The sequence below is a fragment of the Rahnella sp. BIGb0236 genome, from assembly GCF_004364755.1.
Lineage (GTDB): Bacteria > Pseudomonadota > Gammaproteobacteria > Enterobacterales > Enterobacteriaceae > Rahnella > Rahnella victoriana.
The window spans coordinates 1-43,121 of sequence record NZ_SOAO01000022.1; the positions used below are offsets into that span (position 1 = coordinate 1).

General features: G+C 53.8%; 35 protein-coding genes, 6 tRNA genes and 1 other RNA gene. 6 read left to right on the forward strand and 36 right to left on the reverse strand.

All coding sequences use genetic code 11. The annotated features are described in order from the left end of the window. Positions 1-798: 798 nt before the first annotated feature. The 20 genes from EDF78_RS24745 to trxA form a co-directional block, all read right to left on the reverse strand. Positions 799-928, reverse strand: a non-coding RNA gene (locus EDF78_RS24745) — RtT sRNA. Positions 929-962: 34 nt separating this feature from the next. Further along, positions 963-1,039, reverse strand: a tRNA-Pro gene (locus EDF78_RS24750). Between the two features lie 59 nt (positions 1,040-1,098). Then, positions 1,099-1,184: transfer RNA gene (locus tag EDF78_RS24755), tRNA-Leu, on the reverse strand. Positions 1,185-1,213: 29 nt separating this feature from the next. Beyond that, positions 1,214-1,289: transfer RNA gene (locus tag EDF78_RS24760), tRNA-His, on the reverse strand. Between the two features lie 65 nt (positions 1,290-1,354). Then, positions 1,355-1,431, reverse strand: a tRNA-Arg gene (locus EDF78_RS24765). Between the two features lie 143 nt (positions 1,432-1,574). Then, positions 1,575-2,969 (reverse strand): amino acid permease, encoded by a 1,395-nt coding sequence (locus EDF78_RS24770; protein WP_095924191.1) that lies wholly within the window; start codon positions 2,967-2,969, stop codon positions 1,575-1,577. Between the two features lie 240 nt (positions 2,970-3,209). Then, complete coding sequence (wecG, locus tag EDF78_RS24775) at positions 3,210-3,950, reverse strand: lipopolysaccharide N-acetylmannosaminouronosyltransferase (RefSeq protein ID WP_095924190.1); 741 nt, start codon at positions 3,948-3,950, stop codon at positions 3,210-3,212. Further along, positions 3,934-5,313: an ECA oligosaccharide polymerase gene (gene wzyE / locus EDF78_RS24780; protein ID WP_095924189.1), complete on the reverse strand. Its 1,380-nt coding sequence runs from the start codon at positions 5,311-5,313 to the stop codon at positions 3,934-3,936. The genes wecG and wzyE overlap by 17 nt, the downstream gene beginning before the upstream one ends. Beyond that, on the reverse strand, positions 5,310-6,392 hold the full coding sequence (locus EDF78_RS24785; protein WP_095924188.1) for a TDP-N-acetylfucosamine:lipid II N-acetylfucosaminyltransferase: 1,083 nt from the start codon (positions 6,390-6,392) through the stop codon (positions 5,310-5,312). The genes wzyE and EDF78_RS24785 overlap by 4 nt, the downstream gene beginning before the upstream one ends. Beyond that, entirely contained in the window at positions 6,389-7,639 is a 1,251-nt protein-coding gene (wzxE, locus tag EDF78_RS24790) for a lipid III flippase WzxE (RefSeq protein WP_133824155.1), read from the reverse strand. The genes EDF78_RS24785 and wzxE overlap by 4 nt, the downstream gene beginning before the upstream one ends. Before the next feature lies 1 nt (position 7,640). Next, positions 7,641-8,771, reverse strand: coding sequence for a dTDP-4-amino-4,6-dideoxygalactose transaminase (gene rffA, locus EDF78_RS24795; RefSeq protein ID WP_133824156.1), 1,131 nt, complete (start codon positions 8,769-8,771; stop codon positions 7,641-7,643). 4 nt (positions 8,772-8,775) lie between these two features. Continuing rightward, on the reverse strand, positions 8,776-9,474 hold the full coding sequence (rffC, locus tag EDF78_RS24800) for a dTDP-4-amino-4,6-dideoxy-D-galactose acyltransferase (RefSeq protein WP_131694297.1): 699 nt from the start codon (positions 9,472-9,474) through the stop codon (positions 8,776-8,778). Beyond that, positions 9,452-10,333 carry a glucose-1-phosphate thymidylyltransferase RfbA gene (gene rfbA / locus EDF78_RS24805; protein WP_095924184.1) on the reverse strand — a complete coding sequence of 294 codons (882 nt, stop codon included), beginning with the start codon at positions 10,331-10,333 and terminating at the stop codon, positions 9,452-9,454. The genes rffC and rfbA overlap by 23 nt, the downstream gene beginning before the upstream one ends. A 34-nt stretch (positions 10,334-10,367) precedes the next feature. Then, positions 10,368-11,441 carry a dTDP-glucose 4,6-dehydratase gene (rfbB, locus tag EDF78_RS24810; RefSeq protein WP_208294501.1) on the reverse strand — a complete coding sequence of 358 codons (1,074 nt, stop codon included), beginning with the start codon at positions 11,439-11,441 and terminating at the stop codon, positions 10,368-10,370. Continuing rightward, entirely contained in the window at positions 11,432-12,694 is a 1,263-nt protein-coding gene (gene wecC / locus EDF78_RS24815) for a UDP-N-acetyl-D-mannosamine dehydrogenase (protein WP_095924183.1), read from the reverse strand. The genes rfbB and wecC overlap by 10 nt, the downstream gene beginning before the upstream one ends. Further along, positions 12,691-13,821 (reverse strand): UDP-N-acetylglucosamine 2-epimerase (non-hydrolyzing), encoded by a 1,131-nt coding sequence (gene wecB, locus EDF78_RS24820; protein ID WP_095924182.1) that lies wholly within the window; start codon positions 13,819-13,821, stop codon positions 12,691-12,693. Before wecB ends, wecC begins: the two co-directional genes overlap by 4 nt. Continuing rightward, entirely contained in the window at positions 13,818-14,870 is a 1,053-nt protein-coding gene (gene wzzE / locus EDF78_RS24825) for an ECA polysaccharide chain length modulation protein (RefSeq protein ID WP_133824163.1), read from the reverse strand. The genes wecB and wzzE overlap by 4 nt, the downstream gene beginning before the upstream one ends. Positions 14,871-14,918: 48 nt before the next feature. Beyond that, positions 14,919-16,004, reverse strand: a complete 1,086-nt coding sequence (wecA, locus tag EDF78_RS24830; RefSeq protein WP_095924181.1) for a UDP-N-acetylglucosamine--undecaprenyl-phosphate N-acetylglucosaminephosphotransferase — start codon at positions 16,002-16,004, stop codon at positions 14,919-14,921. Positions 16,005-16,296: 292 nt separating this feature from the next. Continuing rightward, positions 16,297-17,556, reverse strand: a complete 1,260-nt coding sequence (gene rho, locus EDF78_RS24835; RefSeq protein ID WP_013577536.1) for a transcription termination factor Rho — start codon at positions 17,554-17,556, stop codon at positions 16,297-16,299. Between the two features lie 414 nt (positions 17,557-17,970). Continuing rightward, positions 17,971-18,297, reverse strand: a complete 327-nt coding sequence (trxA, locus tag EDF78_RS24840; protein ID WP_013577537.1) for a thioredoxin TrxA — start codon at positions 18,295-18,297, stop codon at positions 17,971-17,973. A 117-nt stretch (positions 18,298-18,414) separates the two neighbouring features. Here trxA and rhlB point away from each other — a divergent pair, with 117 nt between their 5' ends. Next, on the forward strand, positions 18,415-19,707 hold the full coding sequence (rhlB, locus tag EDF78_RS24845; protein ID WP_119822797.1) for an ATP-dependent RNA helicase RhlB: 1,293 nt from the start codon (positions 18,415-18,417) through the stop codon (positions 19,705-19,707). 6 nt (positions 19,708-19,713) lie between these two features. After that, a complete protein-coding gene (gppA, locus tag EDF78_RS24850; protein WP_131694295.1) occupies positions 19,714-21,204 on the forward strand; it encodes a guanosine-5'-triphosphate,3'-diphosphate diphosphatase in 1,491 nt (496 codons plus the stop codon). 86 nt (positions 21,205-21,290) lie between these two features. On the opposite strand, the gene rep is transcribed toward gppA, so the two are convergent. Further along, on the reverse strand, positions 21,291-23,315 hold the full coding sequence (gene rep / locus EDF78_RS24855; RefSeq protein ID WP_133824158.1) for a DNA helicase Rep: 2,025 nt from the start codon (positions 23,313-23,315) through the stop codon (positions 21,291-21,293). Between the two features lie 174 nt (positions 23,316-23,489). On the opposite strand from rep, the gene ppiC reads away from it, so the two are divergent. Further along, entirely contained in the window at positions 23,490-23,771 is a 282-nt protein-coding gene (gene ppiC / locus EDF78_RS24860; RefSeq protein ID WP_015690589.1) for a peptidylprolyl isomerase PpiC, read from the forward strand. 269 nt (positions 23,772-24,040) lie between these two features. On the opposite strand, the gene ilvC is transcribed toward ppiC, so the two are convergent. Then, on the reverse strand, positions 24,041-25,516 hold the full coding sequence (ilvC, locus tag EDF78_RS24865; RefSeq protein WP_056772344.1) for a ketol-acid reductoisomerase: 1,476 nt from the start codon (positions 25,514-25,516) through the stop codon (positions 24,041-24,043). 186 nt (positions 25,517-25,702) lie between these two features. Here ilvC and ilvY point away from each other — a divergent pair, with 186 nt between their 5' ends. Next, positions 25,703-26,584: an HTH-type transcriptional activator IlvY gene (ilvY, locus tag EDF78_RS24870; protein ID WP_095924177.1), complete on the forward strand. Its 882-nt coding sequence runs from the start codon at positions 25,703-25,705 to the stop codon at positions 26,582-26,584. Positions 26,585-26,634: 50 nt separating this feature from the next. On the opposite strand, the gene ilvA is transcribed toward ilvY, so the two are convergent. From ilvA to EDF78_RS24905, 7 genes are all read right to left on the reverse strand, one after another. Continuing rightward, complete coding sequence (ilvA, locus tag EDF78_RS24875; RefSeq protein ID WP_133824159.1) at positions 26,635-28,179, reverse strand: threonine ammonia-lyase, biosynthetic; 1,545 nt, start codon at positions 28,177-28,179, stop codon at positions 26,635-26,637. 5 nt (positions 28,180-28,184) lie between these two features. Continuing rightward, complete coding sequence (gene ilvD / locus EDF78_RS24880) at positions 28,185-30,035, reverse strand: dihydroxy-acid dehydratase (RefSeq protein WP_095925244.1); 1,851 nt, start codon at positions 30,033-30,035, stop codon at positions 28,185-28,187. A gap of 203 nt (positions 30,036-30,238) precedes the next feature. Further along, positions 30,239-31,168: a branched-chain amino acid transaminase gene (locus EDF78_RS24885; RefSeq protein WP_095924174.1), complete on the reverse strand. Its 930-nt coding sequence runs from the start codon at positions 31,166-31,168 to the stop codon at positions 30,239-30,241. A gap of 16 nt (positions 31,169-31,184) precedes the next feature. Beyond that, positions 31,185-31,448, reverse strand: a complete 264-nt coding sequence (gene ilvM / locus EDF78_RS24890) for an acetolactate synthase 2 small subunit (protein WP_013577547.1) — start codon at positions 31,446-31,448, stop codon at positions 31,185-31,187. Then, positions 31,445-33,091 (reverse strand): acetolactate synthase 2 catalytic subunit, encoded by a 1,647-nt coding sequence (gene ilvG, locus EDF78_RS24895; protein WP_133824160.1) that lies wholly within the window; start codon positions 33,089-33,091, stop codon positions 31,445-31,447. Before ilvG ends, ilvM begins: the two co-directional genes overlap by 4 nt. Positions 33,092-33,238: 147 nt before the next feature. Then, complete coding sequence (gene ilvL / locus EDF78_RS24900; protein WP_015699153.1) at positions 33,239-33,340, reverse strand: ilv operon leader peptide; 102 nt, start codon at positions 33,338-33,340, stop codon at positions 33,239-33,241. Positions 33,341-33,472: 132 nt separating this feature from the next. Then, on the reverse strand, positions 33,473-34,711 hold the full coding sequence (locus EDF78_RS24905; RefSeq protein WP_119822803.1) for an MFS transporter: 1,239 nt from the start codon (positions 34,709-34,711) through the stop codon (positions 33,473-33,475). Positions 34,712-35,077: 366 nt separating this feature from the next. Here EDF78_RS24905 and EDF78_RS24910 point away from each other — a divergent pair, with 366 nt between their 5' ends. Beyond that, entirely contained in the window at positions 35,078-36,613 is a 1,536-nt protein-coding gene (locus EDF78_RS24910; RefSeq protein ID WP_133824161.1) for a YifB family Mg chelatase-like AAA ATPase, read from the forward strand. A gap of 25 nt (positions 36,614-36,638) precedes the next feature. On the opposite strand, the gene EDF78_RS24915 is transcribed toward EDF78_RS24910, so the two are convergent. Then, the gene (locus EDF78_RS24915) at positions 36,639-36,977 is read right to left on the reverse strand and encodes a DUF413 domain-containing protein (protein ID WP_095924170.1); all 339 of its coding nucleotides are present in this window, start codon (positions 36,975-36,977) and stop codon (positions 36,639-36,641) included. Between the two features lie 118 nt (positions 36,978-37,095). Here EDF78_RS24915 and hdfR point away from each other — a divergent pair, with 118 nt between their 5' ends. After that, positions 37,096-37,920 (forward strand): HTH-type transcriptional regulator HdfR, encoded by an 825-nt coding sequence (gene hdfR / locus EDF78_RS24920; protein WP_095924169.1) that lies wholly within the window; start codon positions 37,096-37,098, stop codon positions 37,918-37,920. An 11-nt stretch (positions 37,921-37,931) separates the two neighbouring features. On the opposite strand, the gene yjfF is transcribed toward hdfR, so the two are convergent. From yjfF to EDF78_RS24950, 6 genes are all read right to left on the reverse strand, one after another. Continuing rightward, positions 37,932-38,918, reverse strand: coding sequence for a galactofuranose ABC transporter, permease protein YjfF (gene yjfF / locus EDF78_RS24925; protein WP_119822806.1), 987 nt, complete (start codon positions 38,916-38,918; stop codon positions 37,932-37,934). Continuing rightward, positions 38,918-39,937: a galactofuranose ABC transporter, ATP-binding protein YtfT gene (ytfT, locus tag EDF78_RS24930; RefSeq protein WP_119822807.1), complete on the reverse strand. Its 1,020-nt coding sequence runs from the start codon at positions 39,935-39,937 to the stop codon at positions 38,918-38,920. Before ytfT ends, yjfF begins: the two co-directional genes overlap by 1 nt. A 10-nt stretch (positions 39,938-39,947) precedes the next feature. Further along, on the reverse strand, positions 39,948-41,429 hold the full coding sequence (gene ytfR, locus EDF78_RS24935) for a galactofuranose ABC transporter, ATP-binding protein YtfR (RefSeq protein ID WP_208294502.1): 1,482 nt from the start codon (positions 41,427-41,429) through the stop codon (positions 39,948-39,950). Between the two features lie 110 nt (positions 41,430-41,539). Then, positions 41,540-42,496: a galactofuranose ABC transporter, galactofuranose-binding protein YtfQ gene (gene ytfQ, locus EDF78_RS24940; RefSeq protein WP_015699160.1), complete on the reverse strand. Its 957-nt coding sequence runs from the start codon at positions 42,494-42,496 to the stop codon at positions 41,540-41,542. Positions 42,497-42,899: 403 nt separating this feature from the next. Next, positions 42,900-42,975: transfer RNA gene (locus EDF78_RS24945), tRNA-Trp, on the reverse strand. A 53-nt stretch (positions 42,976-43,028) separates the two neighbouring features. After that, positions 43,029-43,105, reverse strand: a tRNA-Asp gene (locus EDF78_RS24950). Positions 43,106-43,121 lie beyond the last annotated feature (16 nt).

A 43,121-nucleotide genomic window follows, 5' to 3' on the forward strand; every position in this document is an offset into this window, starting at 1 on the left:
GGAAAGAGCCTTTCCCCGAGTGGTAAAGGAAAGGCCCTGGAAGTATCCTAAAGCTCAGAAAAAAGCCAGTCTGTTGCTTAACTGACTGGCATTACTCCTTCGGGAGCCTTTTTTATGTCATCAATACGTATACCCTAAATCATTTGAGTTGCAGAAAGGCGGCAAACGCAGGAATCCCAATGAGCTGACTTAAGTCACTGATTCGGGTGACTCAGAGCAGCCAACACCTCTGCAGCTCAAAGGATGACGGGTATGGGCAAAAAAAAACACCTGCCGGTTATGCAGGTGTATAAAACAATCAGGTCCAGGACAACAGATTTAGTGCCTCACTCAACGTTTTGCCTTCTGGATGATAGCGCATCAGCGTTATCGGTCAGGATGACAATAGGCACTGTAAATTGGCTCTGCATCATTCCCAGGTTTATGAAGCCGGAGCAAACATAATAGGTGGAATGAGCATCTACGGCGGGAATATTGCAGGAGACGTGCCACTATGGCAATACCCGCTGAAAAATATTTAATATCATTGATTATAAAGGATTTTATTTTACGCTGCAGAGATAACTCTTTTGACTGACCGCTTTTATCCCTCTCCTGCCCCCGGCGATCTGTCGTCTCTAAACGACATCAGAACCACCAGCTCAATTAACGCATGATTTTCAAAGAGATAAGTGTCTCCCGTCAGAGACAAAAGAAAACGGGTATGTCGCGGATAAACAACAAAAGCGGGAAAGAGAAAATGAAAGGTTTACTACAGACGAAAAAAAACCTGCTTTAAAAAGCAGGTTTCTTAGAATGTGGTCGGCGAGAGAGGATTATGCGCATCTTCGATGCTTGCCCTGCGGGCCGTTGCTAAAGCAACGTGGTCTCGCTTCGCTCGGCTCAAACCTCCTTCGGAGGTTCTCATCCTCTTTACTACAGACGAAAAAAAACCTGCTTTAAAAAGCAGGTTTCTTAGAATGTGGTCGGCGAGAGAGGATTCGAACCTCCGACCCACTGGTCCCAAACCAGTTGCGCTACCAAGCTGCGCTACTCGCCGATGTCGTGCATCTTACTACTTTCTGACGCTAACTGCATCATTTAAATGTATTTTGTGTGTGGTGCGAAGGGAGGGACTCGAACCCTCACATCCGAAGGACACTAACACCTGAAGCTAGCGCGTCTACCAATTCCGCCACCATCGCATGTCACAATCACAAAACCATTTTTAGAGTGGGGTGGCTAATGGGACTCGAACCCACGACAACTGGAATCACAATCCAGGGCTCTACCAACTGAGCTATAGCCACCATATCTCTAACTAACGTGAACTGTCTGACTTCAACATTCCACCGCAACTCTAGCGCATACTAAATGGTGCGCCCGACAGGATTCGAACCTGAGACCTCTGCCTCCGGAGGGCAGCGCTCTATCCAGCTGAGCTACGGGCGCTTAGCGCCGTTGCGGGTGGGGATACTACGGTTTTAACGTCTGGCTGTCTAGTGCTTTTTATCAGAAATATTGCGTTTGATTACGCTTTATCCAATACGCATTAAAAGTAAGCGTCTTGCCTTCCCCACCCATGACTTACGACGTTATTTTGCTTTTTCTGCCGTCTGCGCGGCACGCTTGTGCATGCCGAGGCCGAAGTATATCAGCGACACCGCCGCGATGAAAATACCGCCTACCAGCAAAGAAACCCGCGTATCCGGATTAATCGCCATACCGACCAGCACGCACGCCAGGAAAATCAGCGTCAGATAGTTGGTATAAGGAAAGAGAATCGATTTGAACGGATGGTTTTTCAGTTTCTCTTTATGTGCATCGCGGAAACGCAGCTGGCTGATCAGCACCACAAACCACGGCACCATGCCCGGCAGGACACTGGCACTGTAGACATACACAAACACCTTTTCAGGATTCGGGATGATGTAGTTCAGGCACGAACCGACCAGCAGACACAAAATGGTGATCGCAATACCGTACACCGGCACGCCGCTTTTCGACACATTGCTCAACAACGCGGGCAACTGACGGTTTTGCGACAACGCATACAACATGCGTCCGCAGCTGTACATGCCGCTGTTGCAGCCGGAGAGCGCGGCGGTCAGCACCACAAAGTTAATAATACCGGCCGCTGAAGCAATACCAATCTTCGCGAAGGTCAGCACAAACGGACTGCCGTGAGTGCCCATTTCGTTCCACGGGAAGATAGTGATGATAACGAAAATCGCACCGACGTAGAAAATCAGGATACGCCAGAGAATGTTGTTGATTGCACGTTTGAGCGTCACCTGCGGGTTCTTCGCTTCACCGGCGGTGATCCCCACCAGTTCCACGCCCTGATAGGACGCCACGACAATACACAGCGCAAACAGGAAACCCTTCCAGCCGCCGGCAAAGAAGCCACCGTGCGCGGTCAGATTGGCAAAGCCGACGGCTTCACCGTGGTTGCCAAAGCCGAAGAAGATGACGGCCAGCCCGACCACGATCATCACAATGATGGTGGTGATTTTGATCAGCGCGAACCAGAACTCCATTTCGCCATACAGTTTCACCGCGGCAAGGTTGGCCGCGGCGACAATGGCGACGGCGGCCAGTGCGGGGATCCACTGTGGCAACTCGGGGAACCAGTATTGTGCATAGACGCCGATGGCGGTGATTTCTGAAATCCCCACCGCTATCCACATAAACCAGTAACTCCATGCGGTGAGATAGCCATAATACGGCCCCAGATATTTATGGGCATAGACGGCAAACGAACCGGCTACCGGCTCCAGATGCAGCATCTCGCCCATAGAACGCATGATAAAGAAGACGAACACCCCGGCCAGAATATAGGCCAGCAAGACCGACGGCCCCGCCCATTTCAGGGTACTCGCCGCGCCCATAAACAATCCGACACCAATGGTGCCGCCCAGTGCTATCAGCTCGATGTGCCTTGCCTCAAGCCCCCGGTGTAGCCCACCCTTTTCTTCTTGATTCGCCATAAATCCTCAATTTCTCGTGTTTGCATTTGCCTTCCGGAATGACCGGAATGTTATTTTTATTGTGATATTCCCCCGCTGAAGGCGGAAAAACGGCGTTATGGTTCCGCATTTCAGGATGAGTTGCAAACCACAATGAAGAAAGATACGCATTGCCAGACAAGACGGGATGCAAACGGCGGTAACGGGCGAAATGAAATGAGAGGTAAAACGCCGCGCTTAAAATCCCGCGCGGCGCAAGTTTTACAGGCGACCGGTGTAGTAATAGCGAACGAATTTGAGCAGCTTAAGCTGACGGCGCAAACGGCTCGGTTGTAAAATCAGGCGGTAGAACCATTCCAGCCCCATTTTTTGCCAGATTTTTGGCGCGCGTTTCACATGGCCGGTGAAGACATCATAAGTTCCGCCAATCCCCATATAGAGGGCGTCGGGATGCACAAGGCGGCAATCGCGCATCAGGATTTCCTGCTTTGGCGAGCCCATCGCCACCGTCACAATGGCAGCGCCGCTGCTTTTCACCCGTTCGAATAACGCCTCACGCTGATCCGGCGGGAAATAGCCGTTCTGACTGCCAACAATATTGACGTTCCACTGCGCGCGCAGTTTCGCTTCCGTCTGCGCCAGCACATCCGCTTTGCCGCCGATCAGAAAGACCGGCGTGCCTTCGCGGCCTGCGCGCTGCATCAGCCCTTCCCAGAGATCGGCACCGGCAATGCGCGAAATCCTGGCCTGCGGGTATTTACGGCGGATGGCCCGCACGATGCTGATCCCGTCGGCATATTTATATTCCGCCTGACTGATCAGCGCGTTCATTTCCGGGTTGCTTTCGACGGTCAGCAGTTTTTCGGCATTCATCGCCACCAGTGCGCCGGTTTTGACCTGATGACCGGCAAAAAGATAATCGAGAAAATGGGCCATACTGCGAAAGCCCCAAAGGCGTATTCCACGAATATCGTATTGTGGAACGTTATTCTCCTGATTCATTCATTGTCCTTACGGCCAGAGGCTCCATGAGGTTTTTTCCGGCCGGCATTTTGGCACGGATCAGCCCGGCAGCGTCAAACATCCAGTACAGTAATTTTGCGGCGACCAGACAGGCACCGAAAACAACACAGAAAAAGACCACCCGCGAGAAGAAGGAATCCACGCCTTCGCGGGCAAGCACGATCATATTGAACACCGCACCGAAGCAGAAACTTTGCAGAATGGCCGCTTTGTAGGGGTTGGTGTCCGCCTTGCCTTTTTCGTACAGCCAGTCGAACCATTTAATGATCATCCCGACCGCCACCGCGCCCAGCGGAATAAACCACACGCCGCCCATGACCACCAGCGAACCGATCAGCGTCGGCGATATCGCCAGCCCGGAATGGTTATCCAGCACGTCCCAGGTGAAATAGTTGGCTGAGTTGAGCACGATGCCTGGCCGGTCATGCCATAGCCAGGTCGGAATAAAGACATAGAAATCGCGGACGATAGGCGCCAGCCCCTGGAAGCTGATTTTGTCGTAATTTTGCAGCAGCAGCCCCAGATTTTCCCACGGTGAGAAGGTGTCACGCGTCAGATACAGGAAGGTATAAAACGCCTCCGGGCCGCTGACGTTCAGGCCGTAGCGTTTCAGCGCCAGCCAGAACATGCCTACGATGCCGAGCACGCCCGCCGCCGCCAGCATCCACAAACTGATCCAGCCACGGACAATGCCGATAAACAAAAACAGCGCGAAGGCGATGATGATGTTCGCGCGTGTACCGCCGACGATAATGTAAGTCAGCAAACCAAACGCGACGGTGCTGACCAGGAAAAACAGCCAGCGGCGCGGATCAGGTTTGAGAAAGAACACCACCAGCATCGCCGGAAGGAAGAAGTAGAAGAAACGTTTGAGCGCCACGCCGGACACATCACTGGAAAATATCTGGCTGTAAGATTTGAGCTTAAACAGCAGAAAACCGTTATGCATAAAGAAGATGGAAACGGTAACGATGGCAATCAGCGCCAGCATTATCCAGGTCAGATGGGTTTCCACGCGGTTCATGGTAAACAGCGGACGTGACGGCCCCTCACGCTTTGCCCTGAGCCGCGTTTTGTAACTGACGTAATAAATGGCGTAGAAACAGGTGGCGGCCAGCATGGCCTGCAACAGGTTTTCCACCGGCACGACCTGGACATCAAACTGGAAAACCAGCAGACAGGTCAGCGGGAAGCCAAAGTAAAACGTCAGCAGATAGAGCAGTGAAAACAAGACGTTGAAGTTAAAACGCACACGGCGAAATTCTTTATACGTCAGGGTCAGGATGAACAGCAGCGAGAAGCCGTAAACCACAGACAGGCCGCCAAGCTGTGCCAGTGTCATGATGTTTCTCCCGCCGCCAGCAGCAACGCCTGTTGCCAGCCCGCGATGTAATTCGGATTAAAGAACGCAATGTTGTGGCGATCAGTATGCAGTAACTGACGACGCGCTTCCGCCACGGTTCTGGCATCCAGCGCATCACCGTAAAACAGCACCGGAAGATGCTGCTCGGCCAGATCCTGCCAGAACGGATTCTGACGGCTGACCACAAACGGCACGCCGAACTGGATCAGCAAACACTGTGTGCCGATACCCTGCTGGCGGTCAAAGATAAAATAGCCCAGCGAGCAACGGCGCAACACATCAAGGTAATCCGCAAAAGGCATTGAACCGGTCATCAGTTCAATGTTTTCGGGCGCAAACCACTTCAGCGCCTCAGTGCGCACCTGTTCGATATAACCGTCATTATTGGCCGGATACCCCATCGGAATAATCACCCGGATATCCGCGCCAAACTGCTGATGCAGCGAACGCAGCGCTTCACTATGACGGTTACTGCGATCGCCGGAATTACCGACCAGCACGGTCATGGGCCCTTCCGGTTCCGCTTGTTCGGCTGAAAGCGTCAGCGCCGGATCCATCCGCGTCGGGAAATAGAGCAACGACGACGGCACACGCGGGTGTCGCTGATGGAAATGAATCAGGTCGCCACGGGTGGCGAATACGTGACCGATCCGCCCCTGCGCCAGCCGCCGTAAAAGATAGAACAGGCGGAATTTCAGGCTTCCGGCAGATTCATAAAGATCGGCACCCCAGATATGCCAGCTGGCCTGCTGCGATTTAATTTTACCGGTCAGCAGGGCAATCCACAGGGTCGGGTTAAATTGCCCGTGAAAGAAAAAGTGATGGGTGCGATCCTGCGCACGGGCAATCACCGCGTCCGCCAGCGATTTTTTATCCGGATAAACCCGGATGTCCAGACGCGTAAATTCGGCAAAGGCCGACGCATCCGCTGCCGCCACCATAAAATGATAAATCAGCTTTTCAGGCGCGCATTCGGCCAGAACATCATTAAAAAAGCGCAGCACGGTGACATTATGGTGGGGAATGTCAGATCCCAAAACGTGAATCAGCGTTGTCATGCTCGTCTACGATAAATAACAAATACGGTGCAGCACAGGGCGAAATAAACGACATAGGTCGCCATATAGGCCTGCGCTGCGCCCAGAGAACCCCGTATCGGGATCAACCAGTGTGAGAATCCGGTCAGTAACGCGAACTGGCTGATTTCAGTCAGCACGTAAAAACGCAGAGAAGCTCTGGCGATCACCAGATACCCAAAAACATACGAGCCGACTTTCAGAACGTCACCGACCAGTTGCCAGGCGAACAGGTCACGCATCGCCACAAACTGAGAAGAAAACAGCAGCCAGATGGCGAAATCCCGTAACAGCCAGACCGTAAAACTGACGGCCGCCACGGCGGGCAATACGAACTTCAGCGATTTGACGATTTCGCGCGTCACGTCTTTTTTGTCGGTCAGGCGCGATAAAGTCGGCAATAAATACACGCTGAACGAGGCGGTGATAAATTGCAGATAGGCATCAGAAATGCTGCTGACCCCCTGCCAGATCCCCACGTCTTTCCAGCTGTAATGCGCCGCCAGCAGATTTCGCATCATCACATACGCCACCGGTAAGGTGACGGAGGTGATCAGCGCCATCAGCGTGAATTTTCCCAGATGGCTGGCAATAAAGCGATCCCAGCCCGGTTTCAGATACGCCAGCGGGAAGGATTTTCGCCGCCACAGCATCGCCCCGGCAGGCAGCATGACCAGCGCAGGCACCAGTGCCAGACCGGCCAGCGCGCCTTCGTAGCCACCCAGTTTGAAACACAACAAATAGGCCAGTAAACCGATCAGACTGCCACCGATCACTGCCAGCGCGTTGCCCATGGCATCGCGGTAACCTTTCAGGATGGCCTGAAAATAGTTGGCGCAGGCAATCCCCATCTGAATAAACGCCACGGCACGGACAACGGACTGATAACGATCGTGCCCGAATAATCCGACGCTGATCGGGGCGGCCGCTATCAGAAACACCGCCGCCAGCAGCGCCGAAAAACCTAAAATCAGCGACGACGACGTCCCCAGCACGGCGTTTAGCCGGGCGGGATCCTGATGATGTTCAGCCACATATTTGGTGATACCGTTGAAAATACCGGCACCGGACAGCACGCCCAGGACGGTCACCAGCTGACGGAAATTCCCCGCCTGCCCGACGCCATCCGGCCCGAACGTCACCGCCAGCAATTTTACCACCAGCAGTCCGGCACCGATTTTAATCAGCGTGGAACCGGCGGTCCAGACTGACGCTTTTGCCAGCGACATATCAGGCGAAATATTGCAGCATGGCCGCGATCACCGCGCGCTGCGTGTCATCGGTCATGTTATAGAACAAAGGCAGGCGCACCAGACGCTCGCTCTCTTTTGTCGTGAAGCGATCGACGCCCGCAAAACGACCAAACTCTTCGCCCGCCGGACAGGCATGCAGCGGGATGTAATGGAATACGGTCAGGATATCCGCCGCTTTCATATGGCGGATGAACGCATCACGATCTTCAATATCATTCAGGCGCACATAGAACATGTGGGCGTTTTGCACGCAATCTTGCGGGACAGAAGGCAACTGCACGCGCCCCGCGTCGGCCAGACCCTGCAACGCCTCATAATACTCATTCCAGATGACCAGACGGCGCTGGTTAATTTTCTCAGCGGCGTCGAGATTTCCCCACAGATACGCGGCCTGCAAATCGGACATCAGATAGCTGGAACCAATGTCGCGCCAGGTGTATTTATCCACCTGACCACGGAAGAACTGGCTGCGGTTAGTGCCTTTTTCGCGAATAATTTCCGCACGGTCAATCAGCTTCGCGTCGTTAATCAGCGTCGCGCCGCCTTCACCGCCTGCGGTGTAATTCTTGGTTTCGTGAAAACTGAAGCAGCCAATATGCCCGATCGTGCCCAGCGCTTTGCCTTTGTAAGTCGACATCACGCCCTGCGCGGCGTCTTCCACCACAAACAGGCGATACTTGTCGGCCAGCGCCATAATGGTGTCCATCTCACAGGCCACGCCCGCGTAATGCACCGGGACAATCACTTTGGTTTTGTCGGTGATGGCGGCTTCTATCAGGGTTTCATCGATGTTCATGGTGTCCGGGCGGACATCCACAAAGACGATTTTTGCCCCGCGTAACACAAACGCGTTGGCGGTCGAGACAAAGGTGAAACTCGGCATGATCACTTCGTCGCCGGGCTGGATATCCAGCAATAAGGCGGCCATTTCCAGCGATGCCGTACAGGAAGGCGTCAGCAAAACTTTCGGGCAGTTAAAGCGCGTTTCGAACCATTGCTGGCAACGCAGGGTAAATCCGCCGTCACCGCATAATTTGCCGCTACTCATCGCCTCGCGCATGAAATCAAGTTCAGTACCTGCCACCGGTGGCGCGTTAAAAGGGATCATCGTTTCACCTGTACAACCAATATGCCGTGCCGGTGACGGTGCCACCGCTGGCGAGATAAAGATTTAAGGCCGCGAGGTTGCTGGTTTGCGTGGCGACATATAAACGCGACACGCCCTGTTCAGCAGACCATTTTTTCGCAGCCGCCATTAATTTTTTGCCCGCTCCCCGTCCCTGACATTCAGGCCGGACGGCAAGCAGACCAATACGCGCTTCACCATCGGGCAGCGTTCGCAGCGTCACAAAACCCAGACTGTTGCCCTGCTCATCATCGACCCACAGGCAAAGATGGTCGAACGTGCCTGATACGGCTTTCTCCGCCCACGTCGCATAAAAGCGGCCGCTGTCTTCGGGCTGATACCAGGGCGAGCGAAAACGGCTGAAGCGAAATGCCTGACGGGCAATCGCGGCCACCTCGGGCATATCCTCCGGAACCGCGAGGCGTCCCGCCGGTAGCCCGAGATCGGAAGGCCCGATCCGCACACAAACGTCCGTCTCGCCTTCTGCCAGCCGGAAACCCAGCGCAGAAAGCGCGTCCAGTGTGTCTGTCTCACCGGCATCCACTTTCGCCTGCACCAGCGCATACTGATCCAGCCTCTGCGGCGTGATTTCCGGCGCAGAAGCATCCGGCGTCAGGCGGGCGCTTTTAAGCTGAAAGAAATCGCTCTCCCAGCCCAGCGGCTCAATATTGCCGTGGACGCGCATGGAGCAAATCCAGTAAATACTGCCCGTAACCCGTTTTTGCCAACGTCCGGGCGGCGCGTTTTACGCCTTCATCGTCTAACCAGCCATTACGCCAGCCAATCTCTTCCAGACAGGCAATTTTGAAGCCCTGACGTTTTTCAACGGTCTGCACGAACGAGCTGGCTTCGATCAGACTGTCATGGGTGCCGGTATCCAGCCAGGCGAAGCCACGGCCCAGTAACTCGACCGACAGTTCGCCGCTTTCGAGGTACATCTGGTTGATGGAGGTAATTTCGAGTTCGCCGCGTGAGGAAGGTTTAACCTGTTTGGCGAAATCCACCACCTGATTGTCATAGAAATACAAACCGGTGACGGCCCATTTGGATTTTGGATGCGCCGGTTTTTCTTCAATAGATAAAGCCCGGAAATCGTCATCGAATTCCACAACGCCAAAACGCTCAGGATCCATCACCTGATAACCAAAGACGGTGGCACCTTTATCACGGGCAGCGACCGAGCGCAGTTTCGGGCTGAAACCCTGTCCAAAGAAGATATTGTCGCCCAGCACCAGACAAGTCGGCTGACCATCAATAAATTCTTCGCCAATCAGAAAAGCTTGTGCCAGGCCATCCGGGCTTGGCTGCTCGGCATACGTCAGCCTGATACCAAATTCTTCCCCATTGCCCAGCAGACGCTGGAAGAAAGGTTTATCTTCCGGCGTAGTGATAATCAGAATATCGCGGATACCTGCCAGCATCAGCACAGATAACGGGTAGTAAATCATCGGCTTGTCATAAATCGGCAACAGCTGTTTCGACATGCCACGCGTGATCGGGTGCAACCGGGTGCCAGAGCCACCGGCCAAAATAATGCCTTTCATCGCTTATCCTCCGTTGAACCTTGCAGAGTAAACATCAGTCCTTCAGACCCAGACGCTCACCACGGTAGCCGCCGTCCTGAACGCGCTGCCACCAGGTTTGATTATTCAGATACCACATCACCGTTTTACGTAAACCCGTTTCGAAGGTTTCTGCCGGTTTCCATCCCAGTTCACGCTCAATTTTACCTGCATCAATCGCATAACGGAGGTCGTGCCCCGGCCGGTCTTTAACGAAAGTGATTAAATCGCGGTAATGCGTAAGGTGACCGGGCTTCTGCGGCACCAGTTCTTCCAGCAGTTCACAAATGCCCCTGACGACCTCAATATTTTTACGCTCGTTATGACCACCGATATTGTAGGTTTCGCCCACGCCACCTTCCGTCACAACCTGATATAACGCGCGCGCATGATCTTCAACATAAAGCCAGTCGCGGATCTGTCCGCCATCGCCATACACCGGCAGAGGTTTACCGGCTAATGCATTGAGGATCACCAACGGGATCAATTTTTCAGGAAAATGGTACGGGCCGTAATTGTTGGAGCAATTGGTCACCAATGTCGGCAGCCCGTAGGTGCGTAGCCACGCCCTCACCAGATGATCGCTGGCCGCTTTAGACGCAGAGTAAGGGCTGCTTGGTGCATAAGCCGTTGTTTCGGTGAACTGTGCATCGGTTGCTTCCAGATCGCCAAACACTTCATCCGTAGAAATATGGTGGAAACGGAATGCCTGCCGCGCGGGTTCCGGCAGGGTCTGCCAGTACTGACGAGCCGTTTCCAGCAACTGATAAGTGCCCACCACATTCGTTTCGATAAAGGCCGCCGGACCGTCAATAGAGCGGTCGACATGACTTTCAGCCGCCAGATGCATCACGGCATCAGGCTGATGGCGGGAGAAAACAGCATCCAGCGCCGGCCGATCATTGATATCCACCCGTTCAAAGGCATAACGGGGATCGTCTGAGACTTCCGCTAATGAATCGAGGTTTCCGGCGTAAGTCAGTTTATCGACAACGATAACCTTATCCGCTGTGTTCTGAATGATATGTCTGACGACCGCAGAGCCAATAAAGCCTGCTCCGCCGGTGACCAGTATTTTTTTCAACGCCATACCCCTTTGGTATCCACAATCCATGATTGCTCAATGTGATCGGCAGGGATCGCTTTGAACGACTGATGATCGACCAGCATCACCAGCAGATCGGCCTCTTTCAGCGCATCGTCAAGCGTATGCAGGGTGACTTTACCGTTCAGGGAGGCTGGCAGTTGCTGAACATTAGGCTCAACGGCCCAGGTTTCCCCGGCGTGCCAGTCCGCAATAAGGTGTGTGACTTCGACTGCCGGGCTTTCGCGCAGGTCATCGATATTCGGTTTAAACGCCAGACCAAAACAGGCGATTTTGATCTCGGCGGCACGTTTGCCGGTTGTCGTGAGGCAATCGGCGAGCGCCGCTTTCACGCGATCCACCACCCAGTGTGGTTTACTGTCATTCACTTCACGCGCGGTGCGGATAATCCGCGCCAGCTCAGGGTTTTGCGCCACAATAAACCACGGATCAACCGCGATGCAGTGACCGCCCACGCCCGGTCCAGGCTGCAAAATGTTCACACGCGGATGACGGTTTGCCAGACGGATCAGCTCCCAGACATTGATTCCCTGCGCATCACAAATCAGTGACAGTTCATTGGCAAAAGCAATGTTGACGTCGCGGAAGCTGTTTTCGGTCAGCTTGCACATTTCAGCAGTACGGGAGTTGGTGATGACACATTCACCCTTGAGGAAAATGTTGTATAACTCGCTGGCACGTTGCGAACACAGTGGTGTCATGCCGCCGATCACACGGTCGTTTTTAATCAGCTCAACCATCACCTGCCCCGGTAAAACACGCTCCGGGCAATACGCGATATTGACATCAGCCTGTTCGCCAGCCTGTTGCGGGAAGCGCAGATCAGGGCGCGCTTCGGCCAGCCATGCGGCCATTTGCTCGGTTGCGCCGACCGGCGATGTCGATTCCAGAATGATCAGATCGCCTTTCTTAAGCACCGGCGCGACGGAACGCGCTGCGGACTCAACGAATTTCATGTCCGGCAGGTGATCGCCCATAAACGGCGTCGGGACGGCGATCAGAAAAGCATCGGCAGGTTCAGGACGGGTCACTGCATGCAAAAAACCCGCGTCCACGGCCTGCTTCACCAGCAGGTCGAGATCGGGTTCAACGATATGGATCGCACCACGGTTAATGGTGTCAACCGCGTGCTGGCTGATGTCCACGCCGACCACTTTTTTCTGGCGAGATGCAAAAGCCGCGGCAGTCGGCAGACCGATGTAACCCAGCCCGATGACAGAAATAGTATTAAAACTCATTGTGCTACCCAATGATTTTTCAGTGCGTCAAGAATATGGCGACAGGCATCCCCGTCGCCGTAAGGATTGTGCGCCCGGCTCATGCTGTTGTATTCATCTTCATTGTTCAGCAGTCGGTTGACTTCCTCGACGATTGTCGCGGGATCGGTTCCCACCAGCCGGACAGTTCCCGCATCAACGGCTTCCGGCCGCTCCGTGGTTTCCCGCATGACCAGCACAGGTTTGCCCAGCGAGGGCGCTTCTTCCTGCACCCCGCCGGAATCCGTCAGGATCAGACAGGCTTTATCCATCAGATACACAAACGGCAGGTAATCCTGCGGGTCGATCAGAATAATATTATCAATGCCTTGCAGAATACGGTTTACCGGTTCGCTGACGTTCGGATTGAGATGCACCGGATACACAATCTGTACGTCCGGATGCTGGCGGGCAATTTCTGCCAGCGCCGAGCAAATCCGTTCAAATCCACCGCCAAAGCTTTCGCGACGATGGCCGGTCACTAAAATCAGTTTTTTAGCCGCATCAAGGAAGGGATAGTTTTCAGCCAGTTGCTGCGCCAATGAGGTGTCATTTTTGACGCGGTCACGCACCCAGAGCAACGCATCAATCACCGTATTCCCGGTGACAAAAATGCCGTCAGCAGAAATGCCTTCCCGCTGTAAATTGGTCCGGGCATTTTCGGTGGGCGCAAAGTGCCACTTTGCCAGATGGCCGGTCAAGACACGGTTACCCTCTTCCGGCCATGGCGAGGACAGATCGCCGGTACGCAAACCCGCTTCGACGTGCCCGACCGGGATCTGATGATAAAAGGCTGCCAGACTGGCCGATAAGGTGGTGGTCGTATCACCATGCACCAGCACCACGTCGGGTCGGAATTCGTCTAAAACAGGCTTCAGGCCGGTCAGGATCCGGCTGGTGATTTCTGTCAGCCCCTGCCCCGGTTTCATGATATTGAGATCATAATCCGGAGTGATTTCAAAGAGCCTCAAGACCTGATCGAGCATTTCACGGTGTTGTGCCGTGACACACACCCGGGATTCAAAGGCCGCATCCTGCGACAACGCATGCACCAGCGGCGCCATTTTAATGGCCTCCGGACGGGTGCCGAAAATCGTCAACACTTTCACAATGTGTTTCTCTTGTTTTTACGGCGAGTCAGCGCAACGCCTGCACCGGTTAAACCGCCGACAATGCCCCACATGATCATCAGCAAGGCCCGGCGCGGACTGTCACGTTTCACCGGCTCTTCAGGGGTTCTGAGATAACGGTAAGTCTGGAATTTCGCCGTCAGTGTCGGGCCGACATTCAGTGTCGACAGCATCGCCCGGTTCTGATCGTAATCCAGATCATACCCCGGCCCGGAAGCCTGCAATAATTCTAACCGCGCTTTCAGCATCGGCGTTCCCAGCAGGAACATGTCGGAATCAGGCAGTTCTTCGGCAGGCGTGTCCGTCACGCTTTTAGTGATATTTTGTTGCTGAGCAATCTTCAGCGCCTGCTCAGTGTTGTTCATTGTACGTTTGAAAATAGTCTGCGCGACTTCTTCCTGACGCTTCACCTGCGCTTTCATGGACTGCGTACGCGCCGCCCATGCGCCTTCCAGCTCGTCATATAAATGCTGTGCGGCACGGGCGCTGGCGAAATTCACATACTGGCGCAACAGTTTATTGGCATCCGGGGCGTTTTCAGCGGTCAGTTTGACAATATCATTGGGTACTTTCGCGTCGTCACGGGCGGTGAACTGAATGTCGTTAATCAGCTCATCCAGCAACACTGCATCCGCGCGGGGATCATTTTCCTGACGCTGTTTGTAATACGGGCTCTGCATCCAGAAGTCACGACGGGTATCGTAGGCAGCCAGTTGCATGACAAATTCATTGTACGCCTCCTCAGAGATGGGCGGACGGTTGTTGTCGGACTGCAGCGCATTACGTATATCTAAATTGCGCAGGAACTGTGCCTGAGAGAAATAGGACGACAGGTTATTCACGGTAGGACGATCGGTGATCGCCGTGGAACTCCACTCCTGCTTCATCAGGTAAGTCGACCCAAGCGCCACTAAAGCAAACAGTATTGCCAGACCTGCGATCCAGAATTTCCCTTTCCATAAGGTGCAACACAGGCCACGGATATCAAGTTCATTCTCGATGGTATGTTCGTTCTGGTTTCTTATCATTTCTGGTTTATCCACAGCCAGTTTGCCCCTGCATAAAAGAGAGAAAGATTAACAAACGGTCGAGCGACGAAAGCGTCTTTTTATCCGTTTAATAAACCGCGCAACACGCCAGGCGCGTTTTATGCAAACCCCGTAAAGCAGGAATGCGAAGAAGAACAGGATAAGCATGACCCACTCAGGCACAAAGGAAAGATGCTCACCAATAACACCGATAGCAGCCAGTATCGCCGCTGATAAGGTGATCAAAACAAATGCCTGACGGGGAGTAAAACCGGCGCGCATGATCAGATGATGAATATGCTGACGATCGGCCGAAAACGGGCTCATGCCCTTACGCAGACGACGGTACATGATAGCAATCATGTCCATCAGGGGGATCGCAATCAGCCAGAGTGCGGTCACCGGATTCATCGGATGTGACTCGCCTTGCGTGCTTTGCAACAGGATCCAGATGACCGTGAAACCTATCAATGTGCTGCCCGCATCCCCCATAAAGACTTTATAACGCGGCCCCAGAATCCCCAGGTTCAGCAAGATATACGGCAAGGTGGCGGCAATCATGGCGAAGCACCACAACGCAAGTTCCATGTGCCCGCTGTCATACATCACGATACCCATCGCGCCAAAACTGACGCAAGACAGGCCGCCAAGCAGGCCATCGATACCATCCACCATATTAAAGGCGTTTATCGCGGCCCAGACAGCAAACAGGGTAAAGAGATAACCAAACGGCCCCAGCAGCATTTCCCACGGGCCGATAATATGCCCGAGATTGCGCAAGGTAAGATTGGCACAACTCATCATCGCAACAGCCACACCGGCCTGCACCAGAGCACGAATTTTGACACTGATATCGTAGCGGTCATCCAGCGCACCGACAAATACCAGCAACCCGGCGCACAGCAGATACAGCGAAGAGTGAGGAATGCGGTAATCCGTGATCAAAAAGGTAAAGCAGATCCCTGCGTACACAGAAATGCCGCCGACCAGTGGGATCATCCCCTGGTGACGCTTGCGGTAATTGGGCTTATCGACCAGACCGATGATATTCGCCATCTTCCTGGCGACGAATAAAAACAGGAATGAAAACAGGAAAACGAAGACGAGTTCAGTACTCATATTGAGTAAATTCACAGTTAAGAGATCTCTGCAAAAATAAGGTGCGTGGATTTGAGAGCAAAAAAGTTTTTAACTTCATAGCCTTGCAACACATCCTATGGTGACAGTTATGGTTTTGTCTCAGGCAATACCTTATCTGTTGCCCTATTGCCGGGCAATTTGCCGACACGATAGAGAAAGGGCAATGGAAAAACCATCAGCTATTATCCGAATAACCTGATGATCTCGCCAAAGTAGCGTTATGGTAGCTACCAAAAGCAAAAAACGCCACGACTGTGCGTGGCGTTTGTCTGACTTTTACACCAAATTACGAACGTTTCATCATGTCGAAGAAGTCGTCATTGGTCTTGGTCATAGCAAGCTTGTTGATGAGGAATTCCATCGCATCAATCTCACCCATCGGATGAATAATTTTGCGCAGGATCCACATTTTTTGCAGCTCTTCGGACGTGGTCAACAGCTCTTCTTTACGGGTACCAGAGCGGTTGTAGTCGATCGCAGGGAAGACACGTTTTTCAGCGATTTTACGCGCCAGGTGTAATTCCATGTTGCCGGTACCTTTAAATTCTTCATAGATAACTTCATCCATTTTAGAACCGGTATCGACCAGTGCGGTCGCGATGATGGTCAGGCTGCCGCCCTCTTCCACGTTACGTGCTGCACCGAAGAAACGTTTCGGACGGTGCAAGGCGTTGGCGTCGACACCACCGGTCAGGACTTTACCGGACGCAGGCACCACGGTGTTGTAGGCACGCGCCAGACGGGTAATGGAGTCCAGCAAAATGATCACGTCTTTCTTGTGCTCAACCAGACGTTTCGCCTTCTCGATCACCATTTCGGCGACCTGAACGTGACGGGATGCCGGTTCGTCAAAGGTGGAAGCGATCACTTCACCTTTCACCAGACGCTGCATCTCGGTCACTTCTTCCGGACGTTCGTCGATCAGCAGCACCATCAGTACGCAATCAGGATGGTTGTACGCAATGCTGGTCGCGATATTTTGCAGCAGCATCGTTTTACCGGCTTTCGGCGGAGCCACAATCAGACCACGTTGGCCGCGACCGATTGGGGAGGCCAGATCCAGTACACGAGCGGTCAAATCTTCTGTTGAACCGTTACCACGTTCCATACGCAGACGTGAATTTGCATGCAGAGGGGTTAAGTTTTCGAACAGGATTTTGCTGCGGGCGTTTTCTGGTTTGTCGTAGTTAACTTCGTTAACTTTCAACAGGGCAAAATAACGTTCACCTTCTTTAGGTGGGCGGATTTTACCGGAAATGGTGTCGCCAGTGCGAAGGTTGAAGCGGCGGATTTGGCTTGGAGATACGTAGATGTCGTCGGGGCCTGCGAGGTAGGAACTGTCTCCGGAGCGGAGGAAACCAAATCCATCCTGCAATATCTCCAGTACGCCATCACCGAAGATGTCTTCTCCGCTTTTCGCATGCTGCTTCAATATTGAAAAGATAATGTCTTGCTTGCGCATGCGGGCCTGGTTTTCCAGTCCCATATTTTCGCCGAGTGCAATCAGGTCAGAGACCGGCGTATTCTTTAATTCGGTAAGATTCATAATGGTGGGTTCTTAAACTCGGGGTATGTCTCGAACATCTGTCGTGAATGGGTATGGCAGGGTCATCCATGCCTGTTTATTGTATGACACTTAAATAACAGCCCGAAAATCCAGCCGCAGGTAGTCGCTCGCGGGCGATTCTTGAGGGGCAGTGCTGATATTGAAGGTGTCTTAAAGCCGATTTTGTTAAAACCGTTAGATGGTCAAGCACAGTGCCAGTTCAATTTAATTATTATTCAAAGAAACTATCAGGCAGATGTTTTTGACACAACAGAGTAAAACGTAAGAATCAAACTACAGGTAAGCTCTATTTGCAGTAAGTCTAAACTTAGCATGCTTCTTGACAGGCGTCTAGCGGACAATGTGAAAAACACGGCAGCCCGCTAAACACCTGGCTTTGGTCATCCCGACCGATTACAGATTAGCTGTTAAGAACTCTTTCAGCTGACCTTTCGACAGTGCGCCAACTTTAGTTGCTGCGACTTCGCCGCCTTTAAATAACAGCAGGGTAGGAATACCACGGATGCCGTATTTAGGTGCAGTACCTGGGTTTTCATCGATATTCAGTTTTGCGATGGTCAGCTTGCCTTCGAACTCAGTGGCAATTTCATCCAGAATCGGAGCGATCATTTTACATGGACCGCACCACTCTGCCCAGAAATCGACCAGCACCAGCCCTTCGGCTTTCAATACGTCGTTGTCGAAACTGTCATCGGTCAGGTGAATAATTTTATCGCTCATGTTTACTCCAAAGGATTATCTTTACCTTGTTGATGTAGCATTAACCAACATTAGGTTGACTTTATTTCACCGGATACGCTTTCGTAAAGCAATAGTTAGCTGATATTCTACCACACTATGAGCAAAACACACTTGACCGAACAGAAGTTTTCCGACTTCGCCCTGCACCCGCTGGCAGTAGAAGCCCTTGAAAAGAAAGGCTTCCATTACTGCACTCCTATTCAGGCATTGGCATTGCCAATCACGCTCGCTGGGCGTGATGTTGCAGGTCAGGCGCAAACCGGTACCGGCAAGACGCTGGCTTTTCTAGCGTCTACTTTCCATTATCTGCTTTCTCACCCTGCTGCGGAAGGTCGTAAGACTAACCAGCCGCGTGCCTTGATCATGGCACCTACCCGCGAACTTGCGGTGCAGATCCATTCCGACGCCGAAGCATTATCTGAGTCAACCGGACTGAAATTAGGTCTGGCCTATGGCGGCGACGGTTACGACAAACAGCTTAAAGTGCTGGAAAGCGGCGTGGACATCCTGATCGGAACCACTGGCCGTTTAATCGATTACACCAAACAGAACCACATCGACCTGGGCGCGATTCAGGTGGTGGTGCTGGATGAAGCAGACCGTATGTTCGATCTGGGCTTCATCAAAGATATCCGCTGGTTGTTCCGCCGGATGCCACCTGCTAATCAACGCCTGAACATGCTGTTCTCAGCAACGCTTTCCTATCGTGTGAAAGAGCTGGCGTTTGAAAACATGAATAATGCCGAATCGATCGAAATCGAACCGGAACAAAAAACCGGTCACCGTATTCAGGAAGAGCTGTTCTACCCTTCAAATGAAGAAAAAATGCGCCTGCTGCAGACGCTGATTGAAGAAGAATGGCCAGATCGCTGCATTATTTTCGCCAATACCAAACACCGCTGTGAAGACGTCTGGGGCCATCTGGCTGCCGATGGTCATCGCGTTGGCTTGCTGACCGGCGATGTCCCACAGAAAAAACGCCTGCGCGTTCTGGAAGACTTCACCAAAGGCACGCTGGACATTCTGGTCGCGACTGACGTTGCTGCCCGTGGCTTGCACATTCCTGCCGTGACGCACGTCTTTAACTACGACTTGCCTGACGACTGTGAAGATTACGTTCACCGTATTGGCCGTACTGGCCGCGCGGGTCTGAGTGGCCATTCCATCAGCCTGGCTTGTGAAGAATATGCCCTGAATCTGCCGGCGATTGAAACTTACACCGGTCACAGCATTCCGGTCAGTAAATACAACAGCGATGCGCTGTTAACTGATTTGCCTCCTGCAAAACGTCTTGCCCGCACGCGCACCGGTAACGGCCCGCGTCGCAACAGCAATTCGTCTTCACGTCGCAGCAGTGCACCACGTAGCAACCGTAAACGTCCGGGCTGATAACCTATGCTAAGTTCCACCTCACTGTATGCAGCGATTGATCTGGGTTCTAACAGCTTTCACATGCTGGTGGTGCGTGAGGTGGCAGGCAGTATCCAGACCCTCGCCAGAATTAAGCGCAAAGTGCGTCTGGCAGCCGGTCTGGATAAACATAACCTGCTTTCTCAGGAAGCGATGCAACGGGGCTGGCAATGCCTGAAGCTGTTTTCTGAAAGATTGCAGGATATCCCGCGCGATCAGATCCGCGTCGTTGCCACCGCAACGTTGCGACTGGCCAGCAATGCCGACGAGTTTCTGGGCAAAGCGCAGGAAATCCTCGGCTGTCCGATTCAGGTCATTACCGGCGAAGAAGAAGCACGTCTGATTTATCACGGCGTTGCCCACACAACGGGCGGCCCGGATAAACGTCTGGTCGTCGATATTGGCGGCGGCAGCACCGAGCTGGTAACCGGCGTCGGCGCACAAGCCACCACGCTTTTCAGTCTGTCGATGGGCTGCGTCACCTGGCTGGAACGTTATTTTGCCGACCGCAATCTGGCAAAAGAAAACTTCGATCAGGCCGAGCAGGCGGCAATCGATATGATCCTGCCTGTGGCACCGGAGCTGATTGCCAATGGCTGGCAGATTTGTGTCGGCGCTTCCGGAACCGTGCAGGCCTTGCAGGAAATCATGGTCGCGCAGGGTATGGACGAACGCATCACGCTGCCTAAACTTCAGCAACTCAAACAGCGCGCCATTCAATGCGGCAAGCTGGAAGAGCTGGAGATTGAAGGTCTGACTCTCGAACGTGCGCTGGTTTTCCCGAGCGGACTCTCTATTCTGATCGCCATTTTCAAAACGCTGAACATCGAAATGATGACACTGGCGGGCGGCGCGCTGCGCGAAGGTCTGGTTTACGGCATGCTGCATTTGCCTATCGAACAGGATATCCGCCAGCGTACGCTGCGTAATCTGCAACGCCGCTACCTGCTGGATAACGAGCAGGCTGAGCGCGTGGCACAGCTCGCCGAGAACTTTTCTTTGCAGGTGGCGCAGGAATGGAAGCTGGATGCGCGGGCACGCGAACTGCTTAACAGCGCCTGCCTGATCCACGAAATTGGGCTGAGTGTCGATTTTAAGAAAGCGCCCCATCACGCGGCTTATCTGATCCGTCATCTGGATTTACCGGGTTTCACACCGGCACAGAAAAAACTGCTGGCGACGCTTTTGCAAAACCAGAACAACACCCTGGACATCCCGTTGCTCAATGAGCAAAACGCCGTGCCACCGCGTCAGGCACAGCGTCTTTGTCGCATTCTGCGACTGGCGATTATCTTTGCCAGCCGCCGTCGCGACGACACATTGCCTGCGGTGCGTTTGCGCGCCAATGATGATGAACTGAGCGTGATTGTGCCGCAGGGCTGGCTGGAACAGCATCCGCTGCGCGCAGAAGAATTAGAGCAGGAAAGTCACTGGCAGAGTTATGTCCACTGGCCGCTGTTTGTCGAAGAACAGTAACGCGTTGGTCTGTAAACCATAAAAAAAAGCAGAGGCCTGAGTGATCAGCCTCTGCTTTTTTATAGCTCATGTTCAGTGGCTTTTGGCTAATTGCCGCCCCTGGCTTTTGCCAGTTGCTCGCGGATTTTCTCCAGATGGCTTTGGCCTTTCACCATGCGTTCTTCGGCGCTGACCACTTTCCGTTCGCTTTCCCAGGCCAGATCGTCCTGAGGCAATTCCAGCAGAAACCGGCTCGGTTCGGGGCGGATCAGTTCACCGTACTGACGACGCTCGCGGCAAAGAGTAAATGTCAGCTCTTTCTGTGCACGGGTAATGCCCACATACGCCAGACGTCGCTCTTCATCCACGTTGTCTTCATCGATGCTGCTCTGATGCGGCAACAGACCTTCTTCCATGCCAACCAGATACACATACGGGAATTCCAGCCCCTTGGAGGCGTGCAGGGTCATCAGCTGAACCTGATCCAACTCTTCTTCGTTCTCGCCGCGCTCCATCATGTCGCGCAAGGTAAAGCGCGTGACCACCTGAGTGAGCGTCATCGGCTCATCCAGATCGGTGCCTTCCAGCATTTCCGTCATCCAGCTGAACAGCTGATTGACGTTTTTCATGCGCATCTCTGCCGCTTTCGGGCTGGGCGAGGTTTCGAATAACCAGCTTTCGTAGTCGATACCGTGGATCAAATCCCGCACTGCGGCGACAGGCTCGCGTTCGGCCAGCTCAGAAACAGACCCCATCCAGTGCGTGAAACGTTGCAGGGATTCCAGTCCGCGACCGGTCAGATACTGCCCCAGCCCCATATCAAAACTGGCTTTGAACAGCCCTTTGTTGCGCTGATTCGCCCACTCGCCCAGCTTTTGTAACGTGGCCGCCCCGATTTCACGACGCGGCGTATTCACGATGCGCAGGAAGGCGCTGTCATCATCCGGGTTAGTCAGCACACGCAGATAAGCCAGCAGGTCTTTGATTTCCGGACGTGAGAAGAACGAGGTGCCGCCGGAAATGCGGTACGGGATGCGGTTCTGCATCAGCATTTTTTCAAACAGGCGGGACTGGTGGTTACCGCGATATAAAATCGCATAATCGCCATAAGCGGTTTTATTGATGAAGTGATGGGCAATCAGTTCACCGACCACACGTTCAGCTTCGTGATCATCATTGTTGGCCGTCACCACTTTCAGCGTTTCACCATATCCCAGCTCAGAGAAAAGACGCTTCTCGAACACGTGCGGGTTATTGGCGATCAGAATATTGGCCGCTTTCAGAATACGCTGCGAGGAACGGTAATTCTGTTCAAGCTTGATGACCTGCAACTGCGGAAAATCTTCTTTCAGCAGCACCAGGTTTTGCGGCCGCGCCCCGCGCCATGAGTAGATGGACTGGTCATCGTCCCCCACCACGGTAAAACGCGCGCGGTTGCCGACCAGCAGTTTCACCATCATGTACTGGCTGGTGTTGGTGTCCTGATATTCATCCACCAGCAGATAGCGCAACTTGTTCTGCCAGCGTTCGCGCACTTCTTCATTGCTTTGCAGCAACAGCGTCGGCAACAGGATCAGGTCATCGAAATCGAGAATATTACAGGCACGCATATGGTCGTGATAAAGGTTGTAGCAGTGCGCGAAGATTTGATCGCGTTCTGACCGCGCCAGACCGGCAGCATGGGAAGGATCAACCAGATCGTTTTTCCAGTTTGAGATCGTCGACACTAACTGCTGCAACAATGTCTTATCGTTCTCGAGCCATTTTTCACTCAGCTCTTTCAGCAACGCCAGCTGGTCCTGATCATCGAATAAGGAAAAATTGGATTTCATCCCCAGCGCGGCAAATTCACGTTTGATGATTTCCAGCCCGAGCGTATGAAATGTGGCGATCAGCAAGCCCCGTGCTTCTTTGCGGCCCAGGGTTTGCGCGACACGCTCTTTCATTTCGCGCGCGGCTTTATTGGTAAAGGTTACGGCCGCGATGTGGCGTGCCTGATAGCCACATTCACGGATCAGGTGTGCGATTTTATTGGTAATTACCCTGGTTTTGCCGGAGCCAGCCCCCGCCAGAACCAGGCAGGGTCCGGTGACGAATTCGACGGCATGTTGTTGGCTGGGGTTTAATCGCATGGCGTATTTTTGCTCACCTGATGGATAAGGACGGCGATTGTAGCAGAAACACCGCCTGAGATTGACTGGCTTTACCCTGCAATTTGTTATCCCGGAGCGCAGGCCGGATTCCACTCAGGTGGTTGCAGATGTTACATTACCCGTCTGGAAACACTCTCGCAAAAAGGTCTTATCATGGCAAAAACTGCCGCAGCAATGCACATCCTGGTAAAGGAAGAAGCACAGGCGCTTGATCTTCTGGAACAACTGAAGAACGGTGGCGATTTTGAGAAACTGGCTAAAAAGCACTCTACCTGCCCGTCAGGTAAGAAAGGCGGCCATTTAGGTGAATTCAAGCAAGGCGCCATGGTGCCGGCTTTCGATAAAGTGGTTTTCTCTGCACCGCTGATCGAGCCACAAGGCCCGCTGCACACTCAGTTCGGTTACCACATCATTAAGATTTTGTACCGCAACTAAGTTCTGCTTCTGCCAGAACCAAAAGAAAGGGCACCGCATTTTCATGCAGTGCCCTTTTTATTTATCTTCCGAAAACCCTAAATAATTCGAGTTGCATGAAGGCGGCAAGTGAATGACAAATCGGTCGGGAACCGATTTGAACAGCGCTCGCGCTGGCCCGCAGGGTGAGCCTCAGGGACGAGGCTCATTAATCCCGATGAGCTTACATAAGTAAGTGATTCGGGTGAACGAACGCAGCCAACGCCCCTGCGGCTTGAAGTATGACGGGTTTAACTGGCGACGGCGATACGCTTCATATCGGTCATATAGCCACGCAGAGTGCGGCCGATTGACTCGATTGGATGATTGCGGATCGCTTCGTTAACGTCGCGCAGTTGCGCGTTATCAACCTGCGTTTCAGCCACTGATTTGCCCAGATCGCCTGCCTGCAGCGTGGTCATGAACTCTTTCAGCAACGGTACGGCAGCGTTAGCGAACAGGTAGTTACCGTATTCAGCGGTATCAGAGATAACCACGTTCATTTCGTACAGACGCTTACGCGCAACGGTGTTGGCGATCAGCGGCAGCTCGTGCAGTGATTCGTAGTAAGCCGATTCTTCGATGATGCCGGACGCCACCATGGTTTCGAAGGCCAGCTCAACGCCCGCTTTCACCATCGCAATCATCACAACGCCGTGGTCGAAGTATTCCTGCTCGGAAATTTTACCGTCGAACTGTGGTGCGTTTTCGAACGCGGTTGCGCCCGTTTCTTCACGCCAGGTCAGCAGGTTTTTGTCGTCGTTCGCCCAGTCAGCCATCATGCCGCTGGAGAATTCGCCGGAGATAATGTCGTCCATGTGTTTCTGGAACAGTGGCGCCATGATCTCTTTCAGTTGTTCGGACAGCGCATAAGCACGCAGTTTCGCCGGGTTGGACAGACGATCCATCATCAGCGTGATGCCGCCTTGTTTCAGCGCTTCGGTGATGGTTTCCCAGCCGAATTGCAGCAGTTTTTCTGCGTAGGCTTCATCAACGCCGTCAGCAACCAGTTTGTCGAAGCACAGCAGAGAACCGGCCTGCAACATACCGCACAGGATAGTCTGCTCGCCCATCAGGTCAGATTTTACTTCAGCCACGAAGGAAGACTGCAGAACGCCCGCACGGTGACCGCCGGTGGCTGCTGCCCAGGCTTTGGCAATCGCCATGCCTTCGCCTTTCGGGTCGTTTTCCGGGTGAACCGCGATCAGTGTTGGTACACCGAAACCGCGTTTGTATTCTTCACGCACTTCAGTGCCCGGGCATTTCGGCGCAACCATCACCACGGTGATGTCTTTACGGATTTGCTCGCCCACTTCAACGATGTTGAAACCGTGGGAATAGCCCAGCGTTGCGCCGTCTTTCATCAGAGGCTGAACCGCTTTAACCACCGCGCTGTGCTGTTTGTCTGGCGTCAGGTTAACCACCAGATCAGCCTGCGGGATCAGTTCTTCGTAGGTGCCGACTTTAAAGCCGTTTTCGGTCGCTTTACGCCATGAAGCACGCTTCTCAGCAATGGCTTCTGCACGCAGGGTGTAAGACACATCCAGACCGGAATCACGCATGTTCAGACCCTGGTTCAGGCCCTGTGCGCCACAGCCTACAATCACCACTTTTTTACCTTTGAGATAGCTGGCTTCGTCCGCGAATTCATCGCGACCCATGAAGCGGCATTTGCCCAGTTGTGCCAGCTGCTGACGCAGGTTCAGTGTGTTGAAATAGTTAGCCATGTGTTGCTCCGTTCTATCGAGGTAAGTGCTGTTATTTTTTGTTTCACCGGTGAGCTGGTGAACGCCGTGAATTCACTATATGTCATGTGACACATTGCTTAAATTGATATATTACGAAGATGACGTTGCAGATTATGCAATACTCTCAATCAGTCATCTTTAACGCCAAAGAGCCGGACATTCTTTATGGACTTACGTGATCTGAAACTGTTTTTACATCTGGCGGAAAGCCGCCATTTCGGGCGTTCGTCGAAGGCGATGCATGTCAGCCCGTCCACGTTATCGCGCCAGATCCAGCGGCTGGAGGAAGAACTCGGCCAGCCGTTGTTTCAGCGTGATAACCGCACGGTGCAGCTGACCAGTGCGGGCGAACAACTCAAAAACTTTGCCCAGCAGACGCTGCTGCATTATCAGCAACTGCGCAGCGGGCTGGACCAGCACGGGCCGACGCTGAGCGGCGAACTGCATCTGTTCTGTTCGGTGACCGCCGCCTACAGCCATTTGCCGCCGATCCTTGACCGTTTCCGCGCGCAACATCCGCTGGTCGAAATTAAACTGACCACCGGCGACGCCGCCGATGCGGTGGAGAAAGTCCAATCCACCGAAGCGGATCTGGCGATCGCCGGTCGTCCGGAAAGTCTGCCGGGCAGCGTCGATTTCACACAGATCGGCGAAATCCCGATGATCCTGATTTCCCCTTCCCTGCCTTGCGCTGTCCGTACGCAGGTCAGCGAGCCGCATCCGGACTGGTCGCAGATTCCGTTTATCCTGCCGGAACACGGTCCCGCACGAAAACGCATCGACGTCTGGTTCAAACGTAACCGCCTGAGCAATCCGCTGATTTACGCCACGGTGTCCGGCCATGAAGCCATTGTGTCGATGGTCGCGCTGGGTTGCGGCATCGCGCTGATCCCCTCCGTGGTGGTGGATAACAGCCCGGAACCGGTGCGCAACCGTATTTCTGTTCTGGATAACGTCACGCTCGGCGCGCCGCTGGAGCTGGGCGTCTGCGTGCAGAAAAAACGTCTGAACGAGCCGCTGATCGACGCGTTCTGGCAGTTACTCTGAGTTTTCAGGCAATAAAAAACGGGACGCTTTTCAGGGTCCCGTTTGTCTTATCAGCCCGCCAGGAAGAAGCGGAACGCCGGATTATCACTTTCGTTGTGACAGTCATAGCCCAGCGCCGACAGGTTCTGTTCGAACTCCGGCTCTTCTTCGTTCAGCTCAAACGCTGCCAGCACGCGACCAAAATCGGTGCCGTGGCTGCGGTAATGGAACAGCGAAATATTCCAGTGCGTGCCCAGCGTGTGCAGGAATTTCAGCAATGCGCCCGGCGATTCCGGGAATTCAAAGCTGTAAAGCCGCTCTTGCAGAGGCTTAGTCGGACGCCCGCCCACCATGTAACGCACATGAAGTTTTGCCATTTCATCGTCGGACAAATCCACAACCTGATAACCGTCATGGTTCAGTTCAGCAATGATTTCCTGCCGCTCTGCATGACCGCGCGTCAGACGCACACCCACAAAAATGCAGGCGTTGTCCGCATCGGCATAACGGTAGTTAAACTCCGTCACCGAACGGCCACCCAGCAGCTGACAGAATTTCAGGAAGCTGCCTTTGCGCTCAGGAATGGTCACCGCCAGCAGTGCTTCGCGTTGCTCGCCCAGCTCGCAGCGTTCTGACACATAACGCAGGCCGTGGAAATTCACGTTCGCGCCGGAAAGCACATGCGCCAGACGTTCGCCCTGGATGTTGTGCTGCTGCACGTATTTTTTCAGCCCCGCCAGCGCCAGCGCACCGGAAGGCTCAGCAATTGCGCGCACATCCTCGAACAAATCTTTCACTGCCGCACAAATGGAATCGCTGTCGACGGTGATCACATCATCCAGATATTCACGGCACAGACGGAAGGTTTCGTTGCCGATACGTTTCACCGCCACGCCTTCGGCAAACAACCCGACACGCGCCAGATCCACCGGTTCACCGGCGTCCATTGCCGCGCGCAGGCAGGCAGAATCTTCGGCTTCGACGCCGATCACCTGAATCTGCGGCATCAGCTGTTTGATCAGCACCGCCACACCGGCAGCCAGACCGCCACCACCGACAGGCACGAAAACGCGATCGAGATGCGCATCCTGTTGCAGCAGTTCCATCGCCAGCGTGCCCTGTCCGGCGATCACCGCCGGATGGTCGAACGGGGGCACAAACGTCATGCCCTGTTCCTGCGACAACGTGATCGCTTTGGCTTTCGCCTCATCGAAATTCGCGCCATGCAGTAACACTTCACCGCCAAAATTACGCACCGCATCGACTTTGATATCGGCTGTCGCCACCGGCATCACAATCAGCGATTTGATGCCTTTTTTGGTGGCCGACAATGCGACGCCCTGCGCGTGGTTGCCCGCTGACGCCGTGACGACGCCGCGTGCGGCCTCGTCTTCGGTCAGGCTGGCGATCATCGAATACGCCCCGCGCAGTTTAAAACTGTGGACAGCCTGGCGGTCCTCCCTCTTCACCAGAATGGTATTACCCAGCCGGGAAGAGATCTTTTCCATGACCTGCAAAGGCGTCACCTGAGCGACTTCATAAACCGGCGCACGCAGCACGGCACGCAGATATTCTGCGCCGCACGGCTGGTCGGGTAGAGGTTGTGATACCGCCATGTCTGTCAGCCTCCCAGCTTAGACTTGTCGCGTACTGCGCCTTTGTCCGCGCTGGTTGCCAGCAATGCGTAAGCACGCAGCGCAAGAGAGACCACACGTTCGCGATTTTTCGGCGTCCAGGCTTTATCACCACGCGCCAGTTCGGCTTCGTGACGCGCTGCCAGTTCCGCCGCAGGCACGTCCAGCACCATGCTGCGGTTTGGAATGTCGATGTCGATGATGTCGCCATCCTGCACCAGCGCAATCAGGCCGCCGCTGCCCGCTTCCGGAGAAACGTGGCCGATGGACAGACCGGAGGTACCGCCGGAGAAACGGCCATCGGTGATCAGCGCACACTCTTTGCCCAGCCCCATGGATTTCAGATAGGTGGTCGGATAGAGCATTTCCTGCATGCCCGGCCCGCCTTTCGGCCCTTCGTAGCGGATCACCACGACATCGCCGGAAACCACTTTGCCGCCGAGAATCGCTTCAACCGCGCTGTCCTGGCTTTCGTACACTTTGGCCGGACCCCGGAAGGTCAGGTTGGATTCATCCACGCCGGCGGTTTTAACGATACTGCCCGCTTCCGCGATGTTGCCGTAAAGCACGGCCAGACCGCCGTCTTTGCTGAACGCATGTTCCAGAGAACGGATACAGCCTTCGGCGCGGTCATCATCGAGCGTGTCCCAGCGACAATCCTGTGAGAACGCCTGGGTGGTACGGATACCCGCCGGACCGGCGCGGAACATTTTTTTCACCGCTTCGTCTTTGGTCAGCATGATGTCGTACTGATCCAGCGTCTGGTTCAGGGTCAGGCCGAGAATGTTTTTCACGTCGCGGTTCAGGAGATTCGCGCGATCCAGTTCGCCCAAAATGGCCAGAACGCCACCGGCACGGTGCACGTCTTCCATGTGATATTTCTGGGTGCTTGGCGCGACTTTACACAGGTGTGGCACTTTGCGGGACAGACGGTCGATGTCGGTCATGTCGAAGTCGATTTCGCCTTCCTGCGCGGCAGCCAGCAGGTGCAGAACGGTGTTAGTCGAGCCGCCCATTGCGATATCCAGGATCATGGCGTTTTCGAATGCGGCTTTGCTGGCGATGTTGCGCGGCAATGCGCTTTCATCGTCTTTTTCGTAATAACGTTTGGTCAGCTCAACAATACGGCGACCGGCGTTGAGGAACAGGTCGCGGCGGTCGGCGTGGGTTGCCAGCAATGAACCGTTGCCCGGCTGAGACAAACCCAGTGCTTCGGTCAGACAGTTCATGGAGTTGGCGGTGAACATACCGGAACAGGAACCGCAGGTCGGACAGGCAGAACGCTCGATTTGTTCGCTGTCGGCATCGCTGACGTTCGGGTTTGCGCCCTGAATCATTGCATCGACCAGGTCGAGTTTGATGATTTTGTCAGACAGTTTGGTTTTACCGGCTTCCATCGGGCCGCCGGACACGAAGATCACCGGAATATTCAGGCGCAGTGACGCCATCAGCATTCCCGGGGTGATCTTGTCGCAGTTGGAGATACACACCATGGCATCGGCGCAGTGCGCGTTCACCATGTATTCCACGGAGTCTGCGATCAGCTCGCGAGAAGGCAGTGAATACAGCATGCCGCCATGACCCATGGCGATCCCGTCATCCACAGCGATGGTGTTGAATTCTTTCGCCACGCCGCCAGACGCTTCGATTTGTTCGGCAACCAGCTTACCCAGATCGCGCAGATGCACGTGACCCGGCACGAACTGGGTAAATGAGTTAACGACAGCAATAATAGGCTTACCGAAATCGTTATCGGTCATGCCGGTGGCGCGCCATAATGCGCGGGCGCCAGCCATGTTACGGCCGTGCGTCGTGGTGTGGGAACGGTACTTAGGCATGCTCTGTTCACTCCAAATCATTTCTGTTTAGCAGGCATCAAAATCGCTGCCTGCTGAATGTCTAATTTATCCTCATCATTACCCTAAATCATTCGGGTTGCAGCAAGGCGGCAACTGAATGAATCCCCGGGAGCTTACTCAGGTAAGTGACCGGGGTGAATAAAGGCAGCCAACGCAGAAGCAGCCTGAAGGATGACGGGTAATTATTGTGGGTTGATTGGATCCAGCCAACCCCATTTATCTTCGGTTTTGCCGGTGAACAGGCCGAAGAACGCATCCTGAATTTGTTTGGTGACCGGGCCACGCTTGCCAATGCCGACCTGAATGCCGTCAACGCTGCGAACTGGCGTGATTTCTGCAGCAGTACCGGACATGAAGACTTCGTCGGCCAGATACAGGGATTCACGGGACAGAACTTGTTCGCGCACTTCCAGACCCATGTCTTTCGCCAGTTTAATAATAGCGTCACGGGTGATACCTGGCAGGGCTGAAGAGGTAAATGGCGGCGTAAACAGAATGCCCTCTTTCACTTCAAACAGGTTTTCGCCTGCGCCTTCAGACACATAACCGTGAACGTCCAGCGCGATACCTTCCTGATAACCGTGACGGCGCGCTTCGCTGCCGACCAGCAATGAGGAAAGGTAGTTACCCCCGGCTTTCGCGGCCGTTGGAATGGTGTTAGCGGCAACGCGGTTCCAGGAAGACACCATCGCGTCGATGCCCTGTTCCAGCGCTTCTTCACCCAGATACGCGCCCCACGGGAAGGCGGCGATGATCACATCAGTTTTGTAGCCATCCGGCGGGTTAACGCCCATACCCACATCGCCGACAAACACCAGCGGACGAATATACGCGCTGACCAGATTGTTTTTGCGCAGCGTCTCGCGGCAAGCTTCCATCAGCTCATCCACGCTCTGAGAAACCGGCATACGGTAGATTTTTGCGGAATCGCGCAGACGCTGCATGTGTTCACGGTGACGGAATACGACTGGGCCTTTGTGGGAGTCGTAGCAGCGCACGCCTTCGAATACGGAAGTGCCGTAATGCAATGCGTGTGACATGACGTGGACTTTCGCTTCTGCCCACGGAACCATCTCGCCATTGAACCAAATGTAATCAGCTTTCTTCGTCATTCTCTCGTTCCTTTACTCACGCATTCGCGCGTATTTGTTGTGATGTGTGTTGCTGGATCTCGACACAAGCGACATCCATAAGTTTGCGTAACTGTGAAGACAGTAAATCTACCGGCCGCTGACTGGCAACGGTCAATTCGATATTTATGTTTTCCGCATTAACCATCGGCGTCATGTTCATCGCGCACACCTGAAAACCACGGTGACGGACAACGCGTAATACGCGCTCCAACATTTCGGGGCGGAAACGGGCCTGAATTGAGACGTTATGTTGCATCATGACATTTTCTCCAGCATGGTTTCGTTGCCTGCGCCCGGTGGAACCAGCGGCCAGACATTCTCATTTTCGTCGATGGAAACCTGAAGCAAATACGGACCTTCGCTGTTGAAGAAGGCGTCCAGAGCGGCATCGACTTGATCTTTACGGTGGATACGTTGGCCGGGGATATTGAAGGCACTGGCCAGCGTGACAAAATCGGGGTTATCGGAGAGGTTGGTTTCACTGAAGCGTCCGTCGAAGAACAATTCCTGCCACTGTCGTACCATCCCTAACCGCTGGTTATCCAGCAACAGGATTTTGACGGGCAACTGTTTTCGCTTGATGGTGCCCAGTTCCTGAACGTTCATCATGAATGAACCATCACCGGAAACGCAGATCACCATGTCGTCGGGACGGGCAACCTGTGCGCCGACAGCAGCCGGAACGCCAAAGCCCATAGTGCCCAGTCCGCTGGAAGTGATGAAGTTTTCCGGACGGGTGAACTGCATGTGTTGCGCGGTCCACATCTGATGCTGGCCGACGTCGGTGGTCACCACGGTGCTGGCAGATTTACGGTCGGAGATTTGTTTCAGTAACAGCGGCGCATAAATCGCTTCGCCCGGATGGTCGTAACGCCATTCGCCCTGCACTTTCAGGGTCATCACTTCATCACGCCATGCGTTGATGTTCAGTGGCTGGTGCAGCGCCGGTAACAGCGTATTCAAATCACCCTGTAATGCCACGTGTGCCTGACGTAATTTATTCAGTTCAGCCGGGTCGATATCCATATGGATAACGGCCGCGTCTGGCGCGAAGGTATTCAGCTTGCCGGTCACGCGGTCATCGAAGCGCGCACCGACGGCAATCAGTAAATCACAAGACTGAACGGCCAGATTCGCCGCTTTGGTGCCATGCATGCCCAGCATACCCAGATAGCACGGGTCGCTGGCATCCGGCGCGCCCAGTCCTTTCAGCGTGGCCACCGCGGGCATACCTGTCGCAGAAATAAACTCACGTAATGCAGGAACCGCCTGCGCGATACCGACACCACCACCGACGTAAACCATCGGCTTTTTCGCGGCGGCAATCATCGCGCGGGCTTGTTGCAGTTCAGCGGCCGGATGCGGGAACGTTTCTTCTACCGCGACCAGATGCGGCGGTAATTCGCCGACGGCCAGCTGGATATCTTTCGGGATGTCGATCAGAACCGGGCCAGGACGGCCGGAGCTGGCGATGGCAAAGGCTTCCGCCATGATTTCCGGCAGTGCTTCCAGCGATTCGACCAGAAAGCTGTGTTTGGTGCAGGCCAGAGACAGCCCTAAAACGTCGATTTCCTGGAAAGCATCGGTGCCGATGAAAGCAGAACCGACCTGACCGGTGATGGCAACCAGCGGAACGGAATCTAACAGCGCGTCGGCCAGACCGGTGATCAGGTTGGTCGCGCCGGGGCCGGAGGTGGCGATACAAACGCCGACTTTTCCGGTAGAACGGGCATAGCCGATGGCAGCCATTGCAGCGCCCTGCTCATGCCGGCACAACAGGTGTTCCACGCCGCCGTCATACAGTGCATCGTATACCGGCATGATTGCCCCGCCAGGATAACCAAATACTGTATTTACACCCTGCGCACGCAACGCTTGTACTACCCATTGTGCTCCGTTCATCTTTATTCTCCTGCCTTTTTGCGACAAGTGCAGAATATTATGCTGTTGCTCATTTTCCGACCCCGCTTCACTGTTCTCTGAAATTCCTGACCCAAAAAAAAACCCCGGACCTTTCGGTGCGGGGTTTCTTTTCAGGTTCAGGCTTGTTTAATAAGCCTTTCTTCGTCCAAGTGCAGCCCCGCACGGTGGGATAATAATCACCACCACGCTAATCACGACTAGGCTAACTACGAGGAGAAGGGCTTTCATTTTTCGGTTTCTAAAATTCATATTGCGAACGATTGCCTACAGAGTTATCACAGTCAGACGTTTAATGACAACACTTTTCTTACGTTATTATTTGCAGCACATAGCAAAATCCACGAAAAATCATCTGAAAAATCAAACCTTAGCGCGGTGATCTGCCGTTTGATTATTTATTGCTCCGGCAATGGCTTTTCCGCGCGTATCCCGGCCAAACGCCACCAGAACAGAAATCAGGATGGCGACAGTACCGGCGACAATTGCCATCGCCAGTCCGTAATTGTGTCCGTGGCTTTCAGCAATGTAAGCCTGAAGTGTCGCATTGACGGATGCGATGAGATTACCGAGCTGGTACACAAACCCCGGCAGAACCGCGCGGGTGTTGGCGGGCACCAGTTCGGTCAGATAAGTCGGCACCACGCCCCAGGCGCCCTGCACCATAAACTGCATCAGAAACGCCCCCAGCCCCAGCATCCACGAACCGCCGGAAAATGCCCATAAAGGAATGACCGGCAGCGAAAGCAGCGCGGCAATAATAATCGCCTTCTTACGGCCAATTTTCTCCGACAGGGAACCGAAGAAGATCCCGCCGATAATTGACGCGATGTTGTAGCTTATGGCGATTAAACTGACGGTATGTGCGTCGAAACCGTGCTGAACTTTCAGGAATGTCGGATAGAGATCCTGCGTGCCGTGACTGAAGAAGTTGAAGCCCGCCATCAGCACCACCAGATAAATACACAGCTTCCAGTTTTTCTTCAGCACCGGCATCAGCGCGGTGCTTTCGTTGCGTTCCCGCGCTGCCAGCCAGACCGGCGATTCCTGCACTTTGAACCAGATAAACGGCAGCAGGAAAACCGGCACAGCGCCAATCACAAACATGCCGCGCCAGCCAACCACATCAAACAGTAAACCGTACACCACCGCCGCCAGCAGATAACCAAACGGATAACCCGCCTGGAAAATCCCTGACATCATGCCGCGTGAGCGGTCAGGAATGGTTTCCATCGCCAGAGAAGACGCCACGCCCCAGACGCCGCCCATCGCAATGCCGTAAATCACACGCAGGATCAGGAAAACAGTCAGTGAAGGTGCCGCCGCAGTACAGAGCTCGAAGAAAGAAAACAGTGCGATATTGACCATCAGCACCGGCTTGCGTCCGTACTTTTCCGCCGCACGACCAAACAACAGCGCGCCTATTGGCCGCACGGCCAGCGTCAGCAGGATCGCCAGGGTGACCTGTTTGATATCCACCTGAAAAGCAGTGGCGATATCACTGAGCAGAAAGACCAGAACGAAAAAATCAAAGGCATCGAGGGTCCAGCTCAGAAAGCTGGCGATGGCAACGTTACGCTGCCGGGAAGTCCAACCAAACATGGGTAAGTCCCTATTCCGGAATCGCTGTAGGCAGTGCACTGACCGGGGCATTCCGGAAAATTCCCGGTCAGGCAGAGAGATGTTAATCGGTGTTTTGTATTTGTTTATTTATTGTTAAATACACCCAGATTAAACACCGCTGCCGCTATGACCGGCAACTTAATTAGCCCGCTAATTTGTTTCCAGAGACCTCAAACTGTTAGGGAGTATTGCGGTCTGTGCGAGGCTTCTCGTAACTTTTCAGGTTAACCCGCTGACTTACAGATTATTTTTCCACGGCATTACGCATTCCGACAAACTTCTTCCCGCAGGGGCTTCAGCCTCAGGCATGCTGCCGTCAGGAGATTTCACAGCAAAGGAAAAAGCATGTCATTAGCCGTGGTGTATACCCGCGCCTCTCTGGGTGTTCAGGCGCCCGGCGTCTCGGTCGAAGTGCATATCAGCAACGGGTTACCGGCGCTGACGCTGGTCGGTTTGCCGGAAACCACCGTCAAGGAAGCCCGGGACAGGGTACGCAGCGCCATCATCAACTGCGGGTTTACCTTTCCGGCGAAACGCATCACCGTCAACCTGGCGCCTGCGGATTTACCCAAGGAAGGCGGCCGGTATGATTTGTCTATCGCGCTGGCGATTCTGGTGGCCTCAGAGCAGCTTCAGGGCGATAAGCTGGAGGAGTACGAGTTTCTGGGTGAACTCGGGCTTTCCGGTTCCCTGCGCAGCGTCAATGGCGCCATTCCGGCGGCACTGGAAGCGCAAAAAGAAGGCAGGGTGCTGATCCTTCCGCAAAATAATCAGACGGAAATGACGTTGCTGGATCCCGGTGTTGCGCGGGTCGCCGGGCATTTGTTGCAGGTCTGCGCCTTTTTGCAGGGCGAAGATAATCTGCCGCCCATTGAATTCCCCGCTCATCCGCCTGAACCCGCGCGTCAACCCGACCTCGCCGACATCATTGGTCAGGAACAGTCAAAACGCGCACTGGAGGTCGCGGCAGCAGGGGGACATAATTTATTGCTGATCGGTCCGCCGGGCACAGGCAAAACCATGCTGGCCAGCCGGTTGCCGGGATTGCTGCCACCGCTGAGTAACGAGGAAAAGCTGGAAACCGCGGCCATCGCCAGTCTGGTGTATAACCCGGAGGAGGACGGTGAATTCTCCCGCGTCCGCCCTTTCCGCGCGCCACATCACAGCACGTCAATGAGTGCGCTGGTCGGGGGTGGCTCGCTGCCAAGGCCGGGGGAGATTTCGCTGGCACATAACGGCGTGTTGTTTCTCGACGAGCTTCCTGAATTTCAGCGGCAGGTTCTGGATGCCCTGCGCCAGCCTATGGAATCCGGCGAAATCACCATTTCCCGCGCCCGCGCGAAAGTGCGCTACCCGGCCAGAGCGCAACTGATCGCAGCGATGAATCCCAGCCCGACCGGACACTATCAGGGCGTGCATAACCGTACGCCACCGCAACAGGTTTTGCGGTATCTGAGCCGGCTTTCCGGCCCGTTTCTCGATCGCTTTGACTTATCCATTGAAGTCCCGCTGTTGCCGCCGGGTATTCTGAGCCAGCAACATCATTCGCCTGCCATCAGGGAAAGCAGTGCGCAGGTACGGGAGCGGGTATTGCTCGCCAGAGAAAGGCAGGTAGCACGTGCGGGGAAAATCAACGCCCATCTGAGCAGCAGTGAAGTTGAACGCTGGTGTGTGTTGACGCCGGGGGATGCGCAATTTCTGGAGGAGGTACTGCAAAAACTGGGATTGTCGGTCAGAGCCTGGCACCGCATTCTGAAAGTCGCGAGAACACTGGCGGATTTAGGGGGCGCAGAATCGATTGAAAGACGGCATATTGCAGAGGCACTGAGCTATCGCAGCATGGATAGGCTATTGTTAACGTTACATAAGAATCTGGCGTAAAAAAACGGGGCAACGCCCCGTTTCATTAGTCATCGCTTTCCGTGTAGTCTTCTACAGCGTCAGCCTGCGGTTTACCGCCAGACAGCGTGTGGAATTTCTTCGGACGACGCGTGCGGACAATGTATTTGTTCCACACTTTTTCTGCATCTGTTACAGGTTCGCGTGTACCGCGGCAAACCTCCAGGAACAGCTTTTCTTCGTCGGTAACGGGCTCACGTTTTCCCAGATCCAGCTCGTTAAAAGCAAAGCCGTAACGTTCTAGCATTTGCGCTTCTTTAATGGTGAAATCGCCATGCCGGGAGAACCCGCGAGGGTAATGTTTATTATCAAAAAAACGATTTGTCGTGGTGAAGCTTTCCGCCATCTGACACGCTCCTAATTCTCTCATGGTCGTGCTGTTATGGCGCGGAGTATTAGTTAGGCTTGACATTGTGTAAAACAAAACATTTAAATCTTAACGACAAAAAATATTGGAGATAGTTTTGGACACGGAATTACTGAAAACCTTTTTGGAGGTCAGTAGAACTCGCCACTTTGGTCGGGCGGCGGAATCCCTTTATCTGACGCAATCCGCTGTCAGCTTTCGTATCCGACAACTGGAAACCCAACTTGGCGCCAATTTATTCACACGGCATCGCAATAACATCCGCTTAACGCCCGCAGGAGAACGTCTGCTGCCTTATGCAGAGAATCTGATGTCGACGTGGCAGATGGCGAAAAAAGAGGTTGTACGCTCGTTACAGCACACAGAATTGTCCATTGGCGCCACGGCGTCGCTGTGGGAAGCCTATCTGACGCCGTGGATGCAGTCTTTGTACACTCAGCGCGGCACACTAAGACTGGAAGCGCGCATCGCCCTTCGTCAGTCGCTGGTGAAACAATTGCATGAAAGACAACTGGATTTACTGATCACCACTGAACCGCCGAAGATGGATGAACTGTCGAGTCAGTTGCTGGGTAATTTCTCGTTACGACTTTTTTCATCGCAGAAAACCGCAAGAGGGGAACATCCGCCCTATGTGAAGCTGGAATGGGGTGCCGATTTTCCGCAGCAGGAAAAACTGCAAAACAGCGATCAGGAACCGGTACTGACCACGACCTCCGCGCATCTGACCCGTCAGTTGCTGGAAAATACCGGCGGCTGCGCCTTCCTGCCCGCGCACTGGGCAAAAGAATATCCGCAACTTGCGGCACATGAGGATGTGCCACCGGTGATCCGACCGTTGTACGCCGTCTGGCTGCAAACCAGCGATCAGCAGGTTCTGATCCGTCAGTTACTCAAAACGCCACTAATCACTAATCTCTGAACCGTCCGGCCTCAGGACGGTTCAGGCCGCGGATGGCGCGCTCTTCTGGCGGTCCAGAACGTGCCCATGCCTTTTTGCAATCCGATGAAGATAAACAACAAAATACCCATCACGATTTTGGTCCACCACGAACTGAGTGTGCCGTCGAAGGTGATGTAGGTCTGAATCAGCCCCTGGATAAGCACGCCAAACAAACTGCCTAACACCGTGCCTACGCCGCCACTCAGCAGTGTTCCGCCAATAACGACAGACGCGATGGCATCGAGTTCCACGCCGCTCGCCGCTAGCGCATAACCTGCCGAGGTGTAGAGTGAGAAAATAATGCCAGACAGCACTGCCAGCGTACTCGACAGCATGTAGATATAAATCGTGGTACGACGGACGGGCACCCCCATCAGCGCAGCCGACACATTGCTTCCGCCGACGGCATAGACGTTGTTACCGAATCGCGTCCGGTGCGCCAGAATAATTCCGCCAAACACCACCAGCAGCATCACCAGAGCCAGTAAGGTGAAACGGCCTCCTCCCGGCATTTTCCAGGCATAATTAGCGAGGAAATCGTAAACCGGATGGTTAATCGGCAACGACTCTTCCGAGACGATAAAACTCATCCCCCGCACGAAGAACATCCCCGCCAGCGTGATAATGAAAGCAGGCAGTTTCAGCGTATCAATGATCCACCCCATCAGGGCACCAAACGTGGCCCCCATCAGCAGCACAATGACAAACGCATAGCCAGGCGCTATACCGTAGGCCCCGATCAGTTTTGCCAGCAATACCCCGGTAAAGGCGATAACCGAGCCGACGGAAAGGTCGATACCGCCGGAGAGGATCACGAAAGTCATACCGACAGCGACAATGCCCAGAAAAGCGTTATCGGTCAGCAAATCAAAAAAGACGCGGGTGGATGCAAACCCCGGAAACTGGGTGAAGCAATAGGCATATCCCGCCAGAAACACCACGATAGTAATCAGCAGCGGCAGATTTCTTTTAAGCATTATCCCTTCCTCCGGAACAGATTACTGAGCGAGACACGGGGTGACTGAACGACCAGTACGGCCAGCACCACCAGCGCTTTCAGCACCAGGTTGAATTCCGGTTTGAAGCCGGAGAGCAGGATGCCGGTATTCATACCCTGAATGATCAGCGCACCCACGACCGAAAGAAGCAGGTTAAAGCGTCCGCCTAACAGGGAACCGCCACCGATGACCACCGCCAGAATGGCGTCGAGTTCCAGCCATAGCCCGGCGTTATTGGCATCTGCGCCCCGGATATCAGCCGTCACGATAACGCCCGCCACCGCCGCACAAATGCCGCAAATCACATAGGTGGATATCAGCACTAAACGGGCGTTTACCCCGGCGTTATACGCAGAACGGATGTTGATCCCCACTGATTCGATAAAAAGACCGAGCGCCGTTTTCCGCGTCAGCGCCCAGACCACAATCAGCATGACGATCGCGATAATTACCGGCATCGGCAGATAGAACAGAGAGCCGCTGCCGAACTGCGATAAACCATTATGTTCAAAGGTGACGATTTGTCCCTCTGTAATCAGCTGTGCAATGCCGCGTCCGGCGACCATCAGCATCAACGTGGCGACAATCGGCTGAATTTGCAGAACCGCCACCAGAAAGCCATTCCACAAACCACAGACAGCACCGACGCCGACCGAGGCGAGCAGCACCATGATCAGCGGATAGCCCTGCACGGTCATAGTCGCAGCCGTCGCACCGGCAATCGCCATGACTGCGCCAACGGAAAGGTCGATGCCGCCGGTGGCGATCACCAGCGTCATCCCGAGAGCCAGTAAGGCAACCGGCGCGCCACGGTTAAAAATATCAACCAGGCTGCCAAACAGGCGGCCATCCTGAATGTGGATAGAGAAAAAGCCCGGTGCGACCAGACTGTCGATGATTAATATGGCGACGAAAGCCCCAATTTGCGTGGCACCTTTGGGAAATACCCATCTTACTTTGCGCGGTTTTCCCGTCATTTGCAGACTCCTGTTGTTCATCGCTATCTCCTCATTGCGCCGCAATGGCTTTCATAATGGCTGGCACGGAGATATCAGCCTGCTCGATTTCGGCAACATGACGACGGTCGCGAAGGACGACAATGCGATCGGCATAACCGGAGAGTTCTTCCAGCTCAGAGGAAATAACCAGTAACGCCAGCCCCTCATCGCACAGTTTTTCTATCAGACGAATAATTTCTGCGTGGGCACCGACGTCAATCCCACGGGTAGGCTCATCGAGTATGAGAAAGCGCGGATTGGTTGCCAGCCAGCGGGACAGCAACACTTTTTGCTGGTTACCGCCGGAAAGATACTGAATTTCCTGCTCAGTGCCGGGCGTACGAATGCCCAGGAGTTTGATAAACTTTTCAGCGATCTGATGCTGTTCTTTCATTGGCAACGGACGCAACCAGCCACGCTGAGCCTGTAAGGCAAGAATGATGTTTTCCCGCACCGTCGCTGCGCCGATAATGCCATCGGTTTTACGATCTTCCGGGCAATACCCAAACCCCAGTTTCGCCGCCTTTCTCGGCGTGCTGATGGTTTCCTCTTTGCCATCCACCCGCGCATTGCCGCTGTCATGGCCTTTAATGCCGAAAATCAGCTGAGCGGTTTCTGTCCGTCCGGATCCCAGCAGGCCGGCCAGACCGACAATTTCGCCGCGCCTGACTTTCAGATCAAAATGTTCGACCACGCCGCGACGGCCATAGTCTTTGAAATCCACTAACGGCTCACCCGTCACATTCCGGTGTTCCGTGCGTTTGAGCAGGCTTTCATCAAAACTGTGACCCAGCATCATGGGGACAAGATCGATACGCGGTAAATCCACTGTCCGTTCTGACCCGACGCGCTTGCCGTTTCGCAAAACGGTGATCCGGTCACTGATCCGATAAACCTGATCGAGGAAATGGGTGACGAAAATCATCCCCACACCTTTATCACGCAACTGAACCAGAATATCGAGCAACATGCTGACTTCTTTGGCATCCAGACTGGCCGTCGGCTCATCAAGGATTAAGACCTGGGCAGAAAGATCGACGGCGCGGGCGATCGCCACGATTTGCTGGATTGCAATGGAATAGGTTGAGAGTGGCTGGCTGACATCCAGATGCAGGCCATACCCCTCCAGAAGCGCGTCAGCCTGTTGTTCCATCTTGCGCTGATTGACCAGACCGAAGCGGGTAGGTTCACGCCCGATGAAAAGGTTAGCCGCAACGGAAATATTCGGCAGGAGGTTAACTTCCTGATAGACCGTACCAATCCCCAGCGACTGGGCATCAGCGGTATTGACAGGCTCGATGGGCTGGCCGTTGAGGAATACCTGGCCTGCTGAGCGTTTATAGACACCGGTGAGGGCTTTAATCATTGTGGACTTACCGGCGCCGTTCTCACCTAAAAGGGCAACAATTTCACCGCGTTCGAGGGTAAAGTCGACATTTTCCAGCGCCTTCACGCCGGGGAATTCTACTGACAGGCCGCGAACTTCAAGCAGCGTTTCTGAACCAGGATTATCCGTCACGTCACTACTCCTGCTGCATTCGCCACAGGCGAAAAGGGAATAATTTTTACCGGCTTGCCCGTGAGACAAGCCGGTAAACCGGCTTAATAACCCATGTTTTTCTTCATGTCATATTCTTTCTGAGCCATGTCCGGCAGGATCAACGCGGATTGAGTCTGAATGAATTTCTTCGGTTGAGTACCGTCCTTTTTCATCGCAATCAGCGCATCAAATGCAGGTCCAGCCATGTTAGGCGTCAGCTCGACAGAAGCATTCGCTTCACCCGCCAGCATAGCTTTGTAGATATCAGGAACACCGTCGATAGAGACGATTTTGATTTGCGAGCCCGGCTTCAGGCCGGCTTCTTTGATGGCCTGAATGGCACCAATCGCCATGTCGTCGTTATGCGCGTAAACGGCACAAATATTTTTGCCGTTTTGCTCTGCCTTGATGAAGCTTTCCATCACTTCTTTCCCTTTACTGCGGGTGAAGTCGCCGGATTGGGAACGGATAATTTTGACGTTTGGCGCAGCTTTCAGGGCATCGGCAAAACCTTGTTTACGGTTTAACGCGACGCTGGCACCGACGGTTCCCTGCAATTCGACAACATTACAAGGTTTGCCCGCAGACTCTTTGACCAGCCAGTCACCTGCCACTTTACCTTCATAAACGCTGTCCGAGGCTACTGCTGCCGTATACAGGGACGGATCACTGACCTCAATCGTGCGGTCTAACAGAAATACCGGGATCTTGGCTTCTTTCGCTTCCGTCAGTACAGGTGCCCAGCCGGTTGCCACAACAGGCGCGATGAATATGGCATCAACACCTTGCGCGATGAATGAACGTATCGCTTTGATTTGGTTCTCTTGTTTTTGCTGAGCATCGGCAATTTTCAGTGTAATGCCACGTTTTTCCGCTTCTGATTTAGATACTTTTGTTTCCGCAGAACGCCACCCAGACTCAGAGCCGATCTGCGAAAAACCAACAACCAGCGGAGCCGCCTGAGCTGCGCCACAAAGTACTGTTGCTACTGCTGCTGCCACAAATAAGCGTTTGTACATGTCTCTTTCCTCGCGTGTAGTCTGAGCTACTTTTTGTTATGACTCGTAGGGTACGGCCAGGACATTCACCCGACATATGCCCTCATCCGCTACGACCTGAGGCCGTCAAAAGGACAAAAACAAGAGTGCCGGGAACTGGTAGTCGTCATAAGACGATGATTAGGTTTAGTACATTGGGAAAAAGCGAGCATGAGCGAGGTCACATACGGGGAGAACAATCAATTAGTGCATGTATTCAGCCAAAACATGACCAAAAATAACCCGTAAAAGAGACGAAATTGAGCGTAAAGGGTGCAAGAAATCACTGACGGATTGTATTAAAGGCAAGAGGATAAGAAGAGGGAGGAGATTTCACAAAATTAAGACGAAAAAAAACCCCTCGCTTTCGCGAAGGGTTTCAATATGGCAGGGGCGGAGAGACTCGAACTCGCGACACCCGGTTTTGGAGACCGGTGCTCTACCAACTGAGCTACGCCCCTAAATTACGCTTACTATTATGCCTGCTAATTTAGCAGGCATAATTTTTAATAAGTGGCGGAACGGACGGGGCTCGAACCCGCGACCCCCTGCGTGACAGGCAGGTATTCTAACCAACTGAACTACCGCTCCACCGGTTCTTTCACAT

Excerpts from the sequence above, each read along its gene's own strand:
- ytfQ (WP_015699160.1), bottom strand. The coding sequence starts at position 42,496 with ATGTACAAACGCTTATTTGTGGCAGCAGCAGTAGCAACAGTACTTTGT.
- rho (WP_013577536.1), bottom strand. The coding sequence starts at position 17,556 with ATGAATCTTACCGAATTAAAGAATACGCCGGTCTCTGACCTGATTGCA.
- rffC (WP_131694297.1), bottom strand. The coding sequence starts at position 9,474 with ATGCGCGTCCACGGCAATATTGAGCCGCTGGGCTGGGAGAGCGATTTC.
- rep (WP_133824158.1), bottom strand. The coding sequence starts at position 23,315 with ATGCGATTAAACCCCAGCCAACAACATGCCGTCGAATTCGTCACCGGA.
- EDF78_RS24885 (WP_095924174.1), bottom strand. The coding sequence starts at position 31,168 with ATGACGAAGAAAGCTGATTACATTTGGTTCAATGGCGAGATGGTTCCG.
- rfbB (WP_208294501.1), bottom strand. The coding sequence starts at position 11,441 with ATGGCGTTGAAAAAAATACTGGTCACCGGCGGAGCAGGCTTTATTGGC.
- wecC (WP_095924183.1), bottom strand. The coding sequence starts at position 12,694 with ATGAGTTTTAATACTATTTCTGTCATCGGGCTGGGTTACATCGGTCTG.
- rfbA (WP_095924184.1), bottom strand. The coding sequence starts at position 10,333 with ATGAAAGGCATTATTTTGGCCGGTGGCTCTGGCACCCGGTTGCACCCG.
- ilvC (WP_056772344.1), bottom strand. The coding sequence starts at position 25,516 with ATGGCTAACTATTTCAACACACTGAACCTGCGTCAGCAGCTGGCACAA.
- ilvM (WP_013577547.1), bottom strand. The coding sequence starts at position 31,448 with ATGATGCAACATAACGTCTCAATTCAGGCCCGTTTCCGCCCCGAAATG.
- rffA (WP_133824156.1), bottom strand. The coding sequence starts at position 8,771 with ATGATCCCTTTTAACGCGCCACCGGTGGCAGGTACTGAACTTGATTTC.
- EDF78_RS24785 (WP_095924188.1), bottom strand. The coding sequence starts at position 6,392 with ATGACAACGCTGATTCACGTTTTGGGATCTGACATTCCCCACCATAAT.
- EDF78_RS24905 (WP_119822803.1), bottom strand. The coding sequence starts at position 34,711 with ATGTTTGGTTGGACTTCCCGGCAGCGTAACGTTGCCATCGCCAGCTTT.
- trxA (WP_013577537.1), bottom strand. The coding sequence starts at position 18,297 with ATGAGCGATAAAATTATTCACCTGACCGATGACAGTTTCGACAACGAC.
- ilvY (WP_095924177.1), top strand. The coding sequence starts at position 25,703 with ATGGACTTACGTGATCTGAAACTGTTTTTACATCTGGCGGAAAGCCGC.
- ytfT (WP_119822807.1), bottom strand. The coding sequence starts at position 39,937 with ATGAACAACAGGAGTCTGCAAATGACGGGAAAACCGCGCAAAGTAAGA.
- wzxE (WP_133824155.1), bottom strand. The coding sequence starts at position 7,639 with ATGTCGCTGGCAAAAGCGTCAGTCTGGACCGCCGGTTCCACGCTGATT.
- wzzE (WP_133824163.1), bottom strand. The coding sequence starts at position 14,870 with ATGATAAGAAACCAGAACGAACATACCATCGAGAATGAACTTGATATC.
- gppA (WP_131694295.1), top strand. The coding sequence starts at position 19,714 with ATGCTAAGTTCCACCTCACTGTATGCAGCGATTGATCTGGGTTCTAAC.
- rhlB (WP_119822797.1), top strand. The coding sequence starts at position 18,415 with ATGAGCAAAACACACTTGACCGAACAGAAGTTTTCCGACTTCGCCCTG.
- EDF78_RS24910 (WP_133824161.1), top strand. The coding sequence starts at position 35,078 with ATGTCATTAGCCGTGGTGTATACCCGCGCCTCTCTGGGTGTTCAGGCG.
- EDF78_RS24770 (WP_095924191.1), bottom strand. The coding sequence starts at position 2,969 with ATGGCGAATCAAGAAGAAAAGGGTGGGCTACACCGGGGGCTTGAGGCA.
- ilvG (WP_133824160.1), bottom strand. The coding sequence starts at position 33,091 with ATGAACGGAGCACAATGGGTAGTACAAGCGTTGCGTGCGCAGGGTGTA.
- yjfF (WP_119822806.1), bottom strand. The coding sequence starts at position 38,918 with ATGCTTAAAAGAAATCTGCCGCTGCTGATTACTATCGTGGTGTTTCTG.
- ilvL (WP_015699153.1), bottom strand. The coding sequence starts at position 33,340 with ATGAAAGCCCTTCTCCTCGTAGTTAGCCTAGTCGTGATTAGCGTGGTG.
- wecG (WP_095924190.1), bottom strand. The coding sequence starts at position 3,950 with ATGAATCAGGAGAATAACGTTCCACAATACGATATTCGTGGAATACGC.
- ppiC (WP_015690589.1), top strand. The coding sequence starts at position 23,490 with ATGGCAAAAACTGCCGCAGCAATGCACATCCTGGTAAAGGAAGAAGCA.
- ilvD (WP_095925244.1), bottom strand. The coding sequence starts at position 30,035 with ATGCCTAAGTACCGTTCCCACACCACGACGCACGGCCGTAACATGGCT.
- EDF78_RS24915 (WP_095924170.1), bottom strand. The coding sequence starts at position 36,977 with ATGGCGGAAAGCTTCACCACGACAAATCGTTTTTTTGATAATAAACAT.
- ilvA (WP_133824159.1), bottom strand. The coding sequence starts at position 28,179 with ATGGCGGTATCACAACCTCTACCCGACCAGCCGTGCGGCGCAGAATAT.
- wzyE (WP_095924189.1), bottom strand. The coding sequence starts at position 5,313 with ATGACACTGGCACAGCTTGGCGGCCTGTCTGTGGTTTACGGCTTCTCG.